Origin of the sequence: Burkholderia glumae LMG 2196 = ATCC 33617, assembly GCF_000960995.1 — a bacterium.
Taxonomy (GTDB): Bacteria; Pseudomonadota; Gammaproteobacteria; order Burkholderiales; family Burkholderiaceae; genus Burkholderia; species Burkholderia glumae.
This window is the reverse complement of the sequence record NZ_CP009435.1, coordinates 3,517,492-3,574,297: the sequence shown is the minus strand read 5'-3', so window position 1 is coordinate 3,574,297 and position 56,806 is coordinate 3,517,492. Positions and strand designations below refer to the sequence as shown.

At 68.0% G+C, this 56,806-nt stretch carries 51 protein-coding genes, 1 tRNA gene and 1 pseudogene (2 of these 53 running past the window's edge); 32 read left to right on the top strand and 21 right to left on the bottom strand.

All coding sequences use genetic code 11. From position 1 onward, the window contains the following. On the bottom strand, window positions 1-671 hold the 5' portion of the coding sequence (xth, locus tag KS03_RS28535; RefSeq protein ID WP_015876442.1) for an exodeoxyribonuclease III. It extends 106 nt beyond the left edge of the window; 671 of the gene's 777 nt are visible here — the first part of the coding sequence; its start codon is at window positions 669-671; its stop codon lies off the left edge, out of view. A 174-nt stretch (window positions 672-845) separates the two neighbouring features. Here xth and KS03_RS28530 point away from each other — a divergent pair. Continuing rightward, window positions 846-922 (top strand) — tRNA-Met (locus KS03_RS28530). 581 nt (window positions 923-1,503) lie between these two features. Further along, window positions 1,504-2,130, top strand: coding sequence for a TetR/AcrR family transcriptional regulator (locus KS03_RS28525; RefSeq protein ID WP_015876441.1), 627 nt, complete (start codon window positions 1,504-1,506; stop codon window positions 2,128-2,130). A 72-nt stretch (window positions 2,131-2,202) separates the two neighbouring features. On the opposite strand, the gene KS03_RS28520 is transcribed toward KS03_RS28525, so the two are convergent. Together KS03_RS28520 and KS03_RS32205 are read right to left on the bottom strand one after the other, a co-directional pair. Beyond that, on the bottom strand, window positions 2,203-2,751 hold the full coding sequence (locus tag KS03_RS28520; protein ID WP_015876440.1) for a sigma-70 family RNA polymerase sigma factor: 549 nt from the start codon (window positions 2,749-2,751) through the stop codon (window positions 2,203-2,205). A 112-nt stretch (window positions 2,752-2,863) separates the two neighbouring features. Continuing rightward, entirely contained in the window at window positions 2,864-3,163 is a 300-nt protein-coding gene (locus KS03_RS32205) for a hypothetical protein (protein WP_162486902.1), read from the bottom strand. Here KS03_RS32205 and KS03_RS28515 point away from each other — a divergent pair. From KS03_RS28515 to KS03_RS28505, 3 genes are all read left to right on the top strand, one after another. Next, window positions 3,162-3,797: a cytochrome b/b6 domain-containing protein gene (locus KS03_RS28515; protein ID WP_167343617.1), complete on the top strand. Its 636-nt coding sequence runs from the start codon at window positions 3,162-3,164 to the stop codon at window positions 3,795-3,797. The genes KS03_RS32205 and KS03_RS28515 overlap by 2 nt on opposite strands. A gap of 50 nt (window positions 3,798-3,847) precedes the next feature. Further along, window positions 3,848-4,630 (top strand): molybdopterin-dependent oxidoreductase, encoded by a 783-nt coding sequence (locus KS03_RS28510; RefSeq protein WP_015876438.1) that lies wholly within the window; start codon window positions 3,848-3,850, stop codon window positions 4,628-4,630. 72 nt (window positions 4,631-4,702) lie between these two features. After that, the gene (locus tag KS03_RS28505; protein WP_017432487.1) at window positions 4,703-4,951 is read left to right on the top strand and encodes a pentapeptide MXKDX repeat protein; all 249 of its coding nucleotides are present in this window, start codon (window positions 4,703-4,705) and stop codon (window positions 4,949-4,951) included. 634 nt (window positions 4,952-5,585) lie between these two features. Here KS03_RS28505 and KS03_RS28500 read toward each other — a convergent pair. The 4 genes and pseudogenes from KS03_RS28500 to KS03_RS28485 all read right to left on the bottom strand — a co-directional run. Then, window positions 5,586-5,921: pseudogene (locus KS03_RS28500) on the bottom strand (aspartate/glutamate racemase family protein); the annotation flags it as partial. A 161-nt stretch (window positions 5,922-6,082) separates the two neighbouring features. Next, window positions 6,083-6,595: an adenylyl-sulfate kinase gene (cysC, locus tag KS03_RS28495; RefSeq protein WP_045678988.1), complete on the bottom strand. Its 513-nt coding sequence runs from the start codon at window positions 6,593-6,595 to the stop codon at window positions 6,083-6,085. Window positions 6,596-6,600: 5 nt separating this feature from the next. After that, a complete protein-coding gene (locus KS03_RS28490; protein WP_217908203.1) occupies window positions 6,601-6,837 on the bottom strand; it encodes a hypothetical protein in 237 nt (78 codons plus the stop codon). Between the two features lie 215 nt (window positions 6,838-7,052). After that, complete coding sequence (locus tag KS03_RS28485; protein WP_015876434.1) at window positions 7,053-7,688, bottom strand: LysE family translocator; 636 nt, start codon at window positions 7,686-7,688, stop codon at window positions 7,053-7,055. 498 nt (window positions 7,689-8,186) lie between these two features. Here KS03_RS28485 and dinB point away from each other — a divergent pair, with 498 nt between their 5' ends. Further along, window positions 8,187-9,506, top strand: coding sequence for a DNA polymerase IV (gene dinB, locus KS03_RS28480; RefSeq protein ID WP_217908204.1), 1,320 nt, complete (start codon window positions 8,187-8,189; stop codon window positions 9,504-9,506). 108 nt (window positions 9,507-9,614) lie between these two features. Here dinB and KS03_RS28475 read toward each other — a convergent pair whose 3' ends face one another. From KS03_RS28475 to fixL, 4 genes are all read right to left on the bottom strand, one after another. Continuing rightward, a complete protein-coding gene (locus tag KS03_RS28475; RefSeq protein WP_015876432.1) occupies window positions 9,615-11,702 on the bottom strand; it encodes a M3 family metallopeptidase in 2,088 nt (695 codons plus the stop codon). Between the two features lie 238 nt (window positions 11,703-11,940). Then, window positions 11,941-12,801 (bottom strand): bifunctional methylenetetrahydrofolate dehydrogenase/methenyltetrahydrofolate cyclohydrolase FolD, encoded by an 861-nt coding sequence (gene folD / locus KS03_RS28470; RefSeq protein ID WP_015876431.1) that lies wholly within the window; start codon window positions 12,799-12,801, stop codon window positions 11,941-11,943. A gap of 304 nt (window positions 12,802-13,105) precedes the next feature. Further along, entirely contained in the window at window positions 13,106-13,744 is a 639-nt protein-coding gene (gene fixJ / locus KS03_RS28465; RefSeq protein ID WP_015876430.1) for an oxygen response regulator transcription factor FixJ, read from the bottom strand. After that, the gene (fixL, locus tag KS03_RS28460) at window positions 13,741-16,245 is read right to left on the bottom strand and encodes an oxygen sensor histidine kinase FixL (protein ID WP_015876429.1); all 2,505 of its coding nucleotides are present in this window, start codon (window positions 16,243-16,245) and stop codon (window positions 13,741-13,743) included. Before fixL ends, fixJ begins: the two co-directional genes overlap by 4 nt. 263 nt (window positions 16,246-16,508) lie before the next feature. On the opposite strand from fixL, the gene aceE reads away from it, so the two are divergent. From aceE to lpdA, 3 genes are all read left to right on the top strand, one after another. Then, window positions 16,509-19,205 carry a pyruvate dehydrogenase (acetyl-transferring), homodimeric type gene (aceE, locus tag KS03_RS28455; RefSeq protein ID WP_017432360.1) on the top strand — a complete coding sequence of 899 codons (2,697 nt, stop codon included), beginning with the start codon at window positions 16,509-16,511 and terminating at the stop codon, window positions 19,203-19,205. Between the two features lie 66 nt (window positions 19,206-19,271). Then, complete coding sequence (aceF, locus tag KS03_RS28450; protein ID WP_015876427.1) at window positions 19,272-20,906, top strand: dihydrolipoyllysine-residue acetyltransferase; 1,635 nt, start codon at window positions 19,272-19,274, stop codon at window positions 20,904-20,906. A gap of 151 nt (window positions 20,907-21,057) precedes the next feature. Beyond that, window positions 21,058-22,827, top strand: a complete 1,770-nt coding sequence (gene lpdA, locus KS03_RS28445; protein ID WP_015876426.1) for a dihydrolipoyl dehydrogenase — start codon at window positions 21,058-21,060, stop codon at window positions 22,825-22,827. A gap of 249 nt (window positions 22,828-23,076) precedes the next feature. Here the strand turns inward: lpdA and KS03_RS28440 are convergent, their stop codons facing one another. Beyond that, window positions 23,077-23,658, bottom strand: a complete 582-nt coding sequence (locus KS03_RS28440; RefSeq protein ID WP_015876425.1) for a phasin family protein — start codon at window positions 23,656-23,658, stop codon at window positions 23,077-23,079. A gap of 685 nt (window positions 23,659-24,343) precedes the next feature. Between KS03_RS28440 and pbpG the strand changes: the two genes are divergently transcribed. Next, window positions 24,344-25,483, top strand: coding sequence for a D-alanyl-D-alanine endopeptidase (gene pbpG, locus KS03_RS28435; RefSeq protein WP_015876424.1), 1,140 nt, complete (start codon window positions 24,344-24,346; stop codon window positions 25,481-25,483). 112 nt (window positions 25,484-25,595) lie between these two features. Here pbpG and KS03_RS28430 read toward each other — a convergent pair whose 3' ends face one another. Beyond that, a complete protein-coding gene (locus tag KS03_RS28430) occupies window positions 25,596-26,405 on the bottom strand; it encodes an IclR family transcriptional regulator (RefSeq protein WP_015876423.1) in 810 nt (269 codons plus the stop codon). 190 nt (window positions 26,406-26,595) lie between these two features. On the opposite strand from KS03_RS28430, the gene KS03_RS28425 reads away from it, so the two are divergent. From KS03_RS28425 to iscX, 12 genes are all read left to right on the top strand, one after another. Continuing rightward, complete coding sequence (locus tag KS03_RS28425; RefSeq protein WP_015876422.1) at window positions 26,596-27,318, top strand: (Fe-S)-binding protein; 723 nt, start codon at window positions 26,596-26,598, stop codon at window positions 27,316-27,318. A gap of 53 nt (window positions 27,319-27,371) precedes the next feature. Next, window positions 27,372-28,793 carry a lactate utilization protein B gene (locus tag KS03_RS28420; protein WP_015876421.1) on the top strand — a complete coding sequence of 474 codons (1,422 nt, stop codon included), beginning with the start codon at window positions 27,372-27,374 and terminating at the stop codon, window positions 28,791-28,793. 201 nt (window positions 28,794-28,994) lie between these two features. Further along, entirely contained in the window at window positions 28,995-29,210 is a 216-nt protein-coding gene (locus KS03_RS28415; RefSeq protein WP_015876420.1) for a hypothetical protein, read from the top strand. Window positions 29,211-29,301: 91 nt separating this feature from the next. Further along, window positions 29,302-29,784: a low molecular weight protein-tyrosine-phosphatase gene (locus KS03_RS28410; protein WP_015876419.1), complete on the top strand. Its 483-nt coding sequence runs from the start codon at window positions 29,302-29,304 to the stop codon at window positions 29,782-29,784. A 123-nt stretch (window positions 29,785-29,907) separates the two neighbouring features. Next, on the top strand, window positions 29,908-30,444 hold the full coding sequence (gene iscR, locus KS03_RS28405) for a Fe-S cluster assembly transcriptional regulator IscR (protein ID WP_015876418.1): 537 nt from the start codon (window positions 29,908-29,910) through the stop codon (window positions 30,442-30,444). Between the two features lie 84 nt (window positions 30,445-30,528). Beyond that, window positions 30,529-31,752 (top strand): IscS subfamily cysteine desulfurase, encoded by a 1,224-nt coding sequence (locus tag KS03_RS28400; protein ID WP_015876417.1) that lies wholly within the window; start codon window positions 30,529-30,531, stop codon window positions 31,750-31,752. Between the two features lie 52 nt (window positions 31,753-31,804). Further along, entirely contained in the window at window positions 31,805-32,212 is a 408-nt protein-coding gene (iscU, locus tag KS03_RS28395; protein WP_017424134.1) for a Fe-S cluster assembly scaffold IscU, read from the top strand. Window positions 32,213-32,306: 94 nt separating this feature from the next. Further along, window positions 32,307-32,630: an iron-sulfur cluster assembly protein IscA gene (gene iscA / locus KS03_RS28390; protein WP_015876415.1), complete on the top strand. Its 324-nt coding sequence runs from the start codon at window positions 32,307-32,309 to the stop codon at window positions 32,628-32,630. Between the two features lie 106 nt (window positions 32,631-32,736). Continuing rightward, the gene (gene hscB / locus KS03_RS28385; protein WP_015876414.1) at window positions 32,737-33,264 is read left to right on the top strand and encodes a Fe-S protein assembly co-chaperone HscB; all 528 of its coding nucleotides are present in this window, start codon (window positions 32,737-32,739) and stop codon (window positions 33,262-33,264) included. 71 nt (window positions 33,265-33,335) lie between these two features. Continuing rightward, entirely contained in the window at window positions 33,336-35,204 is a 1,869-nt protein-coding gene (gene hscA, locus KS03_RS28380; protein WP_015876413.1) for a Fe-S protein assembly chaperone HscA, read from the top strand. A gap of 67 nt (window positions 35,205-35,271) precedes the next feature. After that, window positions 35,272-35,613, top strand: a complete 342-nt coding sequence (fdx, locus tag KS03_RS28375) for an ISC system 2Fe-2S type ferredoxin (RefSeq protein WP_015876412.1) — start codon at window positions 35,272-35,274, stop codon at window positions 35,611-35,613. A gap of 25 nt (window positions 35,614-35,638) precedes the next feature. Further along, window positions 35,639-35,845, top strand: a complete 207-nt coding sequence (iscX, locus tag KS03_RS28370) for a Fe-S cluster assembly protein IscX (protein WP_015876411.1) — start codon at window positions 35,639-35,641, stop codon at window positions 35,843-35,845. A gap of 166 nt (window positions 35,846-36,011) precedes the next feature. Here iscX and KS03_RS28365 read toward each other — a convergent pair whose 3' ends face one another. From KS03_RS28365 to KS03_RS28345, 5 genes are all read right to left on the bottom strand, one after another. Beyond that, the gene (locus KS03_RS28365; RefSeq protein WP_015876410.1) at window positions 36,012-36,686 is read right to left on the bottom strand and encodes a glycine zipper 2TM domain-containing protein; all 675 of its coding nucleotides are present in this window, start codon (window positions 36,684-36,686) and stop codon (window positions 36,012-36,014) included. A 300-nt stretch (window positions 36,687-36,986) separates the two neighbouring features. Then, window positions 36,987-38,513: a lysine--tRNA ligase gene (gene lysS / locus KS03_RS28360; protein WP_015876409.1), complete on the bottom strand. Its 1,527-nt coding sequence runs from the start codon at window positions 38,511-38,513 to the stop codon at window positions 36,987-36,989. Between the two features lie 141 nt (window positions 38,514-38,654). After that, window positions 38,655-39,759, bottom strand: a protein-coding gene (gene prfB, locus KS03_RS28355; protein ID WP_100555746.1) for a peptide chain release factor 2 whose coding sequence is annotated in 2 segments (ribosomal slippage) — window positions 38,655-39,677 and window positions 39,679-39,759 — 1,104 coding nt in all. Because the reading frame shifts where the segments join, the coding sequence is not laid out codon by codon here. 231 nt (window positions 39,760-39,990) lie between these two features. Continuing rightward, on the bottom strand, window positions 39,991-41,685 hold the full coding sequence (recJ, locus tag KS03_RS28350) for a single-stranded-DNA-specific exonuclease RecJ (RefSeq protein ID WP_015876408.1): 1,695 nt from the start codon (window positions 41,683-41,685) through the stop codon (window positions 39,991-39,993). A 9-nt stretch (window positions 41,686-41,694) separates the two neighbouring features. Further along, window positions 41,695-42,813 carry a hypothetical protein gene (locus KS03_RS28345; RefSeq protein WP_039204285.1) on the bottom strand — a complete coding sequence of 373 codons (1,119 nt, stop codon included), beginning with the start codon at window positions 42,811-42,813 and terminating at the stop codon, window positions 41,695-41,697. A 324-nt stretch (window positions 42,814-43,137) separates the two neighbouring features. Here KS03_RS28345 and KS03_RS28340 point away from each other — a divergent pair, with 324 nt between their 5' ends. The 9 genes from KS03_RS28340 to ftsB all read left to right on the top strand — a co-directional run bounded on the left by KS03_RS28340 (window position 43,138) and on the right by ftsB (window position 54,410). Continuing rightward, the gene (locus KS03_RS28340) at window positions 43,138-44,391 is read left to right on the top strand and encodes a lipoprotein-releasing ABC transporter permease subunit (protein ID WP_015876406.1); all 1,254 of its coding nucleotides are present in this window, start codon (window positions 43,138-43,140) and stop codon (window positions 44,389-44,391) included. Then, entirely contained in the window at window positions 44,384-45,136 is a 753-nt protein-coding gene (lolD, locus tag KS03_RS28335) for a lipoprotein-releasing ABC transporter ATP-binding protein LolD (protein WP_015876405.1), read from the top strand. The genes KS03_RS28340 and lolD overlap by 8 nt, the downstream gene beginning before the upstream one ends. 4 nt (window positions 45,137-45,140) lie before the next feature. Continuing rightward, a complete protein-coding gene (locus KS03_RS28330) occupies window positions 45,141-45,929 on the top strand; it encodes a TatD family hydrolase (protein WP_015876404.1) in 789 nt (262 codons plus the stop codon). A 252-nt stretch (window positions 45,930-46,181) separates the two neighbouring features. Then, complete coding sequence (locus tag KS03_RS28325) at window positions 46,182-48,776, top strand: DNA internalization-related competence protein ComEC/Rec2 (protein ID WP_015876403.1); 2,595 nt, start codon at window positions 46,182-46,184, stop codon at window positions 48,774-48,776. Window positions 48,777-49,011: 235 nt separating this feature from the next. Beyond that, entirely contained in the window at window positions 49,012-49,824 is an 813-nt protein-coding gene (locus tag KS03_RS28320) for an alpha/beta fold hydrolase (RefSeq protein ID WP_015876402.1), read from the top strand. Between the two features lie 190 nt (window positions 49,825-50,014). Continuing rightward, window positions 50,015-51,676, top strand: coding sequence for a CTP synthase (locus KS03_RS28315; protein ID WP_015876401.1), 1,662 nt, complete (start codon window positions 50,015-50,017; stop codon window positions 51,674-51,676). Beyond that, window positions 51,673-52,527: a 3-deoxy-8-phosphooctulonate synthase gene (kdsA, locus tag KS03_RS28310; protein WP_015876400.1), complete on the top strand. Its 855-nt coding sequence runs from the start codon at window positions 51,673-51,675 to the stop codon at window positions 52,525-52,527. The genes KS03_RS28315 and kdsA overlap by 4 nt, the downstream gene beginning before the upstream one ends. 97 nt (window positions 52,528-52,624) lie before the next feature. Further along, window positions 52,625-53,908, top strand: a complete 1,284-nt coding sequence (gene eno, locus KS03_RS28305) for a phosphopyruvate hydratase (protein WP_015876399.1) — start codon at window positions 52,625-52,627, stop codon at window positions 53,906-53,908. Window positions 53,909-53,990: 82 nt separating this feature from the next. Continuing rightward, complete coding sequence (gene ftsB / locus KS03_RS28300; protein WP_015876398.1) at window positions 53,991-54,410, top strand: cell division protein FtsB; 420 nt, start codon at window positions 53,991-53,993, stop codon at window positions 54,408-54,410. 108 nt (window positions 54,411-54,518) lie between these two features. Here the strand turns inward: ftsB and KS03_RS28295 are convergent, their stop codons facing one another. The 3 genes from KS03_RS28295 to KS03_RS28285 are packed head-to-tail and all read right to left on the bottom strand — an operon-like array spanning window position 54,519 to window position 56,479. Continuing rightward, a complete protein-coding gene (locus KS03_RS28295; protein ID WP_015876397.1) occupies window positions 54,519-54,914 on the bottom strand; it encodes a hypothetical protein in 396 nt (131 codons plus the stop codon). 51 nt (window positions 54,915-54,965) lie between these two features. Then, entirely contained in the window at window positions 54,966-55,916 is a 951-nt protein-coding gene (gene hslO / locus KS03_RS28290; RefSeq protein ID WP_015876396.1) for an Hsp33 family molecular chaperone HslO, read from the bottom strand. A 38-nt stretch (window positions 55,917-55,954) separates the two neighbouring features. Next, window positions 55,955-56,479, bottom strand: a complete 525-nt coding sequence (locus tag KS03_RS28285) for a gamma carbonic anhydrase family protein (protein WP_015876395.1) — start codon at window positions 56,477-56,479, stop codon at window positions 55,955-55,957. 180 nt (window positions 56,480-56,659) lie between these two features. Between KS03_RS28285 and KS03_RS28280 the strand changes: the two genes are divergently transcribed. Then, on the top strand, window positions 56,660-56,806 hold the start of the coding sequence (locus KS03_RS28280; protein WP_015876394.1) for a ferritin-like domain-containing protein. 711 nt of this gene lie beyond the right edge of the window; only the first 147 of its 858 coding nucleotides appear in the window; the start codon lies at window positions 56,660-56,662; its stop codon lies beyond the right edge, outside the window.

Sequence of the window (56,806 nt, the reverse complement as noted above, 5' to 3'; positions counted from 1 at the left end):
AGCAGGATGTGGTCGATCCGCAGCCCCGCGTTGCGGCGGAAGCCGAGCATCCGGTAGTCCCACCACGTAAAGGTCTTCTCGGGCTGCTCGAAGCGGCGAAACGCGTCGACCAGGCCCATCCCGAGCAGCGCCGCGAAGTGCGCGCGCTCCTGCGGCGACACCAGATTCTGGCCCTCCCACTTGGCCGGATCGTGGACGTCGCGATCCTCGGGGGCGATGTTGTAGTCGCCGAGCAGCGCGAGCTTCGGATGACGCGCGAGTTCGTCCTTGAGCCAGGCTTGCAGCGCATCGAGCCACTGCATCTTGTAGGCGAACTTGTCGGTGCCGGGTGCCTGGCCGTTCGGGAAATAGGCGGAGACGATCCGCACGCCGTTGACGGTTGCCGCGATCACGCGCTGCTGCGCGTCCTCGAAGCCGGGGATGTTCTTCACCACGTCGGTCTCGTCCACGCCAAGTGTGTCGCGCACCAGGATCGCCACGCCGTTGTAGGTCTTCTGGCCCGTGAACCAGCTGCGATAGCCGGCCGCCTCGAGGTCGGCCTTCGGGAATTTTTCGTCGGGCAGCTTCAGTTCCTGCAGGCACAGCACATCGGTTTGGCTCGAGGCGAGCCAGTCGAGCACGTGCTGCTTGCGCACGTTCAGGGAGTTGACGTTCCAGGTGGCGATTTTCATCGGGAGGCGGGGGTCCGTGGTGATCCGAGGCGAGGCCGGCGGCGCGGGCCGCGCGGCACGACGGGGAGTGTACCAGCGCAGAGGATCGGCTCAGCCCGCGGCGCGCGCGTGCAATGTTTTGCGCGATTGTGTTTGACACGAATGCTCAACACCCATATACTTGCATTTCTCTGACGCGGGGTGGAGCAGTCTGGCAGCTCGTCGGGCTCATAACCCGAAGGTCGTAGGTTCAAATCCTACCCCCGCAACCAAACACAACGAACCTGTGCCGCGCCCAGACCTTGCGCGATTCGTTCGACAGAAACCCGGCCCGATGCCGGGTTTTTTGTTTTCCGGCGCGCCGGTCGCAAGCCCTGCGCGCATCGCACGTCACGTATTGCCCCCCCCCCTTCGATTACCTTGCCATCTTGTCGGGCCGCGCGCCGCTGGCGACCTGCGGATGCGCGGTGAGCGGCGCCCCGGCGCCTGCCGCGAGAATCGGCCGCGTGCAGCGCGGCAGGTGGCCAAGCCCGCAGCCCCTTTCGAGGCAGACTAGGCGCCTCTGCCGGTCGAGCCGCGCGACAGGGCGGCAGCGAGCAGGCCGATCACCGGCTCGCCATGCTCGAACGAGCCGGACGCAGCGGGGCGGGCAGCGTGACGCCGAGCGCGGCGAGCCGTTGCGGGGGGGCGAGGTCGTGGATGCGGGCATCGGGAAGCGCTCCGGATCGCGAGCGGCCGCGGCACGCGGCAGGGAGCGCGCTCGGCGCGGCGCGGGCATTCCAGAACGATTGCACTAAAATGCGATGTCCGGCGCAGGCTTGCCGCCGGGACGAATCCACGGAGGAATCAAGCGATGGCCCGCCCACGCGAATTCGACGAGGACGCCGCGCTCGACGCCGCAATCGCGCAGTTCTGGTCGCATGGTTACGAATCCACTTCGGTGCGCGAGCTGGCCGCGATGATGGGTATGACGGGCGCGAGCGTCTACAACGCGTTCGGCGACAAGCGCGCGCTCTACGAGCGGGCCTTCGAGCGCTACGTTGCCCGCGGTTTTCGTGAGCGCGAGCATCGCTTCGAGACGCAATTGCCGCCGCGCGATGCGATAGCCGCGTTGTTCGGCGAAATCATCCGCCTGAGCGTGCACGACCCGCAGCGGCGCGGCTGCCTGATCGTCAACGCCTCGATGGAGCTGGCGCGGCACGACTACGGGTTTCGCGACGCGCTCGAAACCACTCTGAAGGACATCGAGTCTTTCTTCCTGCGCTGCGTGAAGGCCGGGCAGGCCGACGGCACGATTCCGGCCGGACTCGTCGCCGGGGACGTCGCGAAGATGCTGTTCACGATGCTGATAGGGCTGCGCGTGCTGGCGCGCGTGCGGCCGCAGCGTGCGCTGCTGGAAGGCGCCGTGCGCCCCGCGCTCGCGGTGATCGGCGCCGCGTTGCCGCCGGCCAGGCCGCGTGTGCGACGCAGGGTGGCCTGAGCCTGCCGCGGTCGCGCTACCCGCGCAGCAGGCCTGCCCCAGCAGTACGCCGGCCGATCCCTTCCCCGGTTTTCATCGTTCGCCCCGGATCCGCGCGGCCAGCGCCTTCAGCCCACGATGCACGCCGACCTTCACGGCCGATTCCGAGAGGCCGGTCAGCGCGGCCGTCTCCGTTACCGACAGCCCCTGGAGCTTCACGTGCAGGATCGGCAGCCGCTGCTTGTCAGGCAGATGCGCGAGCAGCTTGCCGATGTCGCGGCGCGCCTGGGCGGGCTCGTCGTCGGGGGCGGTGAACAGGGCTTCGTGATCGTCGTCGAACGGCACGTCGAGCGCCTGGCGGCGGAACCGCGAGCGGAACAAGTCCATCAGCTTGTAGCGCGCGATCGCGTGGACCCAGGCGGTCAGCGGCTCGTCGGTGCGATAGGTGTGCCGCGCGTGGTGGACCGCGAGCAGGATCTCCTGGACGAGATCCTCGACGTCGTCGTGCAGCTGCGGAATGCGCTTGCGCAGGTAGCCGCGCAAGTGACGGGTCAGCTCCTGCAGAAAGCCGTGATAGGCCTTGGCATCGCCATCGAGTCCGCTGACGAACAGCGTTTTCAGGCGGTCTTCCGCTGCGTACAAGGGGTGTCCTGTGATGGCGGTGCGCAACGGCGCCGCCGCCGGGCTGGCATCGACCTTGAGCGGCGCGGACCGCGCGCCTGGGTGCGACGGCTCGAGTTTACGAACAAAGGTTTTAGAACAGGTGTTTTAGAATAGCCGAAGGTATTTTTCGTCGCAAGCGTGCCACCTGCTCGCCTCGAATCGGTGCCGTCTCCCCCGGCCTTGCGCCGCGTCCGCGCCGCGCCTGCGCGTCGCATGACCCGTTCCCTTCGATATTTATTTGATCGCCGCTGTAACCGGCGCGGCCGGCCCGTCGAATTGATGGTTGTGACCGGCGGCCGAGCGTGCCGTCCGGCACCCGGCGCGGCGCGATCTTGGCCGGCGCGCGCCGGCAATGGATGGCGGTGAACGGATTTCGCGTGGTACTCGACATGACACTCTCCTCGATTCGGCCGGCTGAGGCTCGCGGGCCGGCAGCGGCGGGACCGGTCCATCCGGTCTGGCTGCGCGTCTCGCACTGGCTCAACGCGCTGGCCGCGTTGCTGATGATGCTGTCCGGCTGGCGCATCTACGACGCCTCGCCGGTGTTCCCGGGCCTGACGTTTCCGCCCTCGTGGACGCTCGGCGGCTGGCTCGGCGGCGCGCTGCAATGGCACTTCGCCGCGATGTGGCTGCTGATGCTCAACGGCATCTTCTATCTGGCGGCGAACCTCGTGAGCCGGCGCTTTCCGGCGCGCTTCCTGCCGCTGTCGCCGCGCGCCGTGCTGCATGACCTGCGCGCGGCGCTGCGCGGGCGGCTCTCGCACGACGATCCGCGCCACTACAACGCGGTGCAGAAGTTCGCCTACCTGGCGGTCGTGCTCGACCTGATCGTGCTGGTGCTGTCGGGGCTGGCGATCTGGAAGTCGGTGCAGTTTCCGCTGCTGCGCGACCTGTTCGGCGGCTACGACAACGCCCGCGTCGTGCATTTCTGCGCGATGGCCGTGATGGCCGCGTTCTTGGTGGTGCATGTCGCGATGGTCGCGTTGGTGCCGCGTTCGCTGCTGACGATGCTGCGTGGACACTGAGCCGCCGAGCCGCTGGAGCGATCCGGCGACATGCCGAGAGAAATCGAGGAATGCAGATGAAAAAAACGAGTCAAGCGCTGACGCGCGCCGAACGCGACATCGTATTGGCCGACGCGCGCCGCGAACTCGCGATGCCCTCGCGCCGGCTGTTCGGCAAGCGCCTGATCACGCTCGGCGGCTTGTCGATGCTGACCGGCTGCACGCTCACCGACGATGCCTCGGTCGACGGCTTCCTGAGCGCCGTGTCGCGCCTGAACGATCGCGTGCAGGCCGCGCTGTTCGATCCGCATGCGCTCGCGCCCACCTATCGCGAGGCGCAGATCACGCGGCCGTTCCCGTTCAACGCGTTCTACGGCATCGACGAGGTGCCGGAGGTCGACGGCGCGGACTTCCGGCTCAGGCTCGGCGGCCTCGTGACGGGCCAGCGCGTCTGGACCCTGCCCGAACTCTACGCGCTGCCGCACGCCGAACAGATCACGCGGCACATCTGCGTGGAAGGCTGGAGCGCGATCGGCCGCTGGGGCGGCACGCCGTTCGCCGATTTCCTGCGGCGCGTGGGTGCCGACACGAGCGCGAAATACGTGGGCGTGCGCTGCGCGGACGACTACTATGAGAGCATCGACATGGCCACCGCGCTGCATCCGCAGACGCTGCTCGCGTTCGATTACGACGGCCAGCGGCTGCCGGCGAAATACGGCTATCCGATGAAGCTGAGGATTCCCACCAAGCTCGGCTACAAGAACCCGAAACACATCGTCGAAATTTTCGTGACGAATGTTTACCCCGGCGGCTATTGGGTCGATCAGGGCTACAACTGGTTCGGCGGAGCCTGACGGCTGCGCGATACGAACCGCGAACCGATCCGGTTCCCCCGGATCTTTTTTTACCCGGCAAGGAGAAATCTCATGAAGCAACTGATCACGGCGGTCATGGTGGCAACGCTCGGTCTTGGCGCGTCGGCGGCGTTCACGCAGGCAAGCGGTGCGATGGGCAACGATGCGATGTCGCATGACTCGATGAGCAAGGATGGCATGTCGCACGACTCGATGAGCAAGGGCGCGATGAAGCACGACTCGATGGGCAAGGGCAGCAAGATGAAGAAGCACGACGCGATGGGCATGTCGCATTCGGCTTCGGACGCGATGTCCAAGTAAGCGGCGCGCCGTCGAATCCGCGGCGCGCTTGTCGCGCCGTGTGCCGTCTCACCACAATGCCCGTGGTCTCGCGAGGGACCACGGGCATTGTCTTTCGCGGCGCGAAATAATTTTCGGCAAGGAGCTGTAGCCGAAGTCGCGGCGGTGCCGAATCGAGTGGCGCGCGATCGAAGCGAGGCCATCGCGGTCGCGCCTGAACCGCCCGCTGTCCGTGCCATCGCGCCGGCGTGCAAGCGGCCATTCGAATACTGACGAAGAGGTGAAACGGATGAAGCTCAAGCTGGTGACGGCATTGATGATGGCAGCGGTTCTGGCGGCCTGCGGCGGCGGCGACGACGTGCCGGCCCCACCACGCCGACCGTGCCCACCGCGCCGGTCACGCCGCCCGCGGCCGCCAAGACCGCGCAGCTGTTCGCGCAGACCAAGGACCCGCAGAACGCGGTGCTGCATTTCATTCGGATGCGGACGGTACGCCGACGGCGAAGCCGAGCGTCGCGACGCGCGTCTGCGGCACCAACGGCGTGAACTACTTCATGGGCAACATTGTTGCGGCCGAGGCGCTGACCAGCAACAACAGCGTGATCGTCTCGCCCGGCGGCACGCGCCTGTTCGTCGCCAACGCCGGCGACAACAGTAGCTCCGCGCCGGCCAGGTCTGCGACGTGCAGGAACGGCAGCGTCACGGCCGCCGCGATCGAGTCGGCCACGCGGTGCATGGTGTTGGTGTCGAGCACCACGAAATCGGCGCCGGCCGCCTCCAGCCGGCGCGCCGCGTCGGCCATGCAGGCGCCGAGCGCGGGCCAGTCGTGCGCGCTTTGCAGCGCCTCGATCTCGGCGAAGTCGACTGTCATCAGCACGCTCTTCGCGTTGTGGTGGCCGCCGTGCAGCGCTTTCGAATGCCGGTCGATCAGCCAGTAGTATTCCGCCGACGATTCCCAGCTCATCCCGCCGATCAGGCCGATCGTCTTCATTTGCGCGCCTCGTGCGCTGGGGTGTCGGGCTGCCGAGTATTGGCCCGCGCACGCACCTGGCGGCGGTACGGTTGCGGCCCGGAACAACCAGTACGGATGCCGCGGGCGGACCATGCCGGGGGTGGTGGCCGCGCCGCCGCGTAGCGACGCGGCGCGGCTGCTCAGGCCACCGCGGTCCGACGCTGCCGGCGCAGCTGTCCGGCGATGCGCTCGACCGAGGCAGCCACCTCCTCTTGCGAGGTGTCGACCGTGACGTCGGCCGCACCGGGCTGCTCGTAGGTATCGGACACGCCCGTGAACTGCGCGAGCTTGCCTTGCATCGCCTTCGCGTACATGCCCTTCGGATCGCGCTCGCGGCAGATGTCGAGCGGCGTGGCGATGAAGGTCTCGACGAAGCCCTCGCCGACGATGCCGCGCGCGAGGTCGCGGTGCGCCTGCAGCGGCGAGATCGTCGCCACGATCACCACGTAGCTCTCCTGGCGGAACAGCGCCGCGACGTGCGCGAAGCGGCGGATGTTCTCGTTGCGGTCGGCGGCGCTGAAGCCGAGGTCCGAGCAGAGGCCGCCGCGCAGCGTGTCGCCGTCGAGGATGATGGTGCGCACGCCGCGCGCCTTCAGTGCTTCATGCAGCGCCTTCGCGATGGTGCTCTTGCCGGCGCCGGGCAGGCCGGTCATCCAGATCACCGGATGCGCCTGCGCGAGGAAAGCGCGCGCGTCGCCGCCAGTTCGGCGCGAATGTCCTGCCGCGCGAACGGAATCCGGTTTTGCTCCAGATAGCGCACGAATGGCTCGGCCAGCGCTTCGTCGCACTGGTCCGCGTCCGCAAACCACACTTCGACGGGCTGGTCGAGTTCGATCAGCCGTCCCACCACATACCAGCTCGATAAACCACCGCCTGCCAATACGATCGTCGTCATCGAAATTGCCTTGAAGAATTCCGGCGCGCGATCAAATCATCCGCGCCGCGTGAATGTCGTGGCGTGTCGCCGGTAAGTCGAAGCACCGTGCCGCAGGCGCGCGTCATCATGTGCCGCAATGCGGCACGCGTGATCGGGTGGTTTGAGGGTGTTTTTATTTTGAAGCGGGACGGCGGCCTGAATCGCCATGGGCCGCCCGATTCAATTGCCGCGAATTACTGCCGGAATACCGCCAGTTTGGTGGCGAGCCCGAGAAAGAAAACACCGAGCGTGCGATCGATCCAGGTCGCGGCCTTTTGATTGGCGCGAATCCGGGCGGCGAGCCGGTCGCCGAGCAGGATCAGCGGCGGCTCCACCAGCGCCGCCACCGCGATGATCATGATGCCGTGGACGGCAAGCTGCAGCGGCACCGGGCCGGCGCCGTCCACCACGAACTGCGGCAGCAGCGCGAGGAAGAAGATCGCGACCTTCGGGTTGAGGATGTCGATGAAGGCACCCTGGAAAAACACTTCCGAGATGGTGCGCGACCTGGCCGGCTCGTTGATATGGAACGCGCCGGCCTTCGACAGCAGTGCCTGGATGCCGAGCCAGGTCAGGTAGGCCACGCCCACCCACTTGACGATCAGGAACATGGTGGCCGACGTGTAGAGGATCGCCGACAGCCCGATCGCCGCGCACGACACGTGGAACAGCGCGCCCACCCAGATCCCCAGCATCGCGGCGAAACCGTGGCGCCGGCCGCTCTTCAGCGTATTGCCGAGAATGAACGCGATATCCGGGCCGGGAGAGATATTGAGCAGAATCGCCATCGACAAAAAAGCGATCCAGTGAGCGAAATCGTAATTCAGCATGAATTCATCCGTATCCGGTCGAATCTCGATGCGGCAGCGTGTGATGCGCGCCCGCCGGTGAATCCGAAACGTTCGACGCAATCACTGCGGACTGTGGCGTGAGCGGCGGCTCGTGGCAGCCCGATAGAGAATAAGCAGCCATTTCGGGCACGGCAAGCCTTTGCTTGAAAAATTTCTTCGATTGCTTACTTTTCGTCCCGATTTTTCGATTATGAAATAAAGCTGTCCCGACAAATCAAGATAATTGAGTAAATAATGCGTGGATAAACGCCTGGTCAGACGTCTAATCTGCAATATTGAACGAATTAAATAAGGGTTCGATTTTGAATTCGAATGGCGGGTAAATCCCGATCGCCATTTGCTGCGGTTGATTATCCGCGGCGCCTGTTCGTCTGCGTAAGCGGGGCGCCTTTGCGCCCGCGCCGGCGGCGCCGGGAAAAATTTCGCGTCTGCAACCTTCGGTCAGGTCCGCGCGCGCTTTCACGTGATAATGCTGTTTTGCCCCGCCCCGACACCGTGAGTTCCCCCGCGCCCGCTCCGGATTCCGTCGCGCCGGCCCTTGCCGCGGCCGGCGCGCACGCGTTCGTGCGCAAGATCATTCATCTCGACTGCGACTGCTTCTACGCGTCGGTCGAGATGCGCGACGACCCCTCGCTGCGCGGCCGTCCGCTCGCGGTGGGCGGCCGGCCCGACCGGCGCGGCGTGATCGCCACCTGCAACTACGAGGCGCGGCGCTACGGCGTGCATTCGGCGATGTCGTCGGCGCTGGCGATGCGCAAGTGCCCGGACCTGCTGATCCTGCCGCCGTCGATGGACAAGTACCGGATCGCCTCGCGCGCGATCATGGAGATCTATCGCGACTACACGGCCGAGGTCGAGCCGCTCTCGCTCGACGAGGCCTACCTCGACGTGAGCCGCACCGGGCGCTGCCAGGGCAGCGCGACGCTGATCGCGCGCGAGATCCGCGCGCGCGTGCGCGACACGGTGGGCGTGACGGTCTCGGCCGGGGTCGCGCCGAACAAGTTCGTCGCCAAGATCGCTTCCGACTGGAACAAGCCCGACGGCCTGTTCGTGGTGCGGCCGCACGAGGTGGACGCGTTCGTGGCGGCGCTGCCGGTGCGCAAGCTGTTCGGCGTCGGCCGCGTCACCGCGGGGCGGCTCGAGCGGCTCGGCATCGAGACCTGCGCGCAACTGCGCGAATGGTCGCTGTTCGACCTGCATCGCGAGTTCGGCGCGTTCGGCCGGCGCCTGCACGAGTTGTCGCACGGCATCGACGAGCGCCGCGTGCGCGCCGACCGCGAGCGCAAGTCGGTCAGCGTCGAGACCACCTATGTCCACGATCTCACCACGCTCGAACAGTGCGCCGCGGAAATGCGCCGGCTGGTGCCGCAGCTCGACGCGCGCATCGAGCGCGCCGGCGCGCGCCGGCTGGTCCGCAAGCTCTACGTGAAGATCCGCTTTGCCGATTTCCAGCGCACCACGGTGGAATGCGTGGCCGACGCGACCGACGTGCAGACCGCCATCGCGCTGCTGGGCAAGGGGCTCGCACGGCGGCCGCAGGCGGTGCGGCTGCTCGGCGTGGGCGTGCGCGTCGACGAGGACACGGCCGAGCGCCACGGCCAGATCGCGTTGTTCGACGACGAAGCGGACGCGCACGAACGGGAGGGCGAGGCGGGGGCGGGCGTCATTGACGCCGTGGTCGACGCGGCCGACCAGAGCAACCCAGCAGATGCGCCGGCGAGCCTTGCCGGCGACGTTGCCGATGCAGGCGACCAAGCGCGCGAGAACGACGGCCCCGCCGAACCCGGCTCGGCATGAAAGAACGGCGCCCGTATGACCGGGCGCCGTTCGGTACAGCGAGGCGCGGCGGGCCGGCAGCCCGCGCCCGCCCGGCGAATCAGGCGGCACGGCTGCCCGGACTCGGCCTCAGTGCGCGGCGGCCGTCATGCCGTTGTGGCGCAGCAGCGCGTCGATTTCCGGCTCGCGGCCGCGGAACGCCTTGAACGAGTCCATCGCGGGCCGGCTGCCGCCGACCTCGAGGATCTCGCGGCGGTAGCGCGTGCCGGTGGCGGCGTCGAGCACCGTGCCGCCGGCCTTGGCCGCTTCCTCGAAGGCCGCGTAGGCGTCGGCCGACAGCACCTCGGCCCACTTGTAGCTGTAGTAGCCGGCCGCGTAGCCGCCCGCGAAGATGTGGCTGAACGTGTTCGGCCAGCGCGAGAACGGCGCCTGCGGGATCACGTGGAAGCGCTCGTTGATCTCGCGCGCGAACTCGACGGCGTTCTGCGCGCCGGCCGGATCGAAATCGACGTGCAGCAGCATGTCGTACATCGAGAACACGATCTGGCGCAGCGTGCCGAGCCCGCTCTGGAAGTTCTTCGCGGCCAGCATCTTGTCGAACAGTTCGCGCGGCAGCGAGGCGCCCGTCTCGACATGCGACGACATCGACGGCAGCACGTCCCATTCCCAGCAGAAGTTCTCCATGAACTGTGACGGCAGCTCCACGGCGTCCCACTCCACGCCGTTGATGCCCGACACGCCGAGTTCCTCGACGCGCGTGAGCATGTGGTGCAGTCCGTGGCCGAACTCGTGGAACAGCGTGATCACCTCGTCGTGGGTGAAGCAGGCCGGCTTGCCGCCGACGGGCGCGGAGAAGTTGCAGGTCAGGTAGGCCACCGGCGTCTGCACCAGCGTGCCGCGCTTCGCGCGCGAGCGTGCGTCGTCCATCCAGGCGCCGCCGCGCTTGCCCTCGCGCGCGTAGAGGTCGAGATAGAACTGCGCGACCAGCGTGCCGTCCGGGTTCTCGACCCGGAAGAAGCGCACGTCCGGATGCCAGACCGGCGCCTCGTCGCGGCGGATCTTCACGCCGAACAGCGTCTCGGTGACGGTGAACAGGCCCTTCAGCACGGCCGGCTCGGGGAAATACTGCTTCACCTCGTTTTCCGAGAACGCGTAGCGCTGCTGGCGCAGCTTCTCGGCGGCATAGGCCACGTCCCACGGCGCCAGCTCGCGCAGGCCGAGCGTGTCGGCCGCGAACGCGCGCAATTCGTCCCAGTCGCGCTCGGCATGCGGGCGCGCGCGCACCGCGAGATCCTCGAGGAAGGCGATGACCTGGGCCGGCGATTCGGCCATCTTCGGTGCGAGCGAGACCTCGGCGAAGTTGGCGTAGCCGAGCATCTGCGCTTCCTCGCGGCGCAGCGCCAGCGTGTCGGCGACGATCTTCGTGTTGTCCCATTCGGCCTTGCCGCCGCCGTACTGCGGGCCCAGCTCGGAGGCGCGCGTCACGTAGGCGCGGTAGAGCGTCTCGCGCATCGCGCGGTTCTCGGCGTACTGCAGCACCGGGAAGTAGGACGGGAAGTGCAGCGTGAACTTCCAGCCGGCCTTGTCCTCGCGCTGGGCGGCCTCGCGCGCGGCCGCGATCGCGTCGTCGGGCAGGCCGCGCAGCTCGTCCTCGGTCTGCGCGTAGTACGCGTAGCCGTTGGTGGCGTCGAGCACATGATCCGAAAACGCCTTCGACAGCGCCGCCTGCTGCTCCTGCAACTCGGCGAAGCGCGGCTTGCGGTCTTCCGGCAGCTCGGCGCCCGACAGGCGGAAGTCGCGCAGCGAGTTGTCGAGGATCTTGCGGCGCTCGGCCGAGAGCGTGGCGTATTCGGCGCCGGCTGCGATCGCCTTGTACTTCTCGTAGAGCGCAAGGTTTTGCCCCACGCTCGACCAGAACTCGGTCACGCGCGGCAGGTTCTCGCCGTAGGCGGCGCGCAGCTCGGGCGTATCGGCCACCGCGTTCAGGTGGCCGACCACGCCCCAGGCGCGGCCGAGCGGCTCGGTCACGCGCTCGACCGTCTCGACCACGTCGGCCCAGGTGGCGGGCGTGGCCGGATCGGCGGCGCGCGCCACGGCATCCTCGGCCTGCTCGAGCAGCGTATCGAGGGCGGGCGTCACGTGCTCGGGACGGATTTCCGCGAAGCGGGGCAGGCCGGAGAAATCGAGAAGCGGATTGGCGTTGGCGCTGACGGACATGGGGCTCCCTGCGGGGTCGGATTGCGATGAACGGACGCGGCGGCGCTACCGCCGCATGACGACATTATTGGGGCGGGCCGGCCGGTTTCCAATCGGAAGTTACTAACGACGCGATTGATGCGGCCCGGGCAGCCTGCCTGGCGGGATGGAAAAACGGTAGGGGGACCGAGCGGGGAAGCCGGCGCGGGCCGGGCGCGCCTGGCGCGGCGAGGCCGCGACCGGGCCCGCGCGGCCGGGCTCAGGCCGCCGCGCCGGCCGCGCGCTCGGCGGCCTCGATGGTGTTGATCAGCAGCATCGTGATCGTCATCGGGCCGACGCCGCCCGGCACCGGCGTGACGAAGCCGGCCACCTCGCGGATCGCGTCGAAATCGATGTCGCCGCACAGCTTGCCTTCGTCGTTGCGGTTCATGCCGACGTCGATCACGGTCGCGCCGGGCTTGACCATCTCGGCCGTCAGCACGTTGCGCTTGCCGACCGCGGCCACCACCACGTCGGCGTTGCGCGTGTGGGCGGCCAGATCGCGCGTCCTGCTATGGCAGATCGTGACCGTCGCGCCGGCCTCGAGCAGCAGCATCGCCATCGGCTTGCCGACGATGTTCGAGCGGCCGATCACCACCGCGTTCGCGCCGGCCAGCTCGATACCGTGCGCCTCGAACATCTTCATCACGCCGTAGGGCGTGCAGGGGCGGAACAGCGGCTTGCCCGTCATCAGCGCGCCGGCGTTCGCGACGTGAAAGCCGTCCACGTCCTTCTCGGGAGCGATCGCCTCGATCACCTTGTGGCTGTCGATGTGCGGCGGCAGCGGCAGTTGCACGAGGATGCCGTGGATCCGCGGGTCGCGGTTCAGTTCGCCGATGCGCGCGAGCAGATCGGCCTCCGACAGCGTCGCCGGGTAGGCGTCCTTGAGCGAGAAGAAGCCGTGGTCCTCGCAGGCCTTGATCTTGTTGCGCACGTAGACCTCGCTGGCCGCGTTGTCGCCGACCAGCACGACCGCGAGGCCGGGACGATGGCCGCGCGCGGTGAGCGCCGCGGCGCGTTCGGCGGCTTGCGCGCGCAGGGTCTTCGAAAGGGCGTTGCCGTCGATCAGGGTGGCTGTCATGGTGGGATTCGATCCGAATGGGGGAGGCCGGCGCGGGCGGTGGGCGGAACACCGCCGCAACAAAGCACGGAATTATACCCATCGCTTGTCGGCATCCGACATCGATGCCGTGCGGCGCGTCACGCCGGCGCCGCCCGCGCCGGCCTCGGCCGATGCCGGCCCAAGAGGGTAGCCATGGCGCCGGGACCGGTTTCGTTCGCGTCGCTCGGCTAGCCACGCGGCAGCGCGCGCACGCGCCGATGCCGCGGCGCGCCGGACGGGCCGGCCGCACGCGACATGCCCGATCAAGCGGGCAGGCGCCGGCTTACGCCGGCTTCTTGGACAGCGCCAGGCGCAGCAGGTCGGCGACCGTGTTGACGTTGAGCTTTTCCATGATGTTCGCGCGGTGCGCCTCGACGGTCTTGATGCTGATGCCGAGGTCGTCGGCGATCTGCTTGTTGAGGCGGCCGGCGATGATCCGTTCGAGCACCTGCTGCTCGCGCGCGGTCAGCTTCGAGAGCCGCTCGCTCGCGGCGCGCTGCTCCTGCACGGTCTTGCTCTCGCTGCGCGCCTTGTTGAGCATGCGCTCGACCAGGCTGCGCAGCTCGGCTTCGTCGAACGGCTTCTCGATGAAGTCCATCGCGCCCTTCTTCATCGTCGAGACCGCCATCGGCACGTCGCCGTGGCCCGTCACGAAGATGATCGGCAGCGCGGCGTTGTCGGCGATCAGGCGCTCCTGCAGCTCGAGCCCGCTCATCCCCGACATTCGCACGTCGAGGATCAGGCACGCGATCTGGCCGGCCTGCTGGGCCGGCTGGTACGCGTCGAGAAACTGTTCCGCGCTCGAGAAGCATTGCACGCGATAGCCGTTCGCCTCCAGCAGCCAGCGCAGCGAATCGCGCACGGCCTCGTCATCGTCGACGACAAAGACGGTTTCCTGAGGGGTGGTGACAGGGCTATTCATATCTCTCCCGTAACAGTGTGTGATGCCACGCCGCCGCGGCCGTGGTTCTCGGGTGCCCCGATGGGCAGGCTGCAATGGAACGTCGCGCCGGAGACGCGGCCGTCCGCCTCGATGTTGTTGACGACCCAGAGCCGCCCGCGGTGCGACTCGATGATCGATCGACAGATATTAAGCCCCATGCCCATGCCGTCGGACTTGGTGCTGTAGAACGGTTCGAACAGACGCTCGGCGCTGGCCTCGTCGACGCCCGGGCCCTGGTCGATCACGCGGATGTCGACGAAGCCGGCCTCGAGGTCGGCCACCACGCGGATCAGTCCGTCGGCCTGCGGGTCCTTCACGTCGCCCATCGCCTCGGCGGCATTCTTCATCAGGTTCATCAGGACCTGCTCGATCAGCACCGGGTCCACATAGATGATAGGCATTCTGGCGCGGATTTCGGTGACGATCCGGATGCGCCGCTTGCGAGCCTCGATTTCGGCGAGTCCGACCGCGTCGGCGATGATGTCGGCCACGCGCGCGGCCTGCCGCTTGGGCTCGCTGCGCTTCACGAACTCACGGATGCGCTTGACGATCATGCCGGCGCGCAGCGCCTGCTGGGCGGTTTTTTCGAGCGCCGGCAGCAGCGTCTCGGCGGTGCCGCGCCCGCTCTTGACGAGCGCGACGGTGCCCGAGCAGTAGTTGTTGATGGCCGCGAGCGGCTGGTTCAGTTCGTGCGCGATCGACGAAGCCATTTCGCCCATCGTCATCAGACGGCTCGTGAACTGCAGCTTCTCTTCCTGCTGGTGTGCCAGTTCCTGGGCCTTCTTGCGGGTCGTGATGTCGGTGGCGATCTGCATCTGTGCCAAATGGCCGTCGACCCACTGGATGTATTGGCGGCGCACCTCGAACCACTTCTGGATGCTCTCGACGTAGACTTCCTGCGCGTCGGCCGTGCTCTCGGTCAGCGCGGTGGCGGGCAGCCCGGCGAACGCGTCGACCATGTCGATCGAGTCCGACGAGGCCTGGGTCGAGTCGAAGCCGCCGCCCGACAGCTCCAGGTGGCCGTCGGGACGAATCCCGAACAGGTGGCGGTAGTAGCGGTTGGCGAACAGCAGCTCGGCCTCGTCGGCGGCCAGCACCGAGACGGCCGCGTCGAGGCTTTCCAGCACCGTGGTGAAGCGCTCGTGCGCGGCGGCCAGCTCCTCGCGCGCGCGTTTCGGCTCGGTGATGTCGGTCATCGACGACATCCAGCCGGTCTGGCGGCCCGAGCTGTCGATCAGCGGCGAGACGTAGAGCCGCGCATGGAACATCGAGGCGTCCTTGCGGCGCACTCGCAGTTCGAAGCCCGAGGACGGCGCCTTGCCGCGCAGCGTCATGTCGAGCTGGCGCTGCATCTCCGGGTAGGCGTCGCGCGGCCAGTAGGGGAACGGCGCGACCTTGCCGACCAGGTCCTCCTCGTCCCAGCCCGTCATGCGGCAAAACGCTGGGTTCACGTGAGTGATGCGGCCGTGCATGTCGAGCACGCGCATGCCGATCAGCACTGAATTTTCCATCGCGCGGCGAAAGAACGCCTCCGCGTACAGCGCCTGCTGCGCCTCGAAGCGCTGTCGCGTGTGTTTCCAGAGGCTCCAGAGGCTCCAGAGCACGAAGCAGGACAGCCCCGCGACGAGCCAGACGAGCGTGTTGTTCGTCAGGTTCGTCATCTGCGGATACGCATAGACGCGCACCGTCAGGCCCTGGCCGGGCGGGTCGAGCGGCAGGTCGTAATGGGCGTCGCGCGGCAGCCGCGGGCGCGAGGAGGTCGAGGCCAGCTCGCGGTTGTTGACGTCGGTGATCGAAATCTTGTACTTCGCCGACAGCTCGGGCGGGATGTCGTGCTTGAGGATGCCCTCCACCGAGAACACCGTGGCGATCGAGCCCAGGTACTCGCGGTCGCGTGTGACGGGGGTCTGCAGCGTCACGAAGCCGTTGCCGAAATCGTCGTAGGCGAGCGCCGAGTAGGCCTGCCGGCGCGATTCGTGCGCGTCGCGCCAGGCGCCGCGCACGATCTCGGCCAGTTGCGCGTCGTTGGGCCGGGCGAGCCGCTGGCCGAGCGTCGGCAGCTGCATGTCGGGCCAGCGCGCGGTGCCGGGTGCCACATACCAGTTCAGATAGAGGATTTCCGGGTGCGCCTGCATCACGTCCCCGGCCGCGGCCTGGAAGCCGCGCTCGTCGATGCGGCCGAGCGCGACGTCGCGCGCGAACGCCTGCAGCTGCTCCTGGGCGCCCGTCATCGACAGGCGGATCTGCTGCTGGGCCCAGGCGACGTTGCGATAGAGGGTGTCTTCCTGCTGCTGCTGCTCGCGGCGGTTGAGGCTCCACAGAATCAGGCTCATCACCACCAGGAACACCAGGATCGACAGCAGCGGCGTCAACAGATAGGAATTGGACCACCACGGGCCGTGGTGCCAGCGGGACGGCTGCGAGTCGGCCGACGCACCGGACGCTCGCGCCGAGCGTGCGAATAGCCGATCGGTCAACATGGCACGCATTGTAGCTCAGGGGATTGCGGGCCAAACGCGGTGTCGCAATATTGAACTGAAAGCAAAACTTGTCGCCTGAAAGGGCGGCCGCAAGGGTGCGGCGCAGCATTATTTCATATCGCGAGAAACAATCTCACAACTCGAAAATTTAGTTGCATGGGGCTGGCCAGCCTCTTTACAATCCGCCGGGAGCTTGCCGCAGCCGCCGGAATCGGGTCGTCTGCACGCAGCGCGATCTCACACTCAGGACCCAGGAGACGAGCATGTCCGCTGTACCCAACGAAGTGATGAAGTACGTCGCCGCCGAGCAGGACGACGATTCGCAAGAAACCGTCGAATGGCTGGAGGCACTGGACGGCGTGATCTCGTCGGTCGGTCCGGGCCGAGCGCATTACCTCATCGAAAAGCAGATCGAGTTCGCCCGCATGCATGGCGAGCATCTGCCGTTTTCCGCGAACACCCCCTATATCAACACCATCCCGGTCGAGCGTCAGGCGAAGATCCCGGGCGATCAGGACGTCGAACACCGGATCCGCTCGTACACGCGCTGGAACGCGATCGCGATGGTGCTGCGCGCCGGCAAGGACACCAACGTCGGCGGCCACATCGCCTCGTTCGCGTCGGCCGCGACGCTCTATGACGTCGGCTTCAACCATTTCTGGCACGCGCCGTCCGAAGCGCACGGCGGTGACCTCGTGTTCGTGCAGGGCCACTCGTCGCCGGGCGTCTATTCGCGCGCGTTCCTGCTCGGCCGCCTGAGCGAGGAGCAGCTCGACAACTTCCGCCAGGAAGTCGGCGGCAACGGCATCTCGTCGTATCCGCACCCGTGGCTGATGCCGGACTTCTGGCAGTTCCCGACGGTGTCGATGGGCCTCGGCCCGATTATGGCGATCTACCAGGCGCGCTTCATGAAGTACCTGGAGGCGCGCGGCATCACCAAGACCGCGGGCCGCAAGGTTTGGGCCTTCCTCGGCGACGGCGAGACCGACGAGCCGGAATCGCTCGGCGCGATCGGCATGGCGAGCCGCGAGCGGCTCGACAACCTCGTGTTCGTGATCAACTGCAACCTGCAGCGCCTGGACGGTCCGGTGCGCGGCAACGGCAAGATCATCCAGGAACTCGAATCGGAATTCCGCGGTGCCGGCTGGAACGTCATCAAGGTGATCTGGGGCAGCCGCTGGGATTCGCTGCTGGCCCGCGACAAGTCGGGCGCGCTGATGCGCCGCATGATGGAAGTCGTCGACGGCGAATACCAGACCTACAAGTCGGAGTCCGGCGCGTTCGTGCGCGAGCACTTCTTCAACACGCCGGAACTGAAGGCGATGGTCGCCGACTGGTCGGACGACGACATCTGGAACCTGAACCGCGGCGGCCATGATCCGCACAAGATCTACGCGGCGTTCCACGAGGCCAGCAACACCAAGGGCGCGCCGACCGTGATCCTCGCCAAGACGATCAAGGGCTACGGGATGGGCGAAGCCGGCCAGGCGATGAACATCACCCACCAGCAGAAGAAGCTGCCGGTGGAACAGCTCAAGCGCTTCCGCGACCAGTTCCGTCTGCCGATCAGCGACGACGTGATCGCCGACGTGCCCTACCTGAAGTTCGAGGAAGGCTCGAAGGAACTCGAGTACATGCGCGCGCACCGCCAGGCGCTCGGCGGCTACCTGCCGCAGCGCCGCCAGAAGGCGCAGTCGCTGCCGGTGCCGGCGCTCGACGCGTTCGAGCCGCTGCTCAAGGGCACGGGCGAGGGCCGCGAGATATCGACCACGATGGCGTTCGTGCGGATCCTGAACATCCTGCTGAAGGACAAGGCGCTCGGCAAGCGCGTCGTGCCGATCGTGCCGGACGAGTCGCGTACCTTCGGCATGGAAGGCCTGTTCCGCCAGATCGGCATCTGGAACCAGCAGGGCCAGAAGTACGTGCCGGAAGATTCCGACCAGCTGATGTTCTACAAGGAATCGGAAACCGGCCAGATCCTGCAGGAAGGCATCAACGAAGCGGGCGGCATGTGCGACTGGATCGCGGCGGCGACCTCGTATTCGACGCACGGCGAGATCATGGTGCCGTTCTACATCTTCTATTCGATGTTCGGCTTCCAGCGCATCGGCGACCTGGCCTGGGCGGCGGGCGACATGCGCTCGCGCGGCTTCCTGCTGGGCGGCACTGCCGGGCGTACCACGCTCAACGGTGAAGGCCTGCAGCACGAAGACGGCCACTCGCTGCTGTGGGCGGCCTCGGTGCCGAACTGCGTGAGCTACGACCCGACCTTCGGCTACGAGCTCGCCGTGATCATCCAGAACGGCCTGCAGCGCATGGTGGCCGATCAGGAGGACGTGTACTACTACGTCACGGTGATGAACGAGAACTACGAGCACCCGGCGATTCCGCAGGGTGAGCACGTGGCGGCCGACATCATCAAGGGCATGTACGTGTTCCGCAAGGCCGAGGCCGACCAGAAGGCGCCCCGCGTGCAACTGCTCGGCGCGGGCACGATCTTCAACGAAGTGATCGCCGCCGCCGACCTGCTGAAGAACGACTGGGGCGTCGCCGCCGATCTCTGGAGCGTGCCGAGCTTCACCGAGCTCGCGCGCGAGGGCCACGAGGTCGAGCGCTGGAACCTGCTGAACCCCACCGAGGAGCGCCGCCTGTCGCATGTCCAGAGGCTGCTGAAGGACACGCAGGGCCCGGTGATCGCCTCGACCGACTACGTGCGCGCGCTGGCCGACCAGATCCGCGGCCAGATCGATCGCCGTTACGTGGTGCTCGGCACCGACGGCTATGGCCGCTCGGACACGCGCAAGGCGCTGCGCCACTTCTTCGAGGTGGATCGCCACTGGGTGACCGTCGCCGCGCTGAACGCGCTGGCCGACGAAGGCACGATCGACCGCAAGGTGGTCGCCGAGGCGATCAAGAAGTACGGCCTCGATCCGTCGAAACCCAATCCGATGACGGTTTAAACGCATACGTGCCATGTCACGCCGCGCCGCCCGACCAGGGCGGCGCGGCCCAGGAGACTTTTACAGATGAGTCAAGCGATCGAAGTCAAGGTGCCGGATATCGGCGATTACAAGGACATCCCCGTCATCGAGGTGCTGGTGAAGGCGGGCGATACGGTGGAGGCCGAGCAATCGCTCGTCACGCTCGAGTCCGACAAGGCGACGATGGACGTGCCGAGCCCGTCGGCCGGCACGGTCAAGGAAGTGAAGGTCAAGGTGGGCGACACCGTGTCGGAAGGCACGCTGATCGTGGTGTTCGAAGGCGCGGGCGACGCCAAGGCGGAAGCGCCGAAGGCCGAGGCCCCGCAAGCGGCAGCCGCGCCGGCCAAGGCCGAGGCGCCGAAGGCCGACGCTTTGGCGGGCGGCGGCACGGTCGAGGTCAAGGTGCCGGACATCGGCGACTACAAGGACATTCCCGTCATCGAGATCGGCGTGAAGGTCGGCGACACGGTCGAGAAGGAGCAGTCGCTCGTCACGCTCGAATCGGACAAGGCGACGATGGACGTGCCGAGCCCGGCGGCCGGCACCGTCAAGGAAATCAAGGTCAAGGTCGGCGACACGGTATCCGAAGGCGCGCTGATCGTGGTGCTGGAAAGTGGCGACGCCGCGCCGGCTGCGGCTCCGAAGGCGCAAGCGCCGAAGGCCGAGGCGCCGAAGGCGGCGCCGGCCCCGGCCGCGCAGGCTTCGGCTCCGGCTCCGGCTCCGGCTCCGGCTCCGGCTCCGGCTCCGGCCGCGTCGGGCCGAGCGAGCCATGCTTCGCCGTCGGTGCGCAAGTTCGCGCGCGAGCTCGGCGTGGACGTCGGCCGCGTGACGGGTTCGGGTCCGAAGGGCCGCATCACGAAGGAAGACGTGACGGCGTTCGTGAAGGGCGTGATGACGGGCCAGACCGCGGCCCCGGCCGGCGCTGCCGCGCCGGCGGGCGGCGGCGAGCTGAACCTGCTGCCGTGGCCGAAGATCGACTTCACGAAGTTCGGCCCGGTCGAGGCGCAGCCGCTGTCGCGCATCAAGAAGATCTCGGGCGCGAACTTGCACCGCAACTGGGTCATGATCCCGCACGTCACCAACAACGACGAGGCGGACATCACCGAGCTCGAGGCGCTGCGCGTCCAGCTGAACAAGGAAAACGAGAAGTCGGGCGTGAAGTTCACGATGCTCGCCTTCGTCATCAAGGCCGTGGTCGCGGCGCTGAAGAAGTTCCCGACCTTCAACGCGAGCCTGGACGGCGACAACCTGATCCTCAAGCAGTACTTCCACATCGGGTTCGCCGCCGATACGCCGAACGGGCTGGTGGTGCCGGTGATCCGCGACGCGGACAAGAAGGGCCTCGTCGACATCGCCAAGGAAATGGCCGACCTGTCGAAGGCGGCCCGTGACGGCAAGCTCAAGCCCGACCAGATGCAGGGCGGCTGCTTCTCGATCTCGTCGCTGGGCGGCATCGGCGGCACGCATTTCACGCCGATCGTCAACGCGCCGGAAGTCGCGATTCTCGGTCTGTCGCGCAGTGCGATGAAGCCGGTCTGGGACGGCAAGCAGTTCGTGCCGCGCCTAACGCTGCCGATGTCGCTGTCATACGATCACCGCGTGATCGACGGCGCCGCAGCCGCGCGCTTCAACGCTTACCTGGCGTCGATCCTCGGCGATTTCCGCCGCGTGATTCTTTGATGCATGACGGCATCCGCCGTTGGCCCGCGCGGTGTGCCGGATGCGCGCCGCGCGGCCATCGCGCTGCGCGCGGGAACCGCCTCGGCGGCGCGCGCAGCGGCGCGGATGCGTCGTTCGATCGGCGGTAGTCCATACAAGTAGGGGACAGTTCATGAGTCTCATCGAAGTCAAAGTGCCGGACATCGGCGATTACAACGATATTCCCGTCATCGAGGTGCTGGTGAAGGCGGGCGACACGGTCGAGAAGGAGCAATCGCTCGTCACGCTCGAATCGGACAAGGCGACGATGGACGTGCCGAGTTCGGCGGCCGGCGTCGTCAAGGAAGTGAAGGTCAAGGTCGGTGATCCGGTCTCGCAGGGCACGGTGATCGTCGTGCTCGAGGGCGCCGCCGAGGCGGCCCAGCCCGCTGCAAAGGCGCCCGAGGCGTCGGCCGCCAAGGCCGCCGAGAAGCCGGCTGAAAAACCCGCCGAGAAGGCCGCGCCGCAGGCCGGCAGCTACTCGGGCAAGGCCGACGTCGAATGCGACATGCTGGTGCTCGGCTCCGGCCCCGGCGGCTACTCGGCGGCGTTCCGCTCGGCCGATCTCGGCATGAAGACGGTGCTCGTCGAGCGTTACGCGACGCTCGGCGGCGTGTGCCTGAACGTCGGCTGCATCCCGTCGAAGGCGTTGCTGCACACCGCGCTGGTGATCGACGAGGCGGCTGCGCTGGCCGATCACGGCATCACGTTCGGCAAGCCCGAGGTCAATCTCGACAAGCTGCGCGACTTCAAGTCGAGCGTGGTCAAGAAGCTCACGGTCGGCCTCGCCGGCATGGCGAAGGCGCGTAAGGTCCAGGTGGTCTCGGGCGTCGGCAGCTTCGTCGATCCGTACCATCTCGAAGTCGAGGGCGAGGGCGGCAAGACCGTCGTCAAGTTCAAGCAGGCGATCATCGCGGCCGGCTCGCAGGCGGTGAAGCTGCCGTTCATGCCGGAGGACCCGCGCGTGATCGATTCGACCGGCGCGCTCGAATTGCGCCAGCTGCCCAAGCGCATGCTCGTCATCGGCGGCGGCATTATCGGCCTCGAAATGGCCACCGTCTACTCGACGCTCGGCGCCGAGATCGACGTGGTCGAAATGATGGACGGCCTGATGATGGGAGCCGACCGCGATCTCGTGAAGGTCTGGGAGAAGTACAACGCGAAGCGCTTCGGCAACGTGATGCTGAAGACCAAGACGGTGGGCGCCGAGGCGAAGGAAGACGGCATCTACGTCAAGTTCGAGGGGGAGAAGGCCCCTGCGGACGCGCAGCGTTACGACCTCGTGCTGGTGGCGGTCGGCCGCAGCCCGAACGGCAAGAAGATCGGTGCCGACAAGGCCGGCGTTGCGGTCACGGATCGCGGCTTCATCGAAGTCGACAAGCAGATGCGCACCAATGTGCCGCACATCTTCGCGATCGGCGACATCGTCGGCCAGCCGATGCTCGCCCACAAGGCCGTGCATGAAGGCCACGTCGCGGCCGAGGCCGCGCACGGCGAAAAGGCCTATTTCGACGCGCTGCAGATCCCGTCGGTGGCCTACACCGATCCGGAAGTGGCCTGGGCCGGCAAGACCGAGGACCAACTGAAGGCGGAAGGCGTCAAGTACGGCAAGGCGGTGTTCCCGTGGGCCGCGTCGGGCCGTGCAATCGCCAATGGCCGCGACGAGGGCTTCACGAAGCTCCTGTTCGACGAGGAAACGCATCGCGTGATCGGCGGCGGAATCGTCGGCCTGAACGCGGGCGACCTGATCAGCGAGGTATGCCTCGCGGTCGAGATGGGCGCCGACGCCGAAGACATCGGCAAGACGATCCATCCGCACCCGACGCTCGGCGAATCGATCGGGATGGCCGCCGAGCTGTACGAAGGCGTTTGCACCGACCTGCCGCCGCAGCGGAAGAAGTAACGGGTGGTCGGGCCGGCGCGCGGGTGGCGCCGGCCCGATGCGATGCGCCGGCCCCGCCGGACCGAGGAAGGTCCGGCGGGGCCGTTTTCATTGGCGCGAGCCGGGCAGGGCCGCGGATGAGGCCGGCTCGTTCGGCGGCTTTGTTCGGGCGAAAAAAAACCGCGCAGCGGCGCGGTTTTTCGGGGAGCGGCGCGCCTGAGCGCGGCGCGCGATCCGGTTGGGTTTGTGCTGGCGGGCGGATGCGCCGGCTCAGACGGCCTTCGGCGCGGCGGCGGCCGTGCGGCGCGAGGCAGCGGCAGCCGAGTTGGCGGCCTTGGTCGCGACGGCGGCGGCGGCGTTGAAGTTCGACTCGGCGATCTCGACGGCCTGCTTGGTGGCCTTCTGCACCGTTTCGTAGGTCGTGTTCGCGGCGTTGATGGCCGACTTCAGTGCGGCAACGGCCGTTTCCGAGCCGGCCGGCGCGTTCTTCGCGACGTTGTCGACGAGCGCCTGCACCTTCAGGTTCTGCTCCTGGAACTGGGCTTCGGCAACCTTCGCGAATTCGGCCTGCGTGGTCGAGGCGATGTCGTACAGGTGACGGCCGTAGGCCAGCATCTTCTCGGCCACCGGCTGGGCAAAGCTTGCCTGCAGCGCGATCAGTTCCTGCGCGTCCTTGGCCGACAGCGCGCGCTGCGCGTTTTCCTGGCTTTCCGCGAGCGTCGACTTCACAACCTGCACGTTCAGCTCGATCAGCTTCTCGACGCTTTCGAACGCCTTCGACGTCAGGCCGAACAGGCTTTCGAGATTGGCTTTGTGGGCAGCGGCGATTTGCTCGGGGGTCAACAGGGACATGATTTTGGCTCCTGATTGACGATCGCCGGCTTCGCGGCGATCGCTTGAGTTAAGGGGCACGACGGTGTTCGGAATCTGCGCAATGCCGTGGTGCATTGCAACAACGGTTCCCATTCTAGGGCGTTCGAAACAGATGTCAAGCTTCTTTTGTGCGCTGCACAATGACACTATTTTTCCGGAAAAACAATGGCTTGTATCGTTCCGGATGAAATCGGTTCCGGTCCGCCGGCATTGCATGAGACGGCTCGATGCGCCTGACTCGCGACGCCCTTGGCAAAGCGCGCCCATCGCGGGTTTACGACGGCCGATCCCGGTAAACCGATCGGCGGCATGGAACGTTTCAGAGAGATGACGGTCAAAAAGCGCCGTTTGCTTGTACGTCGTCCAACCTGCGTTTGCGGCCTTCGGCAAGGATTGTTCGCCCGTTGCGTGGGCCGTTTGGGCCGCCTGCGCTGTAATTCGTCCCGATCGTGCCGTTATCTCGGCTATCCGGCAAGCGCCGGATAGGAGCTTGCAGGGCATGCGGTGCCATCGTTTTTTTCGATGGAACACGCGAGTGTGATTGCGTTGGAGCGATCGTCTCTTACAATCCGGTTTAACGAAAGCCGGTAAGTGCCTAAAATTGCTTATTTTTTCAGGTTTTACTACACTTGCGGAAACCTCCCGCCGCTCTGTTCGGACCCCAATGAAAGCCTCACTGTTCTCGCCGTTGAAGATGATGCACGGTGCGGCCCTCGGTACCGCCGTGTCGGTGGCCGTCTCGATGCTGGTCGCATCGGTCGCCATCGCACCCGCGGATGCCGTTGCCGCGCACGCCAAATCCACCAAGTCCGCGAAAGCGGCCGCCTCCGCCAAGGGCAAGAAGCGCACTGTCGCCACCGAGAAGAAAGTCGCCCATGTGGCTGCCGACGCTCCGCGCCGCGGCCGCAAGCACGCCGTGCTCGCCGCCGGCCCGGGCCGTCATCACGGTGCCGTGCGTCGCGTGGCGTTCCAGCCGCGCCAGCAGGCGGTCGGCCAGGCCTTTGGACTGCATGACACGTCCGACGCGCTCGCGCTGCGCTCGAGCGTGGCCTACGTGGTCGACCAGGCCACCTCGGAGCCGCTGTTCGACAAGAATTCGCGCGCCGTCGTGCCGATCGCCTCGATCTCGAAGCTGATGACCGCGATGGTCGTGCTGGACTCGAAGGCGCCGCTCGAGGAGCAGATCGAAGTCACCGACGCGGACCGCGACTACGAGAAGGGCACCGGTTCGCGACTGTCCGTAGGCTCGGTGCTGTCGCGCGAGGACATGCTCCACATCGCGCTGATGGCCTCCGAGAACCGCGCCGCAGCCGCGCTGTCGCGCTACTACCCCGGTGGCCGTCCCGCCTTCATCGCCGCGATGAACGCCAAGGCGAAGGCGCTCGGCATGACCGACACGCACTTCGAGAATTCGACGGGGCTCACGAGTCTGAACGTGTCGAGCGCGCGCGACCTCGTGAAGATGATCGACGCGGCGTACCAGTACCCGCTGATTCGCCGCTTCTCGACCGATCGCACCTACACGGTGTTTACCGGCAAGCGTTCGCTCGTCTACAACAGCACGAATGCGCTGGTGCGCAATCCGTCCTGGGACATCGGGCTGCAGAAGACGGGCTTCATCAACGAGGCCGGCGAGTGCCTCGTGATGCAGGCGACGATCCACGGCAGGCCGATCGTGATGGTGCTGCTCGATTCGTTCGGCAAGTACTCGCGCACCGCCGACGCCGCGCGCGTGCGCAACTGGCTCGACGCCGGCGGCGGCGAGCGCCTGACGGCCGCGAACACCGAAGCTGGCGGCACCTGAGCGCCGCGTGGCGCCGACAAGAAAAAACCCCGCGACTGCGGGGTTTTTCAATGGGCGGGCAGAAAAGCGCGGAGCCCGATGGCGTCGCCCCGGCCGTGCCGCGCGGCTCGCGTCAGAGCGACTTGGCGAGCGCCTCGCCCGAATTCTCGCGCGGCGGCCGGTAGCCAAGCGCCTCGGAGATGGTCAGCGCGGTATGGCTGATCTGGCCGAGCCAGGCGTCCTGCAGCCGATCGGCCGGGGCCGACAGCGACAGCCCGGCGACGAGCTTGCCCGAATCGTCGTAGATGCCGGCCGCGATGCAGCGCACGCCCAGTTCGAGCTCCTCGTTGTCACGCGCGCAGGCCTGCTGGCGCACCAGCGCTAGCTCGCGCTCGAGCTTCATCAGATCGGTGATGCTGTTCTGCGTGTGGCCGGCGAGTCCGGTGCGCGTTGCGTAGGCGCGCACGCGCGTGGTTTCGTCGGCCGCCAGGAACAGCTTGCCGACCGAGGTCAGGTGCAGCGGCGCGCGGCCGCCGATGGCGCGCACCACCTGCATGCCCGAGCGCTCCGAATAGGCACGCTCGATGTAGACGATCTCGTCGCCCTGGCGCACCGACAGGTTCACGGTCTGCCCCGTCAGCCGGTGCAGTTCGCGCATCGGCATGAGCGCCGCGTCGCGCACCGACAGCCGCGCCTTGACGAGGTTGCCGAGTTCCAGCAGCCGCATGCCGAGGCGATAGGTGCCGGGGTCCGAGCGGTCGACCAGACGGCACGTCACCATGTCGTTGAGAATCCGGTGCGCGGTGGAGGGATGCAGTTCCGTGCGCTGCGCGAGCTCCTTCAGGCTGACCGGGTCACTGTGGTCGGCGAGCGCATCGAGCAGTCGCATCATGCGTTCGATCACCTGGATCGACGTCTTCGGGTCAGGATTCGGCGTGCTCATCGTGAAAAATCAGTTGACCTGTCAAACGGTGAGGAAGCGATTGTATCTCGTAATGTGAAAAAAGCGAACGCTGTTCGAGGAGACCTTCAGATCGAATCGGGAAAGGCCGTCCCGCCGTTCGCCAGGCCGCGGCGTTGGTCCCGCGCGGCAAACGGCGGATAATGAGCGGCGTTTTCTCGAAGGAGCCCCCATGCGAGTCGGATTGTTCGTCACCTGCCTCATCGATCTGATGCGGCCCGAAATCGGCTTTTCCGCGCTGAAGCTGATCCGCGAGGCCGGTTTCGACGTGAGCGTGCCGGCCTCGCAGACCTGCTGCGGGCAGCCCGCCTACAATTCGGGCGATCGGCGCCTCGCGCGTGATCTGGCCGAGAAGACGCTGCGCGAATTCGAGCCGTTCGACTACGTCGTGGTGCCGTCGGGCTCCTGCGGCGGCATGATCCGCGCGCATTACGGTGACCTGTTCCGCGACGATCCCGAGCTGATGGCGCGGTTCGGGCGCCTGCGCGAGCGCGTCCACGAACTGACCGACTTCCTCGTCAGGGTCGCGAAGGTGCAATTGCCGCCGGGCGAATTTCGCGGGCCGGTGGCCTATCACGACGCCTGCTCGGGCCTGCGCGAGCTCGGCGTGAAGGCTCAGCCGCGCGCCCTGCTGGCCCAGCGCGGCGTGGAGCTCGCCGAGATGAAGGATTGCGAGCATTGCTGCGGCTTCGGCGGCACGTTCGCCGTCAAGTACGGCGCCATTTCCACCGCGATCGTCGACGAGAAGTGCGCGAACGTGCAGGCGAGCGGCGCGCGCGCCGTGGTGCTCGGCGATCTCGGCTGCATCCTCAACATCGAGGGCCGGCTGCGCCGCCTGGGCGACAGCGAGACGCGCGTGCTGCATATCGCGCAGGTGCTGGCCGGCGATCTCTGAGCCGTCGAAGCCGCGTTCCCTTTTCCGATTGTCGCCAGCCGAGTCAGCCAGCCATGCAAGTCCAATCGATGCAGTTCCAGGCCCGCGCGGGGCAGAAGCTCGCCGACCAGCGCCTGCAGCACAATCTCAAAAAGCTGTCGACGAATTTCGTGTCGGGCCGTGCCGACGCGATCGCGCAGATCGATTTCCCGGCGACGCGCGCCGCGCTGAAGGCGCTTCGCAACCGCGCGCTGGAGCACCTCGAGATCTGGCTCGAGGCGTTCGAACGCGAGGCGGCGCGGCGCGGCACGACGGTGCTGTTCGCCGAATCGATGGCCGACGCGGCGGCGCTCGTGGCCGACATCGCGCAGCGCCACGACGTCAAGAAGGTGATCAAGACCAAGTCGATGGTGTCCGAGGAGATGCGTATCAACGCGGTGCTCGCGCAGATCGGCGTGGAGTCGGTGGAGACCGATCTGGGCGAGTACATCCTGCAGATCAACGGCAACGAGGCGCCGAGCCACATCATTGCGCCGGTGCTGCACAAGGACAAGGACGAGATCGCCGATCTGTTCGCCGCCGCGCATGGGCGCCCGCGGCTCACCGAGATTCCTGACATGACGCGCGAGGCGCGCGAGATGCTGCGCTCGCATTTCCTCGATGCCGACATGGGGCTGACGGGCGGCAACTTCGTGGTGGCCGAGACCGGCTCGGTGGTGCTGGTGACGAACGAGGGCAACGAGGGCATGTGCACCGTGATGCCGCGGGTCCACGTGGCCGTGACCGGCATCGAGAAGGTGCTGCCGACGCTGGAGGATCTCGCCACCGCGATGCGGCTGCTGCCGCGCTCGGCCACCGGGCAGAAGGTCTCGAATTATTTCTCGCTGCTGACGGGGCCGCGCGGGCCCGGCGACGAGGACGGCCCGGAGCACAACTACGTGGTGCTCGTCGATGGCGGCCGTACCGGCCTGCTCGGCGGCGAATTCCAGGAGATGCTGCGCTGCATCCGCTGCGGCGCCTGCATGAATCATTGTCCGGTCTATCAGAAGATCGGCGGCCACGCTTACGGCTGGGTCTATCCGGGGCCGATGGGCTCGGTGCTGACGCCCAGCTACACCGGGCTCGAAGGTTCGCTCGACCTGCCGCAGGCGGCCACCCTTTGCGGCGAGTGCGATAGCGTCTGTCCGGTCGGCATTCCGTTGTCGGGCCTGCTGCGCCGGCTGCGCGAGAAGCAGGTCGAGCGGCGCCTGCGGCCGTGGCGCGAGCGGGCGGCGCTGGCCGTCTGGGGCTTCGCGGCACGCCGGCCCATGCTGTACGGCCTCGCCAGCAAGCTGGCCGTGCGCGTCCTCGAGCGCCTGGGCGGCACGCGCGATGCGGGACGCGGCATCCGGCGTCTGCCGCTCGCCGCCGGCTGGACCGACACGCGCGATCTGCCGACGCCTACCGGCCGAACCTTTCGCGAGCTCTACGCGGCCTCGCAGAGCCACCTCGGCTGAGGCAGGGCGGCGGGCGCGGCGAAGCGCGTCGATTCGATATTGATCCGTGTCAGTAATATGGCTGTGGATCGTGCGACTGTTCGCTGCGCGACAACACTGCGTTCGCTATTTGATGGTTTTTCTTAATAGGCGGGGTCTATAGAATCGGGGTGGTCAGCATCGGGCACCGGTTCCGATGCGCAGTCACCAAGAGGTCGCGTCATGAAAAAGACAATATCGATGTACTGGCCGCTCGCGATCATCGTCCCGCTCGCCGCGGCCGCCTACCTGCACGCCTCGGCCGTCGCGCGGCCGGGCGAGCCGCTGGCGATCGAGCAAGCGTCGGCGGAGCTGGCCCGGACGGTGTCGTTCGGGCTCGTCGGCGCATCGCCCGACGCGGCGTCGGCCACGCCGATCGCCGCCGCCAGGGCGCTCTGATGTCGGGCCTGCCGTCCGCGCGAAACGGGGCGTGCCGGTATAATATGGCGCTCCCCTTTTTCGCGGCCGCTGGCCGCCATCCGGCCGCCCGATGAAACGTGCCTCGCTTTGCTTCGTCTGTCTCGGCAATATCTGCCGCTCGTCGACTGCGGAGGGCGTGATGCGCGCCCAGGTCGGCGCGGCCGGCCTCGAACACGTGATCGAGATCGATTCGGCCGGCACCGGCGACTGGCATGTCGGCGCACCGCCCGACCCGCGCGCCCAGCAGGCCGCGCGCTCGCGCGGCTACGATCTTTCCGCGCTGCGTGCGCGGCAGATCGAGGCGGCCGATTTCGAGCGCTTCGACCTGCTGCTCGCGATGGACGAGGCCAACCTGGCCGAGTTGCGGCGCCGCGCGCCGGCCGAGCATCGCCACAAGCTGCGGCTGCTGATGGAATTCGCCGGCGACGGCGCCGTGCGCGAAGTGGCCGATCCCTATTTCGGCGGCGCGCCCGGCTTCGAGCAGGTGCTCGACCAGTGCGAGGCGGCCTGTGCCGGCCTGCTTGCCTCGCTGCGGGCGCACGACGCCGACTGATCCGGGCCGCTGCGGCGCAAGGCAGCGTCTGCCGAATCCCCTTTTGCGGCCAGGGATACTTGACTAAAAATGTCAGATATTTATACTTGACCAAAATCGTCAAGATTGCTGTCCCCTACGACTATGAGACTCACCACGAAAGGCCGTTTCGCCGTCACGGCGATGATTGACTTGGCACTGCGCCAGGAGCAGGGGCCGGTGACGCTTGCAGGCATCAGCCAGCGCCAACGCATCTCGCTCTCGTACCTGGAGCAGCTGTTCGGCAAGCTGCGTCGGCACGAGATCGTCGAATCGGTGCGCGGTCCCGGCGGCGGCTACAATCTCGCGCGCCGTGCCGGCGACGTGACGGTGGCCGACATCATCATCGCGGTCGACGAGCCGCTCGATGCGACGCAGTGCGGCGGGAAGGGGACCTGTGAAGGGACCAAGCAGCCCGACGGACACTGCATGACGCACGAGCTCTGGTCCACGCTCAACCAGAAGATGGTCGAATACCTCGATTCGGTGTCGCTGCAGGATCTCGTAGATCAGCAGCGCGCCAAAGAGGGGGCGCCCGCCGTGCTGCGCGACCGCCGCGCGCCGGAGCCGGCCGCGCCCGTCGAGCCCGTGCGCGCGATGCCGCTCGGGCCGAACTCGGTGTTCAACATCGCGAGTTCTTGACGCTGACGCGCGGCTGCCCGCGCGCATCGCCTGTCTACACAAAAAAGAATCGTCCCTGCATTGAATGAATACCCGGAGCGCCAGATGAACAACGATATTCCTCACCTGCCCATCTACATGGACTACAGCGCGACGACCCCGGTCGATCCGCGCGTGGTCGACAAGATGGTGCCGTACCTGCGCGAGCAGTTCGGCAACCCTGCGTCGCGCAGCCACGCTTACGGCTGGGATGCCGAACGCGCGGTGGAAGAGGCGCGTGAACAGGTGGCGGCGCTCGTGAACGCGGACCCGCGCGAGATCATCTGGACCTCCGGCGCGACCGAATCCGACAATCTCGCGATCAAGGGTGCGGCGCACTTCTATCAGGGCAAGGGCAAGCACGTCATCACGGTGAAGACCGAGCACAAGGCCGTGCTCGATACTTGCCGCGAACTCGAGCGCGAAGGCTTCGAGCTCACCTATCTCGACGTGAAGGACGACGGCCTGATCGACCTCGAAGTGTTCAAGGCCGCGCTGCGCCCCGACACGATCCTGGTGTCGGTGATGCACGTCAACAACGAGATCGGCGTGATCCAGGACATCGAGACGATCGGCGAGATCTGCCGCGAGAAGGGCATCGTGTTCCACGTCGACGCGGCGCAGTCGACCGGCAAGGTGGCGATCGATCTGGCGAAGCTGAAGGTCGATCTGATGTCGTTCTCGGCCCACAAGACCTATGGCCCGAAGGGGATCGGCGCGCTCTACGTGCGCCGCAAGCCGCGCGTGCGGATCGAGGCGCAGATGCACGGCGGCGGTCACGAGCGCGGCATGCGTTCGGGCACGCTGGCGACGCACCAGATCGTCGGCATGGGCGAGGCGTTCCGTATCGCGCGCGAGGAAATGGCGGTCGAGAACGAGCGGGTGCGCGCGTTGCGCGACAAGCTGCTGCGCGGCCTCTCGCAGATCGAGGAAACCTACGTGAACGGCGACATGGAGCACCGGGTTCCGCACAACCTCAACATCAGCTTCAACTTCGTCGAAGGCGAATCGCTGATCATGGCGATCAAGGATGTCGCGGTGTCGTCCGGCTCGGCTTGCACCTCGGCGTCGCTGGAGCCTTCCTACGTGCTGCGCGCGCTCGGCCGCAACGACGAGCTCGCCCACAGCTCGATCCGCTTCACGGTCGGCCGCTTCACGACCGAGCAGGACGTGGACTACGTGATCAAGCTGCTGCAGGGCAAGATCGCCAAGCTGCGGGACCTGTCGCCGCTCTGGGAAATGCACAAGGACGGCATCGACCTCTCGACGATCGAGTGGGCCGCACACTGAATGAAGGTTGCGCGGCCCGGCGCCGCGTACACGTAACGCACAGGAGTCGAACATGTCTTACAGCAACAAGGTTCTGGATCACTACGAAAACCCGCGCAACGTCGGTTCGTTCTCGAAGGACGACGACGCGGTCGGCACCGGCATGGTCGGCGCGCCGGCCTGCGGCGACGTGATGAAGCTGCAGATCCGCGTCGGCACCGACGGCGTGATCGAGGACGCGAAGTTCAAGACCTATGGCTGCGGTTCGGCGATCGCCTCAAGCTCGCTCGTCACCGAGTGGGTGAAGGGCAAGACGCTCGACGAGGCGCTGGCCATCAAGAACACGCAGATCGCCGAGGAACTGGCGCTGCCGCCCGTGAAGATCCACTGCTCGATCCTGGCCGAGGACGCCATCAAGGCGGCCGTTGCCGACTATCGCAAGCGTCACGACGCGACGGCGGAAGACGGCCAGGCGGCCTGAGTCCCGCCAGCAGGTGCGGTGCACCGCCGGCAGGGCCGGGGGTGAGGTTTATCGAGGAAGACGCACGCGTGCGACGCGTGCGACCAGGAACATCATGGCAATCACACTGACCGAAAAAGCAGCGCAACACGTGCAGAAGTACCTGACGCGGCGCGGCAAGGGGCTGGGCCTGCGGCTCGGCGTGCGCACCACCGGTTGCTCGGGGCTTGCCTACAAGCTCGAGTATGTCGACGACGTGGCGGCCGAGGATCAGGTGTTCGAGAGCCACGGCGTGAAGGTCGTGGTCGATCCGAAGAGCCTCGCCTACATCGACGGCACCGAGCTCGATTTCGCGCGCGAAGGGTTGAACGAAGGCTTCAAGTTCAACAATCCGAACGTGAAGGACGAGTGCGGCTGCGGCGAGTCGTTCCGCGTCTGAGGGCGAACCGCGCGATGCGGACCACAGGCGGCACTGGCCGCCTTTTTCTTGTGCGGCACGCGCCGCGCCCCTGCACTGCCTGATACCCCTGGTGGGATGCCACGCGATGAATTCGCTGAAAGACAGCTATTTCGAACTCTTTCATCTGCCGGCGCAGTTCGCGCTCGATGCCGGCGCGCTCGACACGGCCTATCGCGCCGTGCAGTCGCAAGTGCATCCGGACCGCTTCGCCGCGGCCGGCGACGCGCAGAAGCGCATCGCGATGCAGTGGGCGACGCGCGCCAACGAGGCATACCAGACGCTGCGCGATCCGCTCAGGCGCGCGATCTACCTGCTGTCGCTGCGCGGGGCGGACGTCGGCGCGGAAAGCAACACGGCGATGGAGCCGGCATTCCTGATGCAGCAGATGGAGTGGCGCGAGGCGATCGAGGATGCGGCAGGCGCGCAGAACGTGCCGGCGCTCGACGCGCTGCTCGCCGAACTGCGCGACGAGAAGCGCACGCGCTTCGACAAGCTCGCGGCGTTGCTCGACAGCGGCTCCGACCAGGGCGCGGCCGAGGCCGTGCGGCAGTTGATGTTCATCGAGCGGGTGGCCGCCGAAGTGGCCGCGCAGATCGAACGTCTCGAAGATTAACCGTGCTTCGCCGTGTCTCGCACACGGCGCGCGATGCACGCGGGGCCGCAGGCCCCTCACCGAAGATACCGATGGCTTTACTGCAAATCTCCGAACCCGGCATGGCGCCCGCGCCGCATCAGCGGCGTCTCGCCGTCGGCATCGATCTCGGCACGACGAACTCGCTCGTCGCGTCGGTGCGCAACAGCGTGCCCGAAGTGCTGCCCGACGACGAAGGCCGCGTGCTGCTGCCGTCCGTGGTCCGCTACCTCGAAAAGGGCGGCCGCCGGATCGGCCACGCGGCCAGGGACGCGGCGGCCAGCGATCCGCGCAACACGATCGTCTCGGTCAAGCGCTTCATGGGCCGCGGCAAGGCCGAGGTCGAGCACGCGGCGAACGCCCCCTACGATTTCGTCGACGCGCCCGGCATGGTGCAGATCCGCACCGTCGACGGCGTGAAGAGCCCGGTCGAGGTATCGGCCGAGATCCTCGCGACGCTGCGCCAGCGCGCCGAGGACACGCTCGGCGACGATCTCGTCGGCGCGGTGATCACCGTGCCCGCCTATTTCGACGACGCGCAGCGCCAGGCGACCAAGGACGCCGCGCGGCTCGCCGGCCTGAACGTGCTGCGGCTGCTGAACGAGCCGACCGCGGCCGCGATCGCCTACGGCCTCGACAACGGCTCGGAAGGGCTCTACGCCATTTACGACCTCGGCGGCGGCACCTTCGACCTGTCGATCCTGAAGCTGACCAAGGGCGTGTTCGAGGTGCTCGCGGCGGGCGGCGATTCGGCGCTCGGCGGCGACGACTTCGACCACGCGCTGTTCGCGCAGGTGCTGGCGACGGCCGGCATCGAGGCCGCCTCGCTGCCGGCCGAGGACGTGCGCGCGCTGCTCGATCGCGCGCGCGCCGTCAAGGAAGCGCTCACCGATCAGCCGCAGGCCGCGTTCGAGTTGACGCTGTCGAGCGGCGTGGCGATCTCGCAGACCATCACGGCCGAGGCATTTGCCGCGCTCGTCGAGCCGCTCGTGGCGCGTACCCTCGCGCCGACGCGCAAGGCGTTGCGCGACGCGCAGGTGAGCACCGCCGAGATCAAGGGCGTGGTGCTGGTGGGCGGCGCCACGCGCATGCCGGTGATCCGCGCGGCCGTGGAGCGTTTCTTCGGCCAGCCGCCCCTCGTCAATCTCGACCCGGATCAGGTGGTGGCTCTCGGCGCGGCGGTGCAGGCCGATCTGCTGGCCGGCAATCGCGCGAACGGCGACGACTGGCTGCTGCTCGACGTGATCCCGCTGTCGCTCGGCGTGGAAACCATGGGCGGCCTCGTCGAGAAGATCATCCCGCGCAACTCGACGATCCCGGTCGCGCGTGCGCAGGAATTCACGACCTTCAAGGACGGCCAGACCGCGATGGCGATCCACGTCGTGCAGGGCGAGCGTGAGCTGGTGGCCGACTGCCGTTCGCTCGCGCGCTTCGAGCTGCGCGGCATCCCGCCGATGTCGGCCGGCGCGGCGCGGATTCGCGTGACCTACCAGGTGGACGCGGACGGGCTGCTGTCGGTGTTCGCGCGCGAGCAGCACTCGGGCGTCGAGGCGTCGGTGGTGGTGAAGCCGTCCTACGGGCTTGCCGACGACGACATCGCGAAGATGCTCGAGGACAGCTTCCAGGCTGCCGAGGTCGATATGCGCGCCCGCGCGCTGCGCGAGGCGCAGGTCGAGGCGCAGCGCATCGTCGAGGCGACCGAGGCGGCGCTCGCGATCGACGCGGACCTGCTCGACGCACACGAGCGCGCGGCGGTGGACGCACTGATCGCGAAGGTGCGCGCGCTGGCCGGCGGCGACGACACCGACGCGATCGAGGCGGCCACCAAGGCGCTCGCCGCGGGCACCGACGAATTCGCGGCGCGGCGCATGGACAAGAACATCCGGCGTGCGCTCGCGGGGCGCAAGCTCGACGAAATCTGAAACCGGCATCGCGCGCGGGCGCGATGCGATGCGGCGCGGCGCGCCATCGACGAATCACGGAACCAACATGCCTCAACTCGTAGTGCTGCCCCACGTGGAACTCTGTCCGGACGGCGCGGTGATCGACGCGACGCCCGGCAAGAGCATCTGCGACAACCTGCTCGACAACGGCATCGAGATCGAGCACGCGTGCGAGAAGTCGTGCGCCTGCACGACCTGCCACGTGATCGTGCGCGAAGGCTTCAACGCGCTCGATCCGTCCGACGACGACGAGGACGATCTGCTCGATCGCGCCTGGGGCCTCGAGCCGCACTCACGTCTGTCGTGCCAGGCGATCGTGAAGGACGATTCGGATCTCGTCGTCGAGATCCCGAGGTACACGATCAATCACGCCAAAGAGAATCATTGATCCCAACCCGTCACGAGGTGCGACGATGAAATGGACCGATTCACGCGAGATCGCGATGGCGCTCGCCGACAAGTATCCCGAGGTGGACCCGAGGACGATCCGCTTCACGGACCTGCATCAGTGGGTGCTCGGACTCGACGGCTTCGACGATGCGCCGGACCGCTCGGGCGAGAAGATCCTGGAGGCGATCCAGTTGCTCTGGATCGACGAAGCGGACTACGACGACGCCTAAAGCCTGGCGGCGGCGCCCGCGAACTGCCGGGCGCTCGCTGCGCCGGCCGCGCTTGCGCTGCCGCCGATGCGGTGGCCTTGCCATGCAAAACGCCTCGCGATCCGATGATCGCGAGGCGTTTTGTTTTGGCTCCGGTGCCGCGCTGCCCTGTACGGGGGAGAGCGGCTCAGCCCGCCACCAGCGTGCCGCGTTCGACGTGAACGCGCTGGCCCTCGCCGAACGGCGGCGGGTTGCGATAGATGAACGTGCGGGTCGTGCCGTTCTCCATGCGCACGCGCACGTGATAGTCGGTTTCGCTGCGCAGGTGCTTCTCGACCGAATTGCCGGCGAGGCCGCCGCCGAGCGCGCCGAGAATCGTCATTGCGGTGCGGCCGCCGCCGCGGCCGAACTGGTTGCCGACCAGGCCGCCCGCCGCGGCCCCGCCGACGGCGCCAAGCCCGGTGGCTTGCCCCTCGGTGCGCGTCTCGGTAATGGCGACCACGGTGCCGCAGGTGTGGCACACCGAGACCGGCTCGGCGGGCTGCTGCGCGTATTGCGGCTGCGGTGTGGCGGGCGGCGCGCTTTGCGTCGAGGCGCGCGCGACTGCGGGCGCCGGCATCCGCTGCTGGGCCTGCATCATGGCGGAGCCGGACGCGCCGTTGGCCGGCGCGGCGGTATCCACTGCAGCGGGCGGCGTGCCGGCCGCCGGGGTGCCGCCGGCCTTCGGCAGCACTCCGGTGATCGCGGCGGTGGCCACCAGGCTCGCGACGATCACGGCGCCGGCGGCGGTGGCCACCAGCGGGTGTAGCCGCTTGTTGGGTGCGGATGCGGTGGAATTCGTAGCGTTGTTCGAGTTATCCATGTCGACTCTCCTACGCACTCGTTGTGCGTTATTTTCTGTCGGCAAGTGTCGATCAAGCGGGCACGGGGGGCGGTATCAAGTTGTAACGATTGCCGGCTGCGGGCAGCGAGCGCGCCGGGTGCCAGGCCAGGGGAAGGGCGCAGCGGCCGGGCCGGCGCCGGGCGCGCCCGAGCAATTGCCGTGCGCCGCCGGCGGGAGATTTTACGCGCCGTTACAAAGCTTTCGAACGTGTTGCGGGACGGCCGGCTCCTGCTGCCGGATCGCGCGCCGCAGCTGCGCGAGCGATCCGGCGGCCGCGCCTCAGTCCTCGCGGCGCAAATGCGGGAACAGCAGCACGTCTCGAATCGTCGGGCTGTCGGTCAGCAGCATCACGAGGCGGTCGATGCCGATCCCGCAGCCGCCCGTCGGCGGCATGCCGTATTCGAGCGCGCGGATATAGTCGGCGTCGAAGAACATCGCTTCCTCGTCGCCGGCGTCCTTCTGCTCGACCTGCTTCTTGAAGCGCGCGGCCTGGTCTTCCGGGTCGTTGAGCTCCGAGAAGCCGTTGGCGATCTCGCGGCCCGTCATGAACAGCTCGAAGCGCTCGGTGATGCCGGGCACCGTGTCGGAGGCGCGCGCGAGCGGCGAGACCTCGACCGGGTAGTCGATGATGTAGGTCGGCTCCCACAGCTGCGACTCGGCGGTTTCCTCGAACAGCGCGAGCTGCAGCGCGCCGAGCCCGGCGTTCAGGAACGCGGGCTGGCCCACGTCCACGCCGAAGCGCTTCAGTTCGGTGCGCAGGAAGGCCGGATCGGCGAGCTGCGCGTCGCCGTAGCCGGGGGCGTACTTCTGGATCGCCTGCGTGATCGTGAGGCGGTGAAACGGCCTGGCGAGATCGAGCTCGCGGCCCTGGTACTGGATCGTGGCGGTGCCGAGCGCGTCGATCGCGGCCTGGCGGATCAGCTGCTCGGTGAAGTCCATCAGCCAGCGGTAGTCGGTGTAGGCGGCATAGAACTCCATCATCGTGAATTCCGGATTGTGGCGCGGCGAGACGCCCTCGTTACGGAAATTCCGGTTGATTTCGAACACGCGCTCGAAGCCGCCGACGATCAGGCGCTTCAGGTACAGCTCCGGGGCGATGCGCAGGAACATCTGCATGTCGAGCGCGTTGTGATGCGTGATGAACGGCTTGGCGGCCGCGCCGCCCGGGATCGGATGCAGCATCGGCGTCTCGACTTCCATGAACTCGGCGTCGCTCATGAACTTGCGGATCGACGCGATCGCCTTGGTGCGCGCGCGGAAGGTGTTGCGCGTCTCGGGCGTGACGATCAGGTCGACGTAGCGCTGCCGATAGCGCATCTCCTGGTCCGCCAGGCCGTGGAACTTGTCCGGCAGCGGGCGCAGCGCCTTCGACAGCAGCCGCAGCTCGCTGCACTTGACCGACAGCTCGCCCTTGTTGGTGCGGAACAGCACGCCGCGTGCGGCGACGATGTCGCCGAGGTCCCACTTCTTGAACGCATCGTAGGTCTCGGCGCCGACGTCGGCCGGCGTCACGAAGAACTGGATCTGGCCCGAGCCGTCCTGCACGGTCGCGAAGCTCGCCTTGCCCATCACGCGCTTGAGCATCATCCGGCCCGCGAGCCGGACCTCGAGCGGCTGCGCTTCGAGCGCCTCCTTGTCGGCATCTGCGTAGGTCGACTGCAGGTCGGCCGCGTGGTGCGTGGGCTGGAAGTCGTTCGGGTAGGCGATGCCTTGCTCGCGCAGCGCGCGCAGCTTTTCGCGGCGCTCGGCGATGATCTGGTTTTCGTCGGTCGCGGGCGCGGCCTGCGGTTGGGTCGGTTCGGTCATGATGGTCGGAATTCGATGGGTAACTCGGGTGCGGCGTGCAGCCAGGCAGCGGCGGCGCGGGCCGCTGCCTGGCATGCCGCACGCCGCTTGCGGCGCCGGCTCGCTGCCCGCAGGCGGCCGCAGGCGCGGCGCCGCAAGCGCTCAGACGCCCTGTTTCAGGCTCGCGCCGATGAAGTCGTCGAGGTCGCCGTCGAGCACGGCTTTGGTGTTGCTCATTTCGACATTGGTGCGCAGATCCTTCACGCGGCTCTGGTCCAGCACGTAGGAGCGGATCTGATGGCCCCAGCCCACGTCCGTCTTGCTCGACTCGAGCTTGTCCTGCTCGGCCTGACGCTTGCGCATCTCGGCCTCGTAGAGGCGCGACTTCAGCATGGCCATCGCTTCGGCGCGGTTGCGGTGCTGCGAGCGGTCGTTCTGGCACTGCACCACGATGCCGGTCGGCATGTGCGTGATGCGCACCGCCGAGTCGGTCTTGTTGATGTGCTGGCCGCCCGCGCCGGAAGCCCGGTAGGTGTCGATGCGCAGATCGGCCGGGTTCACCTCGACCTCGATCGAATCGTCGATCTCGGGATAGACGAACACCGACGAGAACGAGGTATGGCGGCCACCCGACGAGTCGAACGGCGACTTGCGCACGAGGCGGTGGATGCCGGTCTCGGTGCGCAGGAAGCCGTAGGCGTAGTCGCCCGTCACCTTGATCGTCGCATTCTTGATGCCTGCCACGTCGCCGTCGGATTCCTCGAGCACTTCGGCCTTGAAGCCCTTGCGCTCGCAGTAGCGCAGGTACTGGCGCAGCAGCATCGACGCCCAGTCGCAGGCCTCGGTGCCGCCCGCGCCGGCCTGGATGTCGATGAAGCAGTTGTTCGGATCGGCCGGGTTCGAAAACATCCGGCGGAACTCGATGTCCGCCACGCGCTTTTCCAGCGCGGCGGCATCGCTCTCGCTCGCCACGAGCGTGTCCTCGTCGTTCTCTTCACGCGCCAGCTCGAACAGGTCGCTCGCGTCGCGCAGATCGTCGTCGAGCGCGCTCAGCGTCAGCACGACGCCCTCGAGCGACTTCTTCTCGCGGCCGAGCGCCTGGGCGTTCTTCGAATCGTTCCAGACGTTCGGGTCTTCGAGTTCCTTGTTGACTTCGGCTAGACGCGCGGACTTGGCGTCGTAGTCAAAGATACCCCCGTAGCTCGCCCGCGCGCCGGCGCAGGTCCGAGAGAGAGCTTTCGATCGCGTTGAGGCGTTCCGCTTCCATGGTGTTGATCGCTTTTCCGGCTTCGTGAAAAGGCGAAATTATAGCCGACCGGGGCGCGCCGCCGGGCAGGCGCGCGGCGCCGCACCGCCGGCATGCGGGAAAATCGGACAGGAACAGCGGCGGCGGGCCGCGGCCGGCGTCGGGCGCGGGCTCGCGCCGCTGCCGCGGCCGAAGCGGGGCGATCCGCCTCGCCGGCGGCGCCGGCGGCGCCGGCAGCGCTTTCGCGCCCGCTCAGGCCGCGTGTTCGACGATCAACTGCACGCGCGTGACGCCGTTCCAGGTGTCGGCTGCGAGCCGGTAGGCGAGCGTCGCGCGCGCGGGCAGCGGTTCGGTGTGGTTGAACCAGATGGCGCCGAAGCGCTGGCGGCCGCGCGCCAGCTGCAGCTTCAGGTGCTTGTCCTTGACGAGCGTCTGCGAGGCCACCTCGAACTCGCCCGAGAACAGCGGCGCCGGAAAGCCCTGGCCCCAGACGGCTGCGTCGATCAGCTCGACGAACTGCGGCGTGAAATAGGCGTCTTCAAGGTCGCCGTCGGTTTCGATCACGCGCGCGAGCGCGTCGGCGGACAGCCATTCGCGCGCCACCGCCTCGAACGCGGCCGCGAAGCGCGGCACGTTGTGCGTCTCGAGCGTGACGCCGGCCGCCATCGCGTGGCCGCCGAACGTGACGAGCAGGTCCGGTTCGCGTTTCGAGACGAGGTCGAGCGCGTCGCGCAGATGGAACCCGGGAATCGAGCGGCCCGAGCCCTTCACGCGCGCGCCGCTGTCGTCGGCGTGCGCGAACGTGAACGACGGCCGGTGAAACTTTTCCTTGAGCCGGCCCGCGACGATGCCGATCACGCCCTGGTGCCAGTCGGGATTGAACAGCGTGATGGTGGCCGCCTCGGCCGGATCGACGCTGGCCAGGTCGGCCAGCGCCTGCTGCTGCATGCCGGCCTCGATCTCGCGGCGCTCGCGGTTCATGGTGTCGAGCTGCTGCGCCAGCTCCCAGGCGCGGCCGGCGTCGTCGGTGGTCAGGCATTCGATGCCGAGCGACATGTCCGACAGCCGGCCCGCCGCGTTCAGGCGCGGCCCGAGGCCGAAGCCGAGGTCGAACGCCGAGGCGCTGCGCGCCTCGCGCGCGGCGGCGCGGAACAGCGCGGCGATGCCGGGCTGCATGCGGCCGTTGCGGATGCGCTGCAGGCCCTGCGCCACCAGCACGCGGTTGTTGCCGTCGAGGCGCACCACGTCTGCCACGGTGCCGAGCGCGACGAGGTCGAGCAGGCCGTCCAGGCGCGGCTCGGGGCGCGCGGCATCGAACGCGTTGCGGCGCCGCAGCTCGGCGCGCAGCGCGAGCAGCACGTAGAACATCACGCCGACGCCGGCGATGTGCTTGCTCGGGAATGTGCAGCCGGGCTGGTTGGGGTTCACGATCGCGCGCGCGGCCGGCAGCGTGCTGCCGGGCAGGTGGTGGTCGGTCACCAGCACGTCGATGCCGAGCGCGTTGGCGGCAGCCACGCCCTCGACGCTGGCGATGCCGTTGTCGACCGTGATCAGCAGGTCGGGCCGGCGCGCGGCGGCGAGCCGGACGATCTCGGGCGTGAGGCCGTAGCCGTACTCGAACCGGTTCGGCACCAGATAGTCGATGGTCGCGCCGAGCATGCGCAGCCCGCGTACCGCTACCGCGCAGGCGGTCGCGCCGTCGCAGTCGTAGTCGGCCACCACCAGCATCCGCTTGCCGGCGGCCAGTGCGTCGGCCAGCAGCGCGGCGGCCGCGTCGCAGCCCTTTAGGCCCCCGGGCGGCACGAGCCGTGCGAGCGTGGTCTCGATGTCCTCGGGGCAGGTGACGCCGCGCGCCGCGTAGAGGCGGGCGAGCACGGGGTGCAGGCCGTGCCGTGCGAGGGCTTCGGCGTCGGCGGGGGAGGCGCGGCGGGTGACGATTCGGGTCATGCGGTGTGCTTATTCGAACAGGGAGGCGAGCGTGCGGCGCCGCCAGAATTTGCGGAGCGCGCCGCGCGTCACGGCGAGCGTCGTCGAGCTGGTGTCGCCGCAGAGCGTGAGCGCGAGTTCGTGCAGCCCGCCCGTGCGCAGCGCGGCGAGCGCCGGCGCGAACCAGTCGCGCTCGAGCTCGTCGAGCGCCGCGCGCCAGCCGTGCCAGTCCTGCTGGATGAACGGCACGGTGAGCGTGTCGAGTTCGATCAGCGTCGCGCGCCCGTCGCCGCCGCTGATGTCGGGCGCCATGCCGGCCGCCTCCAGCGCGCCGAACGCGGCCGGCGGCGCGGCGGCCGGCACCCGCGCCGCGAGCGCGAGCCCGCGGGTCGCGCTCGCGCTCGACAGCACGCGCGCGAACGGGCTCGTGACGGGCCGCAGCGTGCCCTGCCCGTGGAACCAGATCGAGTTGGCGCTGAACTGGCCGCGCGCCTCGCGCGCCTCGTTGACGGGGTGTCCGAACCAGGCCATCTGCACCTCGTTCTGCAGTTTCATCCAGAGGCGCGAGCGCTCGCCCGTCTTCGCTTCGTGCGGCAGCCAGATCTCGATGTTGCGGCCGCTCGCGCGCAGCGGCGCGGCGCCGGCCAGCGCCGCGAGCGCCTGGCTCGACAGATACCAGCGCCGCGGGTCCGGCGCCTGCAGCCGCACCCCGAGCTCCTCGACGAGCGGGCGCGCGACGGCGAGCAGGGTGGCCGCCTCGGCCTCGGGCAGGGCCAGCGCGGTGGGATCGATCAGCACCAGATGATCGGTTGCGATCTGCACATGGACCGGCTGCACGCAGGCCCACGGCGTGTCGCCGGGCGTGCCGCCGTCGGCGAGCAGCATGTACGGGGCGAGCGGCGCCTCGTCGGCCGCGTCGCCGTCGATCGCGCCGAAGCGCGCGGCGAGCCAGCGCTCGTGCGGCAGCGTGCGCTGGAAGTCCTCGCCCGGCATGTGCTCGACGAGGTGCGCGCGGGCCAGCAGGGCGGCCAGCGCGGGGCTGGCCAGATCGCGCAGCGACGCGGCCGCGTCGGCGGCGCGCGGCAGGGCGAACGGCAGCATGAAATGGAGGCGACGGGGGGAAGGGCGGGCAGGCATGATGGTGCGCATTGTAGGCCAAACGGCTGGGTCGGGCGGCTCCGGCAGCGCGCTGCGCGACACCGGAGGGCCGGCCGGGCCGGGTGCCGGGTGCTCGTCCGGCGGGCCGTCCGAAATGCTGCCGGGTGCGCCCCGGCGGTGCGCCGGCCGGCCGGTTGCCGGCCTGAGTCCGGCATGTCGGCGGGCGTCCGCTGCCGCTGACCGGTGCGGCGTTTTTTCAGAGATGCTTAAGCAAGATGTGGCAAACTTCGCGCGTGATCGACGATGCGATGCCGCGCGCCGCGTGCCGGAATGCGCGGCCGGCTGCGGCCGCCGCAACCAGTGAAAAGGACCCGCTTGAAACTCCCGTACGAATGGCAGATCGGCTGGCGCTATACGCGTGCCGGCAAACGCACGACCGGCAACGGTTTCATCTCGTTCATCGCGGCCGTGTCGATGCTCGGCATCGCGCTCGGCGTCGCGGCGCTGATCGTCGTGCTGTCGGTGATGAACGGCTTTCAGACCCAGGTGCGCGACCGCATGCTGTCGGTGCTCGCGCACGTGGAGATCTTCTCGCCGACCGGCTCGATGCCGGACTGGCAGCGGACCGCCAGCGAGGCGCGCCGCAACCCGGAGGTGATCGGCAGCGCGCCCTATGTCGAGGCCCAGGCCTTGCTGACGCGCCAGGATGCCGTGAGCGGCGTGATGCTGCGCGGCGTCGACCCCACCCTCGAGCCGCAGGTGTCGGACGTCGGCAAGGACATGCGGGCCGGCTCGCTCGCGGCGCTGCAGCCGGGCGGCTTCGGCATCGTGCTGGGCACCGCGCTGGCCAGCAATCTCGGCGTGACGGTGGGCGACAAGGTCACGCTGGTCGCGCCCGAAGGCACCATCACGCCGGCCGGCATGCTGCCGCGCCTGAAGCAGTTCACGGTGGTGGGCGTGTTCGAGTCGGGGCATTACGAATACGACAGCACGCTCGCGATGATCGACATCCACGACGCGCAGACGCTGTTCCGCCTGCCCGCGCCGACCGGCGTGCGGCTGCGCCTGAAGGACATGCAGCGCGCGCCGCAGGTGGCGGTGGAGCTGTCGCATTCGCTGTCGGGCGAGCTCTACATCCGTGACTGGACCCAGCAGAACAAGACCTGGTTCTCGGCCGTGAAGATCGAGAAGCGCATGATGTTCATCATCCTGACGCTGATCATCGCGGTGGCGGCGTTCAATCTCGTCTCGTCGCTGGTGATGACGGTCACCAACAAGCAGGCCGACATCGCGATCCTACGCACGCTCGGCGCGCAGCCCGGCTCGATCATGAAGATCTTCGTGGTGCAGGGCGTGACGGTGGGCTTCGTCGGCACGCTCTCGGGCGTCGCGCTCGGCAGCCTGATCGCCTGGAGCATTCCGTGGCTGATTCCGATGATCGAGCACGCGTTCGGCGTGCAGTTCCTGCCGCCGTCGGTCTATTTCATCAGCGAACTGCCGTCGCAGCTCGTCGCGGGCGACGTGATCCGGATCGGCGTGATCGCGTTCGTGCTGTCGGCCGTGGCCACGCTCTATCCGAGCTGGCGCGCCGCGAAGGTGCGTCCGGCGGAGGCGCTGCGCTATGAATGACCGAATCGTGGAACAGGCAATGAACCAGAACGACAATCAACGGGCCGGCGCGCGCGAAGTCGTGCTCGAGGCGAGCGGCATCACCAAGTCGTTCGGCCAGGGCGGCCTGGACGTGCGCGTGCTGGCGAGCGCCTCGGTCACCGTGCATCGCGGCGAGAAGCTCGCGATCGTGGGCGCCTCCGGCTCCGGCAAGAGCACGCTGCTGCACGTGCTGGGCGGGCTCGACGAGCCGGGCACGGGCGAGGTGGCGCTGCTCGGCAAGCCGTTTACGCGGCTCGCCGAGCGCGAACGCAACGATCTGCGCAATCGCGCGCTCGGCTTCGTCTATCAGTTCCACCATCTGCTGCCGGAATTCTCGGCGCTCGACAACGTCGCGATGCCGCTGCGGATTCGCCGCTTGTCCACGGCCGAGGCGCGCCATCAAGCGCAGGAGATGCTCGAGCGGGTCGGTCTCGGCCATCGCGCCAAGCATCGCCCCGGCGAGCTGTCGGGCGGCGAGCGGCAGCGTGTGGCGGTGGCGCGCGCGCTCGTCACGAAGCCGGCCTGCGTGCTGGCCGACGAGCCGACCGGCAACCTCGACGGCAGCACCGCCGATCATGTGTTCAACCTCATGCTCGAATTGTCGCGCACGCTCGACACGAGCTTCGTGATCGTCACGCACGACCCTGAGCTGGCCGCGCGCTGCGACCGTATCCTGCGGCTGCGCGACGGCGTGCTGCACGCGGAGCCGGCCGTGCCCGCCTGAGGCCATGTGGATCGATACGCACTGCCATCTCGACGCCGGTGAATTCGACGCGGACCGCGACGCGGTGGCGTGCGCGGCGCGGGCGGCGGGCGTGTCGGGCATCGTGATCCCGAGCGTCGGGCGCGGCAATTTCGAGGTGGTGCGCGAACTCGCGCATCGCACCGCGGGCGGCAGCTACGCGCTCGGCATCCATCCGCTGTTGACTCCGGCCGCGCGCGACGAGGATCTCGAGCGCCTGCGCCTGGAGATCGAGGCGAGCCTTGCCGATCCGCGCTTCGTCGCGATCGGCGAGATCGGCCTCGATTACTTCGTGGACGGACTCGACAATTCGCGCCAGGAGCATTTCTATTACGAGCAGCTGAGGCTCGCGCGCGAGTTCGACCTGCCGGTGCTCTGCCACGTACGCAAGTCGCAGGACCGCGTGCTGGCCGGCCTGCGCCGCTACGGCGTGCGATGCGGCATCGCGCACGCGTTCAACGGCAGCTTTCAGCAGGCCGAGGCGTTCATCGCGCACGGGCTGCATCTCGGCTTCGGCGGCAACGTGACGTTCGAGCGCGCGCGACAGATTCGGCGGCTCGCGGAACAACTGCCGCTGGAGGCGCTGGTGGTGGAAACCGACGCCCCCGACATCGCCCCCGAGTGGCGCTACAAGCAGCGCAACACGCCCGACCAGGTGCCGCGCATCGGCGCGGCGATCGCCGCACTGCGCGGCAGCGCGGCCGACGCGATCGCGCGCGCGACCTCGGCGAATGCACTGGCGGCGTTGCCGCGTCTTAGCGGCGTGCCGGACTGAGCGAGGCGCCGCTCGGGCGCTTGGCCGCTTGGCCGCGCGGCTCCGTTCGTTGTTTTCGTCCTCTGGTTTCCTGTTTCCCGCCCTCTGACGCGCCGGGTTGCCGTCGCGCGATGCGGCGGCGCCGCCGCACTTCACCGCTCCGCACGCTCCCGTTCGGCCAGCGCGTGGGCCATGACGCCCCGGCGCGTTCGAGGGTCCGCATAATGACTCGCATGATGCGTCGCCTTCGCGGCGCGCGGGACGGGAGGCGCGATGCGGGAAGGCTGGATCGCGTTCGCGCTCGGCATCGTGCTGTTGCAGCGGCAGGCCGTGCTGCCGGATCCGTTGGGGTTGGCGCTGGTGGCGACGGCCTGCGCGGTGCTGGCCGCTGCGGCGTGGCGCTGGCGGCGGGCCGCGGACCGCCGCGCGATGCGATGGGCCGCGGGCGCGGCGATGCTGACGCTGGCGGTGCTGATCGGCTTCGCGTATGCCGCCGTGCGTGCGCACTGGCGGCTCGCCGACTCGCTGCCGCTCGAATGGGAGCGGCGCGACATCGTCGTGACCGGCGTCGTGCATGGCCTGCCGGTGCGCGACGACGCGGGCCTGCGCTTCGTGCTCGAGGTCGACGGCAACGAGGCCGGGCTTGCGCGGTTTCCGGCCCGGCTGCGGCTGGCGTGGATCACACGCGGCCGCCAGCCGGCCCCGCCCGTGATGCGCCCCGGCGAACGCTGGCGCCTGACGGTGCGGCTGAAGCGCCCGCACGGCCATGCGAACCGGGGCGGGCGCGACGCGGAGGCGGGCTGGCTCGCGAACGGCATTCGCGCGCTCGGCTATGTGTCGTCGCCGCGCCTCGCGGCGCGCCTGGAACCGGGCGGGCAGGTGGGGCTGCATACCGGACTGCCCATGCCGCGCGCGGCCATCGACCGGCTGCGCTTCGCGCTGCGCGAGCGGATTCGCGCGGTGCTCGGCGGTGCGCCGCACGCGGGGATCGTCATCGCGCTCGCGATCGGCGCGCAGGACGACATCTCGCAGGGCGATTGGCAGGTGCTGCGCGCCACCGGCACGAGCCATCTGGTGGCGATCTCGGGCCTGCACATCAGCCTCGTCGGCGGGTTCGCGGGCGCGCTCGCGGCGGCGCTGTGGCGGCGCGCCTCGCTGCGCGGCCGCGCGTTGCCGCTGTTTTTGCCGGCCCAGTACGCGGGCGCCTGCATGGCCGTCTGCGCGGCCGGCGCCTATGCCGCGCTCGCCGGCTTCAACGTGCCGGCGCAGCGCGCTTGGTGGATGCTGACGGCCGCCTGCGTCGCCTATCTGAGCGGGCGCACCGTCGCGCCCTCCACGACGCTCGCGTTCGCGCTCGGCTGCGTGCTGATCGCGGACCCGTGGGCCGTGCTCGCGCCGGGCTTCTGGCTGTCGTTCTGCGCGGTGGCGGTGATCCTGTTCGCGGTGTCGGGGCGCCGGGTCCGGCGCTCAGTTCGCGGCGATCCCGATTTCGCCGCGGCGGGCGAGCCGGAGCGGACGGCGACCGGCATGCCGGCATCGCCGCCGGCCGCGTCGCCCGTCCGTTCGGCGTTGGCCGCCGTCATGCGGGCCGCCCGGCGCGTGCTGCGCGAGCGTCTGCGCCGTGCCGGCCCGCGCTTCGTCGCGGGCGTGCGCACCCAGTACGCGGTGACGCTCGGGCTCGCGCCGCTGACGGTGGTCTGGTTCGGCCAGATTCCGCTCGGCGGCGCGCCGGCCAACGCCGTCGCCATTCCCTGGGTGAGCTTGCTGGTCACGCCGCTCGTGCTGGCCGGCGTGGCGTTGCCCGCGCCGCTCGACGCGCTGGCGCTGCGGGCCGCGCGGGCGCTGCTCGCCGTGCTGTTCGCGGGCTTCGACGCAGCCGGCATGGATGGGCGCACGATGCTGTGGATGCCGTCGCCGCACTGGCCCGCGCTGGTGGCGGCCTGCATCGGCATGGGCTGGGCGCTGATGCCGCGCGGCTGGCCGCTGCGCTGCGCGGCGCCGCTTGCCTGCCTGCCGTTCGTGCTGCCGCCGTCGCAGGCGCCGCCGCCCGGCGCGTTCCGGCTGACCCTGCTCGACGTCGGGCAGGGCTTGTCCGCGGTGGTCGAGACGGCGCACCACGTTCTGGTGTTCGATGCCGGGCCCGGCGCCGAATCGACGCACGCCGGCGAGCGCGTGGTGGTGCCATATCTGCGCTCGCGCGGCATCCACGCGCTCGATGCGCTGATGATCAGCCATCCCGACGCCGATCACGCGGGCGGCGCGGCCGCCGTGCTCGAGGCGCTGCCGGTGCGCCAGCTGACGGGCAGCCTGCCGCGCGACGCCCCGTTGTGGCGGCGCGCGCGCGAAGGCGGCGTGCGCGACCGTCTGGTCTGCGCGGCCGGGCAGCGCTGGCGCTGGGACGGCGTCACCTTCGCGGTGCTGTGGCCGCGCGACGGCCCGCGGGCCGCCGCGTCGAACGCGCGTTCGTGCGTGCTGCGCGTCTCGGCGGGCGGCCAGGCAGCACTCTTGACCGGCGATATCGAACGCGGCGCCGAGCGGGCGCTGCTGGCCGCATCGCGCGCGCGTCTCGCGGCCGACGTGCTGGTGGTGCCGCACCATGGCAGCCGAACCTCGTCGTGGGAGCCGTTCGTCGACGCGATCGCGCCGCGCAGCGCGTGGTTCCCGCTCGGCTACGCGAACCGGTTCGGGCATCCGCATCCGACGGTCTGGGCGCGCTTCGTCGAGCGTGGCGTGCCGCTCGCACGCACTGATCGCGACGGCGAGGTCAGCACGCTGCTCGGCAAGACCGGCACGCTCGCGCAAGCGGGCGGCGGGTTGCAGATCGAGCGCTATCGAGCGGCCCATCGCCGTTACTGGATGGAACGCTGACGTGCCTTGCGGGCCGCGACGGCACCCGAGTAGAGGGAACCATCGAAGCGCCATCGGTGGCGGCGAACCGATATAAATCAATCGCTTATCGCGGTATGTCTAAGGCCCGACCCGACATTCGGCGCGAATCGGCGGCCCCATGCCACGACCGGGCCGCCGGGACGCGCTATGCTCGCTGGCAACCGATCGTGCGGCCCCGCCGCGCACGACCACGCAAACAGGAGACCCCGCCGCCTTGAAGGACATTCTCCATTTCTCGCATGCGAACGGCTTCCCCGCGTCGACTTACCGGACGCTGTTCGCCGAACTTGCCGATCACTACGAGATCCGCCACCTTGAACGGATCGGCCACAACCGCCGCTACCCGGTCACGCGCGACTGGCCGCATCTCGTCGAGGAACTGCTCGACGAGGTCGGACGCCAGTACACGCAGCCGGTCTGGCTGGTGGGCCACTCGCTCGGCGGTTACCTGTCGCTGATGGCGGCGTTGAAGAAGCCGCAGTGGGTGAAGGGCGTGGTGATGCTCGATTCGCCGGTGATCGCCGGCTGGCGCAGCAGCCTGCTGCGCGTGAGCCAGTGGACGGGACTCGACGAGCGGCTCTCGCCTGCTGCCGCCACGCGCACGCGGCGCACCCACTGGCCGAGCCGCGAGGCCGCCTGGAAGCACTTCCGCGAGAAGCCGGCCTTCGCGCGCTGGGATGAGCGCATGCTGGCCGACTACATCGACTACGGCATTCCGCAGTGCGGCCCGTCGGGCGAGCGGCGCCTCGCCTTCGAACGCGACATCGAATACATGATCTACCGAACCCTGCCGCATACGCTCGGCGCGCGGCTCGCCCGCGGCGCGCCGGTGCCGGTCGGGTTCCTGGCCGGCACGCGGTCGCGCGAAGTGAGGCAGGTGGGCCTCGATGCGACGCGCCGCATCACGCATGGCCGCATCGAGTGGCTCGAAGGCTCGCATCTGTTCCCGATGGAACGGCCGATCGAGACGGTCCGCGCCTTGCAGCGCATGCTCAATACGTTGCGCGCGGTGCAGGGCGGCGCGTGAGCCGCGCGGCGTGACGCGGCAGTGACACGGGCCTCACGCGGCGGGGCGTGCCGGCAGGCTGCCCGGCGCCGTTTGCGGCGGGGGCGGCGATGCGCCCTCGGTGCGTGAGGATAGGGTGGGATCGGCCCACAATTGCTGAGGGATGCGCGGCCTTTACGGTATAATCCGTTTTTCCCGCGAGCATCCTGCGATGACCAAATATGTTTTCGTCACCGGCGGCGTAGTGTCTTCACTCGGCAAGGGTATTGCCGCCGCTTCTCTCGCCGCGATCCTCGAATCGCGCGGTCTCAAAGTCACCCTCCTCAAGCTCGATCCGTACATCAACGTCGACCCCGGCACGATGAGCCCGTTCCAGCACGGCGAAGTGTTCGTGACGGAGGACGGCGCGGAGACGGACCTCGACCTCGGCCACTACGAGCGCTTCATCAGCACCAAGATGCGCAAGGCCAACAACTTCACGACCGGCCAGATCTACGAGTCGGTGATCCGCAAGGAGCGCCGCGGCGACTACCTGGGCAAGACGGTCCAGGTGATTCCGCACATCACGAACGAGATCCAGGCGTTCATCGAGCGCGGGGCCGCGTCGGCGACCTGCGGCGAGCCCGACGTGGCGATCGTCGAGATCGGCGGCACGGTCGGTGACATCGAATCGCTGCCGTTCCTCGAAGCCGCGCGCCAGATGAGCCTGCGCATGGGCCGCAACAGCGCCTGCTTCGTCCACCTGACGCTGGTGCCGTACATTGCCACGGCGGGCGAACTGAAGACCAAGCCGACCCAGCACAGCGTGCAGAAGCTGCGCGAGATCGGCATTCTGCCGCACGTGCTGCTGTGCCGTGCGGACCGCCGCATTCCCGACGACGAGTCCAAGAAGATCTCGCTGTTCTCGAACGTGCCGGAAGATGCCGTGATCTCGGTATGGGACGTCGACAGCATCTACAAGATTCCGCAGATGCTGCACGACCAGGGCCTCGACAAGATCATCTGCGAGGAACTGAAGCTTTCGGCGCAGGACGCCGACCTGAGCATGTGGTCGGGCCTCGTCCACAAGCTCGAGAATCCGAAGCACGAAGTGACGATCGGCATGGTCGGCAAGTACGTCGAGCTGACCGAATCGTACAAGTCGCTGATCGAGGCGCTGCGCCACGCGTCGATCCACACCTCGACGAAGGTCAACATCCAGTACCTCGACTCCGAGGAGATCGAGGCGAACGGCGTCGACAGCCTCAAGCACCTCGACGCGGTGCTGGTGCCGGGCGGCTTCGGCCGGCGCGGCACGGAAGGCAAGATCGCGGCGATCCGCTACGCGCGCGAGGCGAAGGTGCCGTACCTCGGCATCTGTCTCGGCATGCAGCTCGCCGTGATCGAATTCGCGCGCGACGTGGTCGGCCTCGCCGACGCGAACAGCACCGAGTTCGATCCGAACACGCCGAACCGCGTGGTCGCGCTGATCACCGAGTGGTACGACCGCGAAGGCAAGGTCGAGAAGCGCACCGAGGCATCGGACCTGGGCGGCACCATGCGGCTCGGTTCGCAGCGCTGCCCGATCAAGGCCGGCACGCTCGCGCAGGAAATCTACGGCGCCGACGTCAACGAGCGCCACCGCCACCGCTACGAGGTGAACAACCGCTTCGTGCCGCAGCTCGAAGCGGGCGGCCTCGTGATCAGCGCGCGCACGCCGAGCGAGGATCTGCCGGAAATGATGGAGCTGCCGCGCTCGATGCACCCGTGGTTCGTCGGCGTGCAGTTCCACCCGGAATTCACCTCCACGCCGCGCGACGGCCATCCCCTCTTCAAGTCGTTCGTCGAAGCCGCGCTGGCCGGCCAGCAGGCGCGTGCCGGAGGGAAAGCATGAAACTGGGCGATTTCGAAGTCGGCCTCGACCGGCCGTTGTTCCTGATCGCCGGCACCTGCGTGGTCGAATCGGAGCAGATGACGATCGACACGGCGGGCCGGCTCAAGGAAATCTGCGCGAAGCTGAAGGTGCCGTTCATCTACAAGTCGTCCTACGACAAGGCGAACCGCAGCTCCGGCAAGTCGTTTCGCGGGCTCGGCATGGACCAGGGGCTGCGCATCCTGTCCGAGGTCAAGCGCCAGCTGGGCCTGCCGGTGCTGACCGACGTCCACGCGATCGAGGAGATCGACGCGGTCGCGTCGGTGGTCGACGTACTGCAGACGCCGGCCTTCCTGTGCCGCCAGACCGATTTCATCCAGGCCTGCGCGCGCTCGGGCAAGCCCGTCAACATCAAGAAGGGTCAGTTTCTCGCGCCGCACGACATGAAGAACGTGATCGACAAGGCCCGCGATGCGGCCCGCGAAGCGGGGCTCTCGGAAGACCGCTTCCTCGCCTGCGAGCGCGGCGTCTCGTTCGGCTACAACAATCTCGTGTCGGACATGCGTTCGCTCGCGATCATGCGCGAGACGGGCGCGCCGGTGGTGTTCGACGCGACCCATTCGGTACAGCTGCCGGGCGGCCAGGGCACGAGTTCGGGCGGCCAGCGCGAATTCGTGCCGGTGCTGGCTCGCGCGGCGGTGGCCACGGGCGTGGCGGGGCTCTTCATGGAAACCCACCCGAATCCGGCCGAAGCGAAGTCCGACGGCCCGAACGCGGTGCCGCTCAATCGCATGGCGGCGCTGCTCGAGACGCTCGTCATGCTCGACGCGGCGGTCAAGCGCGCGCCGTTCCTGGAAAACGATTTCAACTAATGCATGAACTTGGCGGCAGGAGCGGGCGTCTGTAGCAGAGTCCGCTTTGCCGTCACAGCCATCACGACGGAATTCATCGTCATCCTCAGAGGAAATCATGAGTGCAATCGTAGATATCATCGGCCGCGAGATTCTGGATTCGCGCGGTAATCCTACTGTCGAGTGCGACGTGCTGCTGGAATCGGGCACGATGGGCCGCGCGGCGGTCCCGTCGGGCGCCTCGACCGGTTCGCGCGAAGCCATCGAGCTGCGCGACGGTGAAGCCGGCCGCTACGGCGGCAAGGGCGTGTTGAAGGCGGTCGAGCACATCAACACGGAAATCTCCGAAGCGATCATGGGCCTCGATGCGTCGGAGCAGGCCTTCCTCGACAAGACCCTGCTCGAGCTCGACGGCACCGACAACAAGTCGCGGCTCGGCGCGAACGCGATGCTGGCCGTCTCGATGGCCGTCGCGAAGGCCGCCGCCGAAGAGGCCGGCCTGCCGCTGTACCGCTACTTCGGCGGCTCGGGCGCGATGCAGCTGCCGGTGCCGATGATGAACATCGTCAACGGCGGCGCGCACGCCAACAACAGCCTGGACATCCAGGAATTCATGATCGTCCCGGTCAGCCAGCCGAGCTTCCGCGAGGCGCTGCGCTGCGGCGCCGAGGTGTTCCATGCGCTGAAGAAGATCCTGTCGGATCGCGGCATGAGCACGGCGGTCGGCGACGAAGGCGGCTTCGCACCGAACTTCGGCAGCAACGACGAGTGCCTGTCGACGATTCTCCAGGCGATCGAGAAGGCCGGCTACCGCGCCGGCGAGGACGTGCTGCTCGCGCTCGACTGCGCGGCCTCCGAGTTCTATCACGACGGCAAGTACCAGCTCGCGGGCGAGGGCCTGCAACTGTCGTCGGCCGAATTCGCCGACTATCTGGCCACGCTGGCCGACAAGTTCCCGATCGTCTCGATCGAGGACGGCATGCACGAAAGCGACTGGGACGGCTGGAAGCTGCTGACCGAGCGTCTCGGCAAGAAGGTCCAGCTGGTCGGCGACGACCTGTTCGTCACCAACACGCGAATCCTGAAGGAGGGCATCGAGAAGGGCATCGCCAATTCGATCCTCATCAAGATCAACCAGATCGGCACGCTCACGGAAACCTTCGCGGCGATCGAGATGGCCAAGCGTGCCGGCTACACGGCCGTGATTTCGCACCGCTCGGGCGAAACGGAAGATTCGACGATCGCCGACATCGCCGTGGGCCTGAACGCTGGCCAGATCAAGACCGGCTCGCTGTCGCGCAGCGACCGCATCTCGAAGTACAACCAGCTGCTGCGCATCGAGGAAGATCTCGGTGACATCGCCAGCTACCCGGGCAAGTCGGCGTTCTACAATCTGCGCTAACGCGCTACTATCCGGACTTGTCATCCTTGTCGCCGCTTCGCGTTTGCCGTGAAGCGGCGCTTCTTATATCTGCGGCTCGTAAATGCGGCTCGTCACTGTCGTCCTGATCGCCTTGCTGGTGTTGATTCAGTACCCACTGTGGTGGGGGCATGGCGGCTGGCTGCGTGTTCACGAACTGCGCCAGCAGTTGCAGGACCAGACGCAGCGCAATGCCGACGAGAAGCTGCGCAACGAGCGCATCGCCGGTGAGGTGCAGGATTTGCAGAACGGCACCGCCGCCATCGAGGAGCGCGCGCGCTACGAGATGGGGATGGTCAAGGACGGCGAGGTGTTCGTGCAGTTCGTTTCGCCGAATTCGCCGGCGCCCGCCGCGCCGTCCGCCAATTCGACGGCTTCGCTGACGAATCACGGCGACGTCACCGGCTCGCCGGTGCGGGTCGTGCCGAACCCCGTCTCGCGGGCGAAGCCGGAGCGACACCGCGGGCACGGCGCCGCGCATTGAGCCTGCACAGCATGAAAAAAACGCGACCCGAAGGTCGCGTTTTTTATCCTGAGGCTGGCGTCGCCGGCCGCCACGGCTGGCCCGCCCGCGTGCCTTCGGCCGTGCGCCTCACCAGCCCCAGCCCCAGCCGGGATAGCCGTAGCCGTAGCCCCAGCCCGAGTTCCAGCCGCCGTAGTAGCCGCCGTAGTAGACCGGCGCGGGCGCGTAGTAATAGGTGCGCGCGAGCGCGTCGGCCGCCATCGCCTGGTTCTGCTCGCGCATCACCTGCTTGTCGATCGCGTCGTAGCGCTTGCGCTCCTCGGGCGTGAGCGCCGTACCCGGCGCGGCGGCCGCGCCGGGCTGGCCCTCGGGCAGCCGGCTCAGCACCGTCGAGGTGGGCGGCACCACGCAGCCGGCGAGCGTCGTGACGAGTAATGCGGCCAGCAGCGCGGTGGCGAGCGACGGCCGGCCGCCGGCCGTCGCATGCGCTGCACCCTGGCGGGCAAGGCGGATCTTCGGTTTCATGCTGACTTCTCCTTCGGCGAAGGCCGTGACGCTTGGTGTGCCGCCTGCTGCTCAGTGACGCTGGTCGCTCGCCGGCGCAACGCCGGCGCCGAGTTGCGGCGTCACGAACAGCTGTTCGACATCGACCGGATCGAATTCGTAGCGCTGATTGCAGAATTCGCAATGGATTTCCACGTGGCCGCGCTCCTCGATCACGCTGTCGACTTCCTCGCGGCCCAGCATGCGCAGCATCCCGCCCACCTTCTCGCGCGAGCAGGTGCATTGGAAGCGCGTGCCGGCCGGCTCGAAATGGCTCACGTTCTCCTGCCAGAACAGACGTCGAAACACCGTCTCCGGTTCCACCTCGAGCAGCTCCTTCGACGAAAGCGTGCTGCCGAGCGTGCAGACGCGCTCCCAGGTGTCGGCGTCGGGCGCGTCGGCGCGCGGCACGATCCCGCCGTCGCCGGGCAGCTTCTGCAGCAGCATGCCGACCGCGCGATCGCCGTTGGCCGCGAGCCACAGCCGCGTGTCGAGCTGCTCCGAGTGGTGCATGTAATGTTCGAGCACGCGCGCGACCGATTCGAGCGGACCGTCGTGGTCGTTGAGCGGCACGATGCCCTGGTAGGGCTGCTGGCCCGGCTGCTTGTCGGCCGGATCGAGCGTGATCACGCAGCGGCCGTGGCCGCTTGCGTTGACGAGCTCGGCGAACGGCAGGTCCTCGCCGAGCGTCTGCTCGGCGCCTTCCGAGAGCTTGGCGGTGGCGCGGATCGACAGGTCTGAGCCACACTGCACCACCAGCATCTTCACCGGCCCGTCGCCGTAGATCTGCATGATGAGCGTGCCGTTGAACTTCAGGTTCGCGGACAGCAACGCGCAGGCGGCCATCATTTCGCCGAGCACGTTGCGCACGGGTGCCGGGTAGGCACGGCGTGTCAGGACTTCCTGCCAGGTGTGGCGCAGCGAGACGATCTCGCCGCGCACCGGCGCCGTGTTGAACATGAATTTCTGTAACTGGTCGCTCACTTCGGTTCCTCGATTGTCGGGCAGCAGCGGCGCGGCGTTCAGCCGATCCGGGCCAACTGCTCCTTGAAATACGCGCGTCGCTGCGCGTAGTTTTGCGTATTGGCGCGCATTCGCGCGATGTCCTCTTCGGTCAGCGCGCGAACCACCTTGGCGGGCGCCCCCAGGATCAGCGAATTGTCCGGAAAGGTCTTGCCCTCGGTCACCACCGCGCCCGCGCCGACCAGACAGTTGCGGCCGATCACCGCGCGATTCAAGACCACCGCCTGGATTCCGATCAGCGAACCCTCGCCGATCGTGCAGCCGTGCAGCATCGCCTGATGGCCGATCGTCACGTCGCGCGCGACCGTCAGCGGGCAGCCCGGGTCGGTGTGCAGCACCGCGCCTTCCTGCACGTTGCTGCCCGCGCCGATCACGATCGGCTCGTTGTCGCCGCGGATCGTCGCGCCGAACCAGACGCTCGCGTTCTCCTCGAGCACCACCTTGCCGATGATCGCCGCGTTATCCGCGACGAACACGCTTTCATGAATGGTCGGGGCGTCGTCGCCGAGCTTGTAGATGGTCACGTTGTCTCCTGGTTTCGCCTGCCGGGCCGGTGCCGCGCGCCGGTACAATGTGCGTGGTGCCGGCTAGCCGCCGGGCCGCCACCGGGTTGCGAGAGGCCATGCGCGCCTCGCGCAGGCTGTGACCCATCATTGTAAAGGCTTGCGTGGTTCGACCGCGCACGCTGCTCCGGCGCTGTTTTCATGTCCGACCCGAATTCCTCGTCCGACGCCGCTTCGTGCGTGCGAGCCGGCGCGCTGGCCGCGCTGCTGGAGACCGATCCCGCTGCCAAGGCGCGGCAGGCGCGTGCGCTGCATGCGGCGCTGCTCGCCGGGCACGCCCGGCTCGAA

Bases quoted from the DNA above. Each gene is read 5' to 3' on its own strand.
- KS03_RS28525 (WP_015876441.1), top strand. From the start codon at position 1,504: ATGGCCCGCCCACGCGAATTCGACGAGGACGCCGCGCTCGACGCCGCA.
- KS03_RS28515 (WP_167343617.1), top strand. From the start codon at position 3,162: ATGACACTCTCCTCGATTCGGCCGGCTGAGGCTCGCGGGCCGGCAGCG.
- KS03_RS32205 (WP_162486902.1), bottom strand. From the start codon at position 3,163: ATGTCGAGTACCACGCGAAATCCGTTCACCGCCATCCATTGCCGGCGC.
- KS03_RS28510 (WP_015876438.1), top strand. From the start codon at position 3,848: ATGCAGATGAAAAAAACGAGTCAAGCGCTGACGCGCGCCGAACGCGAC.
- KS03_RS28505 (WP_017432487.1), top strand. From the start codon at position 4,703: ATGAAGCAACTGATCACGGCGGTCATGGTGGCAACGCTCGGTCTTGGC.
- cysC (WP_045678988.1), bottom strand. From the start codon at position 6,595: ATGACCGGCCTGCCCGGCGCCGGCAAGAGCACCATCGCGAAGGCGCTG.
- KS03_RS28490 (WP_217908203.1), bottom strand. From the start codon at position 6,837: ATGACGACGATCGTATTGGCAGGCGGTGGTTTATCGAGCTGGTATGTG.
- KS03_RS28485 (WP_015876434.1), bottom strand. From the start codon at position 7,688: ATGCTGAATTACGATTTCGCTCACTGGATCGCTTTTTTGTCGATGGCG.
- KS03_RS28475 (WP_015876432.1), bottom strand. From the start codon at position 11,702: ATGTCCGTCAGCGCCAACGCCAATCCGCTTCTCGATTTCTCCGGCCTG.
- folD (WP_015876431.1), bottom strand. From the start codon at position 12,801: ATGACAGCCACCCTGATCGACGGCAACGCCCTTTCGAAGACCCTGCGC.
- fixJ (WP_015876430.1), bottom strand. From the start codon at position 13,744: ATGAATAGCCCTGTCACCACCCCTCAGGAAACCGTCTTTGTCGTCGAC.
- fixL (WP_015876429.1), bottom strand. From the start codon at position 16,245: ATGTTGACCGATCGGCTATTCGCACGCTCGGCGCGAGCGTCCGGTGCG.
- aceE (WP_017432360.1), top strand. From the start codon at position 16,509: ATGTCCGCTGTACCCAACGAAGTGATGAAGTACGTCGCCGCCGAGCAG.
- aceF (WP_015876427.1), top strand. From the start codon at position 19,272: ATGAGTCAAGCGATCGAAGTCAAGGTGCCGGATATCGGCGATTACAAG.
- lpdA (WP_015876426.1), top strand. From the start codon at position 21,058: ATGAGTCTCATCGAAGTCAAAGTGCCGGACATCGGCGATTACAACGAT.
- KS03_RS28440 (WP_015876425.1), bottom strand. From the start codon at position 23,658: ATGTCCCTGTTGACCCCCGAGCAAATCGCCGCTGCCCACAAAGCCAAT.
- pbpG (WP_015876424.1), top strand. From the start codon at position 24,344: ATGAAAGCCTCACTGTTCTCGCCGTTGAAGATGATGCACGGTGCGGCC.
- KS03_RS28430 (WP_015876423.1), bottom strand. From the start codon at position 26,405: ATGAGCACGCCGAATCCTGACCCGAAGACGTCGATCCAGGTGATCGAA.
- KS03_RS28425 (WP_015876422.1), top strand. From the start codon at position 26,596: ATGCGAGTCGGATTGTTCGTCACCTGCCTCATCGATCTGATGCGGCCC.
- KS03_RS28420 (WP_015876421.1), top strand. From the start codon at position 27,372: ATGCAAGTCCAATCGATGCAGTTCCAGGCCCGCGCGGGGCAGAAGCTC.
- KS03_RS28415 (WP_015876420.1), top strand. From the start codon at position 28,995: ATGAAAAAGACAATATCGATGTACTGGCCGCTCGCGATCATCGTCCCG.
- KS03_RS28410 (WP_015876419.1), top strand. From the start codon at position 29,302: ATGAAACGTGCCTCGCTTTGCTTCGTCTGTCTCGGCAATATCTGCCGC.
- iscR (WP_015876418.1), top strand. From the start codon at position 29,908: ATGAGACTCACCACGAAAGGCCGTTTCGCCGTCACGGCGATGATTGAC.
- KS03_RS28400 (WP_015876417.1), top strand. From the start codon at position 30,529: ATGAACAACGATATTCCTCACCTGCCCATCTACATGGACTACAGCGCG.
- iscU (WP_017424134.1), top strand. From the start codon at position 31,805: ATGTCTTACAGCAACAAGGTTCTGGATCACTACGAAAACCCGCGCAAC.
- iscA (WP_015876415.1), top strand. From the start codon at position 32,307: ATGGCAATCACACTGACCGAAAAAGCAGCGCAACACGTGCAGAAGTAC.
- hscB (WP_015876414.1), top strand. From the start codon at position 32,737: ATGAATTCGCTGAAAGACAGCTATTTCGAACTCTTTCATCTGCCGGCG.
- hscA (WP_015876413.1), top strand. From the start codon at position 33,336: ATGGCTTTACTGCAAATCTCCGAACCCGGCATGGCGCCCGCGCCGCAT.
- fdx (WP_015876412.1), top strand. From the start codon at position 35,272: ATGCCTCAACTCGTAGTGCTGCCCCACGTGGAACTCTGTCCGGACGGC.
- iscX (WP_015876411.1), top strand. From the start codon at position 35,639: ATGAAATGGACCGATTCACGCGAGATCGCGATGGCGCTCGCCGACAAG.
- KS03_RS28365 (WP_015876410.1), bottom strand. From the start codon at position 36,686: ATGGATAACTCGAACAACGCTACGAATTCCACCGCATCCGCACCCAAC.
- lysS (WP_015876409.1), bottom strand. From the start codon at position 38,513: ATGACCGAACCGACCCAACCGCAGGCCGCGCCCGCGACCGACGAAAAC.
- recJ (WP_015876408.1), bottom strand. From the start codon at position 41,685: ATGACCCGAATCGTCACCCGCCGCGCCTCCCCCGCCGACGCCGAAGCC.
- KS03_RS28345 (WP_039204285.1), bottom strand. From the start codon at position 42,813: ATGCGCACCATCATGCCTGCCCGCCCTTCCCCCCGTCGCCTCCATTTC.
- lolD (WP_015876405.1), top strand. From the start codon at position 44,384: ATGAATGACCGAATCGTGGAACAGGCAATGAACCAGAACGACAATCAA.
- KS03_RS28330 (WP_015876404.1), top strand. From the start codon at position 45,141: ATGTGGATCGATACGCACTGCCATCTCGACGCCGGTGAATTCGACGCG.
- KS03_RS28325 (WP_015876403.1), top strand. From the start codon at position 46,182: ATGCGGGAAGGCTGGATCGCGTTCGCGCTCGGCATCGTGCTGTTGCAG.
- KS03_RS28315 (WP_015876401.1), top strand. From the start codon at position 50,015: ATGACCAAATATGTTTTCGTCACCGGCGGCGTAGTGTCTTCACTCGGC.
- kdsA (WP_015876400.1), top strand. From the start codon at position 51,673: ATGAAACTGGGCGATTTCGAAGTCGGCCTCGACCGGCCGTTGTTCCTG.
- eno (WP_015876399.1), top strand. From the start codon at position 52,625: ATGAGTGCAATCGTAGATATCATCGGCCGCGAGATTCTGGATTCGCGC.
- ftsB (WP_015876398.1), top strand. From the start codon at position 53,991: ATGCGGCTCGTCACTGTCGTCCTGATCGCCTTGCTGGTGTTGATTCAG.
- KS03_RS28295 (WP_015876397.1), bottom strand. From the start codon at position 54,914: ATGAAACCGAAGATCCGCCTTGCCCGCCAGGGTGCAGCGCATGCGACG.